Source organism: Halobacillus trueperi (assembly GCF_003386945.1).
Taxonomy (GTDB): domain Bacteria; phylum Bacillota; class Bacilli; order Bacillales; family Halobacillaceae; genus Halobacillus; species Halobacillus aidingensis.
In genome coordinates this window covers 230,686-272,117 of record NZ_QUAE01000005.1, presented here as the reverse complement: position 1 = coordinate 272,117, position 41,432 = coordinate 230,686, and the positions used below count along the sequence as shown (strand labels likewise).

46 protein-coding genes (1 of these 46 running past the window's edge) are annotated in these 41,432 nt (G+C 42.9%); 45 read left to right on the top strand and 1 reads right to left on the bottom strand.

Annotated elements, in window-relative coordinates:
• Positions 1-338: 338 nt before the first annotated feature.
• From sleB to DYE48_RS09100, 39 genes are all read left to right on the top strand, one after another.
• Positions 339-1,199 (top strand): spore cortex-lytic enzyme, encoded by an 861-nt coding sequence (gene sleB / locus DYE48_RS09295; RefSeq protein ID WP_115823354.1) that lies wholly within the window; start codon positions 339-341, stop codon positions 1,197-1,199.
• An 11-nt stretch (positions 1,200-1,210) separates the two neighbouring features.
• The gene (ypeB, locus tag DYE48_RS09290) at positions 1,211-2,551 is read left to right on the top strand and encodes a germination protein YpeB (protein WP_115823353.1); all 1,341 of its coding nucleotides are present in this window, start codon (positions 1,211-1,213) and stop codon (positions 2,549-2,551) included.
• 108 nt (positions 2,552-2,659) lie between these two features.
• Positions 2,660-3,322: a flagellar brake protein gene (locus tag DYE48_RS09285; protein WP_115823352.1), complete on the top strand. Its 663-nt coding sequence runs from the start codon at positions 2,660-2,662 to the stop codon at positions 3,320-3,322.
• A 122-nt stretch (positions 3,323-3,444) separates the two neighbouring features.
• Complete coding sequence (cmk, locus tag DYE48_RS09280; protein ID WP_115823351.1) at positions 3,445-4,131, top strand: (d)CMP kinase; 687 nt, start codon at positions 3,445-3,447, stop codon at positions 4,129-4,131.
• Positions 4,128-4,712: a lysophospholipid acyltransferase family protein gene (locus tag DYE48_RS09275; protein ID WP_115823350.1), complete on the top strand. Its 585-nt coding sequence runs from the start codon at positions 4,128-4,130 to the stop codon at positions 4,710-4,712. The genes cmk and DYE48_RS09275 overlap by 4 nt, the downstream gene beginning before the upstream one ends.
• 100 nt (positions 4,713-4,812) lie before the next feature.
• A complete protein-coding gene (gene rpsA / locus DYE48_RS09270; RefSeq protein ID WP_089652592.1) occupies positions 4,813-5,955 on the top strand; it encodes a 30S ribosomal protein S1 in 1,143 nt (380 codons plus the stop codon).
• Positions 5,956-6,029: 74 nt separating this feature from the next.
• A complete protein-coding gene (gene fni / locus DYE48_RS09265) occupies positions 6,030-7,052 on the top strand; it encodes a type 2 isopentenyl-diphosphate Delta-isomerase (RefSeq protein ID WP_115823367.1) in 1,023 nt (340 codons plus the stop codon).
• 904 nt (positions 7,053-7,956) lie between these two features.
• Positions 7,957-8,550 (top strand): YphA family membrane protein, encoded by a 594-nt coding sequence (locus tag DYE48_RS09260; RefSeq protein ID WP_115823349.1) that lies wholly within the window; start codon positions 7,957-7,959, stop codon positions 8,548-8,550.
• Entirely contained in the window at positions 8,547-9,431 is an 885-nt protein-coding gene (locus DYE48_RS09255) for a YIEGIA family protein (protein ID WP_089652589.1), read from the top strand. Before DYE48_RS09260 ends, DYE48_RS09255 begins: the two co-directional genes overlap by 4 nt.
• Complete coding sequence (locus DYE48_RS09250) at positions 9,428-9,613, top strand: capping complex subunit for YIEGIA (RefSeq protein ID WP_035504885.1); 186 nt, start codon at positions 9,428-9,430, stop codon at positions 9,611-9,613. Before DYE48_RS09255 ends, DYE48_RS09250 begins: the two co-directional genes overlap by 4 nt.
• Positions 9,614-9,790: 177 nt before the next feature.
• Positions 9,791-11,101: a ribosome biogenesis GTPase Der gene (der, locus tag DYE48_RS09245; RefSeq protein ID WP_089652588.1), complete on the top strand. Its 1,311-nt coding sequence runs from the start codon at positions 9,791-9,793 to the stop codon at positions 11,099-11,101.
• A gap of 25 nt (positions 11,102-11,126) precedes the next feature.
• Entirely contained in the window at positions 11,127-12,167 is a 1,041-nt protein-coding gene (locus DYE48_RS09240) for an NAD(P)H-dependent glycerol-3-phosphate dehydrogenase (RefSeq protein ID WP_115823348.1), read from the top strand.
• Positions 12,168-12,228: 61 nt separating this feature from the next.
• On the top strand, positions 12,229-12,486 hold the full coding sequence (locus DYE48_RS09235; protein WP_089652586.1) for a stage VI sporulation protein F: 258 nt from the start codon (positions 12,229-12,231) through the stop codon (positions 12,484-12,486).
• 896 nt (positions 12,487-13,382) lie between these two features.
• Positions 13,383-13,580, top strand: coding sequence for a DUF2768 domain-containing protein (locus tag DYE48_RS09225; protein ID WP_089652585.1), 198 nt, complete (start codon positions 13,383-13,385; stop codon positions 13,578-13,580).
• A 17-nt stretch (positions 13,581-13,597) separates the two neighbouring features.
• Positions 13,598-14,326 carry a hypothetical protein gene (locus tag DYE48_RS09220; protein ID WP_089652584.1) on the top strand — a complete coding sequence of 243 codons (729 nt, stop codon included), beginning with the start codon at positions 13,598-13,600 and terminating at the stop codon, positions 14,324-14,326.
• A 244-nt stretch (positions 14,327-14,570) separates the two neighbouring features.
• On the top strand, positions 14,571-16,049 hold the full coding sequence (gene spoIVA / locus DYE48_RS09215; RefSeq protein ID WP_089652608.1) for a stage IV sporulation protein A: 1,479 nt from the start codon (positions 14,571-14,573) through the stop codon (positions 16,047-16,049).
• A 486-nt stretch (positions 16,050-16,535) separates the two neighbouring features.
• A complete protein-coding gene (locus DYE48_RS09210; RefSeq protein WP_008638574.1) occupies positions 16,536-16,808 on the top strand; it encodes an HU family DNA-binding protein in 273 nt (90 codons plus the stop codon).
• Between the two features lie 182 nt (positions 16,809-16,990).
• The gene (mtrB, locus tag DYE48_RS09205; protein ID WP_089652583.1) at positions 16,991-17,215 is read left to right on the top strand and encodes a trp RNA-binding attenuation protein MtrB; all 225 of its coding nucleotides are present in this window, start codon (positions 16,991-16,993) and stop codon (positions 17,213-17,215) included.
• 91 nt (positions 17,216-17,306) lie between these two features.
• Positions 17,307-18,110 carry a heptaprenyl diphosphate synthase component 1 gene (locus DYE48_RS09200; protein ID WP_115823347.1) on the top strand — a complete coding sequence of 268 codons (804 nt, stop codon included), beginning with the start codon at positions 17,307-17,309 and terminating at the stop codon, positions 18,108-18,110.
• 2 nt (positions 18,111-18,112) lie between these two features.
• Positions 18,113-18,820, top strand: a complete 708-nt coding sequence (gene menG, locus DYE48_RS09195; RefSeq protein WP_115823346.1) for a demethylmenaquinone methyltransferase — start codon at positions 18,113-18,115, stop codon at positions 18,818-18,820.
• 16 nt (positions 18,821-18,836) lie between these two features.
• Positions 18,837-19,808 (top strand): heptaprenyl diphosphate synthase component II, encoded by a 972-nt coding sequence (hepT, locus tag DYE48_RS09190; protein ID WP_115823345.1) that lies wholly within the window; start codon positions 18,837-18,839, stop codon positions 19,806-19,808.
• 91 nt (positions 19,809-19,899) lie between these two features.
• Entirely contained in the window at positions 19,900-20,346 is a 447-nt protein-coding gene (gene ndk, locus DYE48_RS09185) for a nucleoside-diphosphate kinase (RefSeq protein WP_089652579.1), read from the top strand.
• 588 nt (positions 20,347-20,934) lie between these two features.
• Positions 20,935-21,714 (top strand): CheR family methyltransferase, encoded by a 780-nt coding sequence (locus tag DYE48_RS09180; RefSeq protein WP_115823344.1) that lies wholly within the window; start codon positions 20,935-20,937, stop codon positions 21,712-21,714.
• A gap of 138 nt (positions 21,715-21,852) precedes the next feature.
• Positions 21,853-23,022 carry a chorismate synthase gene (gene aroC / locus DYE48_RS09175; RefSeq protein ID WP_115823343.1) on the top strand — a complete coding sequence of 390 codons (1,170 nt, stop codon included), beginning with the start codon at positions 21,853-21,855 and terminating at the stop codon, positions 23,020-23,022.
• The gene (gene aroB, locus DYE48_RS09170; protein WP_115823342.1) at positions 23,022-24,101 is read left to right on the top strand and encodes a 3-dehydroquinate synthase; all 1,080 of its coding nucleotides are present in this window, start codon (positions 23,022-23,024) and stop codon (positions 24,099-24,101) included. Before aroC ends, aroB begins: the two co-directional genes overlap by 1 nt.
• Positions 24,101-24,463, top strand: coding sequence for a chorismate mutase (gene aroH, locus DYE48_RS09165; RefSeq protein ID WP_089652607.1), 363 nt, complete (start codon positions 24,101-24,103; stop codon positions 24,461-24,463). Before aroB ends, aroH begins: the two co-directional genes overlap by 1 nt.
• 13 nt (positions 24,464-24,476) lie before the next feature.
• Positions 24,477-25,574, top strand: a complete 1,098-nt coding sequence (gene hisC / locus DYE48_RS09160) for a histidinol-phosphate transaminase (RefSeq protein ID WP_115823341.1) — start codon at positions 24,477-24,479, stop codon at positions 25,572-25,574.
• Positions 25,571-26,671 carry a prephenate dehydrogenase gene (locus DYE48_RS09155; RefSeq protein WP_115823340.1) on the top strand — a complete coding sequence of 367 codons (1,101 nt, stop codon included), beginning with the start codon at positions 25,571-25,573 and terminating at the stop codon, positions 26,669-26,671. Before hisC ends, DYE48_RS09155 begins: the two co-directional genes overlap by 4 nt.
• Before the next feature lie 12 nt (positions 26,672-26,683).
• On the top strand, positions 26,684-27,973 hold the full coding sequence (gene aroA, locus DYE48_RS09150; RefSeq protein WP_115823339.1) for a 3-phosphoshikimate 1-carboxyvinyltransferase: 1,290 nt from the start codon (positions 26,684-26,686) through the stop codon (positions 27,971-27,973).
• Between the two features lie 65 nt (positions 27,974-28,038).
• Positions 28,039-28,911: a hypothetical protein gene (locus tag DYE48_RS09145; RefSeq protein WP_115823338.1), complete on the top strand. Its 873-nt coding sequence runs from the start codon at positions 28,039-28,041 to the stop codon at positions 28,909-28,911.
• Between the two features lie 17 nt (positions 28,912-28,928).
• Positions 28,929-30,182 carry a tetratricopeptide repeat protein gene (locus DYE48_RS09140; protein ID WP_115823337.1) on the top strand — a complete coding sequence of 418 codons (1,254 nt, stop codon included), beginning with the start codon at positions 28,929-28,931 and terminating at the stop codon, positions 30,180-30,182.
• Positions 30,183-30,214: 32 nt separating this feature from the next.
• A complete protein-coding gene (locus DYE48_RS09135; RefSeq protein ID WP_089652570.1) occupies positions 30,215-30,775 on the top strand; it encodes a ReoY family proteolytic degradation factor in 561 nt (186 codons plus the stop codon).
• A gap of 106 nt (positions 30,776-30,881) precedes the next feature.
• Positions 30,882-31,337 carry a YpiF family protein gene (locus DYE48_RS09130; RefSeq protein WP_115823336.1) on the top strand — a complete coding sequence of 152 codons (456 nt, stop codon included), beginning with the start codon at positions 30,882-30,884 and terminating at the stop codon, positions 31,335-31,337.
• A 133-nt stretch (positions 31,338-31,470) separates the two neighbouring features.
• The gene (locus DYE48_RS09125) at positions 31,471-31,980 is read left to right on the top strand and encodes a QcrA and Rieske domain-containing protein (protein WP_115823335.1); all 510 of its coding nucleotides are present in this window, start codon (positions 31,471-31,473) and stop codon (positions 31,978-31,980) included.
• A gap of 3 nt (positions 31,981-31,983) precedes the next feature.
• Complete coding sequence (qcrB, locus tag DYE48_RS09120; protein ID WP_035504929.1) at positions 31,984-32,658, top strand: menaquinol-cytochrome c reductase cytochrome b subunit; 675 nt, start codon at positions 31,984-31,986, stop codon at positions 32,656-32,658.
• Positions 32,659-32,686: 28 nt separating this feature from the next.
• Positions 32,687-33,625 carry a menaquinol-cytochrome c reductase cytochrome b/c subunit gene (locus tag DYE48_RS09115; RefSeq protein WP_115823334.1) on the top strand — a complete coding sequence of 313 codons (939 nt, stop codon included), beginning with the start codon at positions 32,687-32,689 and terminating at the stop codon, positions 33,623-33,625.
• An 81-nt stretch (positions 33,626-33,706) separates the two neighbouring features.
• Positions 33,707-34,282 (top strand): lipoprotein heptaprenylglyceryl N-acetyltransferase LhaT, encoded by a 576-nt coding sequence (gene lhaT / locus DYE48_RS09110; RefSeq protein ID WP_167449479.1) that lies wholly within the window; start codon positions 33,707-33,709, stop codon positions 34,280-34,282.
• A 54-nt stretch (positions 34,283-34,336) separates the two neighbouring features.
• On the top strand, positions 34,337-35,038 hold the full coding sequence (locus tag DYE48_RS09105) for a Rho GTPase-activating protein (RefSeq protein ID WP_115823332.1): 702 nt from the start codon (positions 34,337-34,339) through the stop codon (positions 35,036-35,038).
• Positions 35,039-35,101: 63 nt separating this feature from the next.
• Entirely contained in the window at positions 35,102-35,776 is a 675-nt protein-coding gene (locus tag DYE48_RS09100) for a zinc metallopeptidase (RefSeq protein ID WP_089652564.1), read from the top strand.
• A 65-nt stretch (positions 35,777-35,841) separates the two neighbouring features.
• Here the strand turns inward: DYE48_RS09100 and DYE48_RS09095 are convergent, their stop codons facing one another.
• On the bottom strand, positions 35,842-36,714 hold the full coding sequence (locus tag DYE48_RS09095; protein ID WP_115823331.1) for a YitT family protein: 873 nt from the start codon (positions 36,712-36,714) through the stop codon (positions 35,842-35,844).
• A gap of 809 nt (positions 36,715-37,523) precedes the next feature.
• Between DYE48_RS09095 and DYE48_RS09090 the strand changes: the two genes are divergently transcribed.
• The 6 genes in view from DYE48_RS09090 to DYE48_RS09065 are tightly spaced (at most 16 nt apart) and all read left to right on the top strand, a layout consistent with a single transcriptional unit that may run on beyond the window.
• Positions 37,524-37,865: a nucleotide pyrophosphohydrolase gene (locus DYE48_RS09090; protein ID WP_115823330.1), complete on the top strand. Its 342-nt coding sequence runs from the start codon at positions 37,524-37,526 to the stop codon at positions 37,863-37,865.
• Positions 37,858-38,658: a 4-hydroxy-tetrahydrodipicolinate reductase gene (dapB, locus tag DYE48_RS09085; RefSeq protein WP_115823329.1), complete on the top strand. Its 801-nt coding sequence runs from the start codon at positions 37,858-37,860 to the stop codon at positions 38,656-38,658. Before DYE48_RS09090 ends, dapB begins: the two co-directional genes overlap by 8 nt.
• 16 nt (positions 38,659-38,674) lie before the next feature.
• Positions 38,675-39,079 (top strand): methylglyoxal synthase, encoded by a 405-nt coding sequence (locus tag DYE48_RS09080; RefSeq protein WP_089652560.1) that lies wholly within the window; start codon positions 38,675-38,677, stop codon positions 39,077-39,079.
• Between the two features lie 15 nt (positions 39,080-39,094).
• Positions 39,095-40,222 carry an N-acetyl-alpha-D-glucosaminyl L-malate synthase BshA gene (bshA, locus tag DYE48_RS09075; protein WP_208639646.1) on the top strand — a complete coding sequence of 376 codons (1,128 nt, stop codon included), beginning with the start codon at positions 39,095-39,097 and terminating at the stop codon, positions 40,220-40,222.
• Entirely contained in the window at positions 40,215-41,417 is a 1,203-nt protein-coding gene (locus DYE48_RS09070; protein ID WP_115823327.1) for a CCA tRNA nucleotidyltransferase, read from the top strand. The genes bshA and DYE48_RS09070 overlap by 8 nt, the downstream gene beginning before the upstream one ends.
• Positions 41,393-41,432, top strand: partial view of a biotin--[acetyl-CoA-carboxylase] ligase gene (locus DYE48_RS09065; RefSeq protein WP_115823326.1) — the beginning only. It continues 953 nt past the right edge of the window; the window shows 40 of its 993 coding nt (coding positions 1-40); its start codon is at positions 41,393-41,395; its stop codon lies beyond the right edge, outside the window. Before DYE48_RS09070 ends, DYE48_RS09065 begins: the two co-directional genes overlap by 25 nt.

The following is a 41,432-nucleotide window of genomic DNA, read 5'->3' as shown; positions in this document are numbered from 1 at the left end:
TCTTTCCTACGAAGACTAAGCTTCAAGCGAGACGTCGACACCTCCATCTGATTGCCCTCATTATACCTCGCAAGAAGGTAGTGAGGTCCACCAGAAATTATCTGGTAACTATAATATACGAGCGAGTGGCTTCCCAACAACCCCTGACTCCAAATACAGCAAACGAACCCCGGTTATCTCGAAACTGAGTCTTCCACAAACGGGAGCATATATAGAAGATGCGGATAATAATGTGCCTTTCATAGTTGCTGAGCTTAGAAATGAAAATATGCATAATCTTTTGGTTCTGTTAAAAACTACCCTTATAACAAAACTATTGGGTCAGGGGTGGATATTGGATGGTATGGAAGAAGACGATGGTCGTTTTTTTGGGTTTAGCCTTGTTGCTTTTCCCTTTATCAGAGTTGACCTATGTCAAACCTGTCCTAGGTTTTTCAAATCAGGTCATTCAGCAAGGGGCCACGGGTGATGATGTCATTGAACTTCAATCCAGGTTGCAGTACTTAGGTTTTTACAACGGCCAAATCGATGGAGTTTTCGGTTGGGGAACCTATTGGGCAGTTCGTAATTTTCAGTATGAATTCGGTCTGGAAATTGATGGGCTCGTGGGTCAGGAAGTGAAAAATAAGCTGAATAAAGCAAGCAACTATGATGAGGGTTATGTGAAAGAACAGATCAGAAAAGGTAAAGATTTTACGCACTATGGAGGTACTCCTAAAACTCAACAAACAGAACAAGGAAATCAACAGCAGCAACAAAATCAACAACAAAATCAGCAACAACAACAAAACCAGCAGCAACAGCAGCCAGAGGAACCGACAGCCGTCAATGTTCCAAGTGGCTATTCACAAAATGATATTCAATTGATGGCAAACGCTGTTTACGGTGAAGCTCGCGGTGAGCCTTATGTAGGCCAAGTGGCAGTAGCAGCGGTCATACTGAACAGGATCAAGAGTGCTTCATTCCCAAACAATGCATCTGGTGTCATATTCGAACCTCGTGCTTTTACTGCCGTAGCTGATGGTCAAATTTGGCTGGAACCAAATGATCAGGCGAAAGATGCGGTTATGGATGCGATTAATGGCTGGGATCCTTCTGGTCAAGCCTTGTACTACTTCAATCCGAACACAGCTACATCGGACTGGATCTGGTCAAGACCACAAATCAAACAAATCGGCAAACATATTTTCTGTAAATAGGAGGTGGGCGTATGGGAAAATGGATCGCCATCATATTACTGAGTATAACTACGATCGGTGCAGGTGTGTGGGGGTATAAAGAGAACCAGGATAAAAATGCCGTTCTGATCCAAGCTGAAAACAGTTATCAAAGAGCATTTCATGAACTGACTTACAATGTCGATCTTCTCCATGACAAAATCGGTTCAAGCCTAGCGATGAACTCTCGAAACCGATTATCTCCTCAACTCGCTGAGATATGGAAAATTTCATCTGATGCAAGTTCAGATGTAGGTCAACTGCCACTGACGCTTCTTCCTTTTAATAAAACTGAAGAATTCTTACACGACATCGGTGAGTTTACTTATCGGACAGCTGTTCGAGACCTGGAAAAGAAACCCCTTAGTGAAGAGGAGATTCAAATGCTGGAAGAGCTCCACAAAAAGTCCGGTGAAATTGAAGGGGAACTCAGAAAAGTACAAAATGTCGTAATGAAAGATAATTTAAGATGGATGGATGTTGAACTTGCCTTAGCTACAAACGATGAAGTCGGTGACAATACCATCGTCAATGGATTCAAGACGGTAGAAAAATCTATGGATGGCTTCGAAGAATCCGTGACTAAAACAGGACTCGGTTCCTCCGGCCCAGAAAAAAGCTTTCGACACCTTGAAGGTGAAAAAATCGATGAAAAACAAGCGAAAAAAATTGCCAGTCAGTGGCTGGAAAAAGTATCCACAGATAAGCTCACGGTTACAAAATCAGGGAAAGGCGCTGATGTACCTATGTACACAGCTTCCTTCCAAAACGGTGATAAGAATGGATACATCGATTTAACGGAAAAAGGCGGACATCCTTTGACAATTATGATCAGCCGTAAAGTGGGAGAGCCTAAAATTTCGCTATATGAAGCTTCTGAAAAAGCGAAGGAATATGCGGAAGGCTTGGAAATATCTAATCTAGAGCTCGTCGAAAGCAATCAATATGACAACATGGGGGTCTTCCGTTTCCTCTACACTCAAAATGATGTCAGGTTCTTCCCTGATTCTGTTGTGGTAAAAGTGGCGCTTGATAACGGGGAAGTGTTAGGCATGAGTGCTCGTGATTATTACAATTTCCATAGTGAGCGAGAACTCAATGAACCTGAAATCTCATTGGAAGAAGCAAGAGGAAAAGTGAATCCAAATGTTGAGATACAGGAAAATCACCTTTCTGTAATTGAAAATGATGTCAATGAACAAGTCCTCTGTTATGAATTCCTGGCTACGATGGAAAATACGACCTATCGTATCTTTATCAATGCGACCAATGGACAAGAAGAAAAAGTGGAAACATTGAAGAAAGCGGAGATGAAGTTCAACCAGGAGGTCTGAAAAAGAACCCTTTGATTAGGGTTCTTTTTCTCTGTCTTTAGACCTATCATCTTCCATTTTTTAAAAAGACGTGAGATAATATAATCACGTTTATAGAGGAGGAGCATGATGCAGAATTTGAAGGTGGGGACACCTCTGACACTGGAGTTGAAAAAATCAGAAGTGGATGAAGTCGATCATTACAAGTGTAAATTGGTGGACTTTGAAGATAGTAAAATTTACATTGATTATCCTGTACATACTATAACCGGCCGGACAGGTTTTTTTCTGGATGGCACACAATTCCAAGCAAGCTTCGTCGGTCAAGACCAATCCGTTTATTGGTTTAAGACAGAGGTGGTGGCAAGGGAAAAAAGAAACATACCAGTTATCGCTTTATTCTTTCCAGGTTTGGAAGAATTGAACAGGGTCCAAAGACGTAAGTATGTCCGTGTCGACGCATCTGTGGATGTAGCTATAGAATGGGATACTTGTTCTTTTCCTACCATTACGAATGATATTAGTGGAGGAGGCGTCATGGTCGTACAATCGCCCTCTGATAAATTAGAGGAAGAGAATAAGATCGACTTGACTCTGGTCCTTCCCATGAATACAGGGGAGATCCATTACGTGTTTGCAATCGGAAAGGTCATCCGCGTCATTCCGGCAAAAGTTTCCCAGCCTGAAAGGGTTTCTATTGAATTTATTGATATTCATGAAAAGGACAGGCAGTTGATTATCAAATATTGCTTTGAACAACAAATGCAATCACGGATGAGAGCACTCAAATAAAATGGATTTTCATAGTAGAATTATGTTATTCTTGACTGTGATCATTAAGCAAAAATTTTAGAGAAAACGCGCTGTGCCAGTGCGTTTTCTCTTTGATAAGACAGATGGAGGATACGGATCGTATGAACACAATGACAATTGCCATTGACGGCCCAGCGGCAGCCGGAAAAAGTACTGTAGCAAAAAAAGTCGCAGAAAAGCTCTCTTTTATTTATGTAGATACAGGTGCAATGTATCGAGCATTAACATGGAAAGCCTTGAAACAAGGCATTTCGCTTGAAGATGAGGATGGTCTGGCTCAGCTTCTAAGTCAATCTGATTTAAATCTCGTTCAAAGTGATGCCGGACAAAGAGTCATCCTCGACCAACGTGATGTTTCTGAGGAAATCAGGACAGCAGAGGTCACCAATCAAGTGTCAATCGTTGCTAAGCACAAAAATGTTCGCGAAGAAATGGTGCAAAGACAACAAGAACTCGTCAAGGACAAGGGTGTGGTCATGGATGGCCGTGATATTGGAACCCATGTGCTTCCAGACGCGGAAGTGAAGATCTTTATGATTGCTTCTGTCGAAGAAAGAGCAGAAAGGCGTCATAAAGAAAATCTTGAAAAGGGTTTTCCTTCTGATTTGAAACAATTGAAAGAAGAGATCCGAAAACGTGATGAAATCGACTCCAATCGAGAGATCGCCCCGTTGGTAAAAGCAGAAGATGCCATCGAGATCGATACAACATCCATGAATATCGACGAAGTAGTCGAGGGGATTCTAAATATCGTGAATGAGAAATGGGAGAAGGGGGAGCAGGGATGAATCTTTATAAATTAGGAAAAGCCTTATGTAGTGTGATCTTATATCCGATGTACAGAATTAAGATTGTCGGAAAAAAGAACATTCCTGCAGAAGGTCCAGTCATTATTTGTTCCAACCATATCTCCAACGTGGACCCACCGGTTGTAGGCATAACGAGTAGTCGGAATATTTACTTCCTTGCGAAAGAAGAGTTGTTTAAAAACCCTGTCATCGGGGGTATATTGAAAAAAGTCCATGCTTTTCCGATCAAACGTGGCATGAGGGATAGGAACGCCTTAAGAAAAGGTCTGGATATATTAAAAGAAGGCCATGCCCTTGGACTATTTCCTGAAGGGACAAGGCAGAAAAACGGCGAAATCGGCAAAGGCCTTGCCGGAGCTGGTTTCTTTGCTTTGCGGTCTGAAGCGGCGATAGTTCCTTGCGCGATTATCGGTCCATACAAAAAGTTCAAGAAATTGAAAGTGGTTTATGGTGAACCGATTGATATGACGGAATATCGTGAACAGAAGGCTTCTGCCCAGGTTGTTACAGATCGGATCATGGAAGAAATCAGACAATTGCATAAAATTCATCAATCATGAGGCGTAATCACTTGACAAAATGCTCTAAATATTAGAAGTTAGACAAAAGGGCATTTCTGTATTATTAGGTTGTGTCGGAAATTGAAGGAGGTAGCTTGGTATGGATGAAATGAATCAAGAAGTATCTGGAATGAAAGAATTCTCTGCAGGGGACATCGTGACTGGTAAAGTCGTGAAGATTGAAGAAAAACAGGTCCTCGTAGATGTTGGATATAAAGTCGAAGGTATTGTACCTATCAGTGAATTATCCAGCCTTCATGTAGAAAAAGCTTCAGATGCAGTGAGTGAAGGAGACGAGCTCACTCTACAAGTGAAGAAAGTGGAAGATGATGAAATCGTACTTTCTAAGCGTGCCGTTGATGCTGATCAGGCATGGGAAGATCTAGAAGCTAAGTTCGAAAGCGGAGAAATCTTTGAAGCTGAAGTTAAAGATGTTGTAAAAGGCGGGCTTGTTGTCGATATCGGCCTGCGTGGGTTCATTCCAGCTTCTTTGGTTGAAACGTATTACGTTGAAGATTTTGAAGACTATAAAGGAAAAACGCTTTCCCTAAAAGTCGTGGAATTGGATCGTGAGCAAAACCGTGTAATCCTTTCCCACCGTGCAGTCGTTGAGCAAGAGGAATCGGCGAAGAAGCATGAAGTGCTACAATCTCTAGAAGAAGGACAAGTCATCGAGGGTACTGTACAACGTTTGACTGACTTTGGTGCTTTTGTAAATCTTGGAGGTATTGACGGACTTGTACATATCTCCCAGTTATCCCATCAGCATGTGGAAAAAGCATCTGATGTTGTGGAAGAAGGCCAAGAAGTCAAAGTCAAAGTACTTTCCGTCGATCGTGACAATGAAAGAATTTCTCTTTCACTGAAAGCTACTCAACCAGGACCATGGCATGACATCACTTCAAAAGTGAACCCTGGTGAGACTCTTGAAGGAACCGTTCGTCGTCTCGTAAGTTTCGGGGCTTTCGTAGAAGTGTTTCCGGGAGTCGAAGGTCTTGTCCACATTTCTCAAATTTCCAACCGCCACATCGGTACACCTGATGAAGTGTTAGAAGAAGGACAAACGGTTGAAGTGAAAGTTCTGGATGTTGACGAGGATGCTAAACGCCTTTCATTAAGCATGAAAGAGTTAGAGCGTGACGAAACTCGTGCTGAAATCCAACAGTATGAGAAAGAAGATGACAATTCAGGTTTCTCTTTAAGTGACATGATTGGCGACAAACTTGATAAATATAAAAAATAAGCTCTTGGACAATTAAATACTGGTCTTTGAACCAAGTCTAAATGGTATAGAGCTTAATAGAAGTAGGGATGGATATGAGCAGATCTGAAAGGAAGATTGACCATATCCGCCATGCCATCAGTCACGAACGGGAGATTCATAATCATTTTGATGATATCGAAATTGTTCATCAAAGTCTTGCCCGTCTCAATTTCGAGGATATACAGATGAATATACAAGTAGGGGAACTTTATTTAAGTTCCCCTCTTTTTGTTAATGCGATGACTGGCGGTGGCGGAGAAGAGACCATGGCGATCAACCGTAACTTGGCTATAGCAGCAAAAGAGACTGGAATCGGTATGGCTGTAGGTTCTCAAATGTCAGCTTTAAAAAATGTTGAAGAACGAAAAACTTATGAAATTGTTCGAGAAATGAATCCTGAAGGGATCATCTTTGCTAATGTAGGAAGTGAAGCTACTTTAGACCAGGCAAGGGAAGCGGTTCGTATGCTTCATGCCGATGCTCTGCAAATTCATATCAACACTCTTCAGGAAATGATTATGCCTGAAGGGGATCGAGATTTTTCACAGCGGATGCACAGGATTCAGGACATTATTGACCATATCGATGTTCCAGTAATAGTAAAGGAAGTTGGCTATGGGATGTCTAAAGAAACCGCTGATACACTCTATCAAATGGGAGTTCGTCACCTTGACGTAGGTGGAAGAGGGGGGACGAATTTCTCTAGAGTGGAAAACATGAGGCGCGAGCGTGCGTACACTTCGTTTAACAATTGGGGCATCCCCACTCCAGTATCTGTTCTTGAGACGTCTATTTCTGATGATTTGCATGTTTTCGCATCAGGAGGAGTTCGGAACGGCCTTGATGGAGCGAAGGCGATGGTGCTCGGTGCAAAAGGTTTCGGAATGGCTGGATCACTGCTGAAGATACTGGTGAATGAAGGAAGGAAAGCATTAACTGAAGAGATCCATCATATTCTACATGAATTCAAAATAGCTATGATGCTTCAAAATACACTCCACCCTAAGGAATTGAATGGAAAACCATACGTAATGCTCGGTTATACGAAGCAATGGTATGACCAAAGGATGAACTAAGCCTATGACAAATTTGTCATAGGCTTTTTTATGTAGCTTTTTTCATGCTTATTTAATATAAGCTCCCGATTGTGGAAGACTCAGTTTCGAGACTTTTGGTGAGTGGATGGGGGCTACGGGGAATAGCTCGCTTTCCGCGGGAGCGCTAGGAGCACTAGGAGCACATACCGCGCATTCTTAAAGAAAGCCTTGCCTAGTTGAAATAATGAATGACAATTCCTGGCCATGGATACGGGGTCAGGGAAACGACGATTTGCGGTGTTTGGAATTAGTCAGTAGAAAAACACACACGTTCTTGTCTCCATTCGTTTTTCATGCGGACGTTTCCCAGACCCTGTTCCCACGCCTTATTCTTGCTGGATCTATGGTAAAAACGACTCTATAACGGCTTTAGTGAAAAGGGCCTTTTTACAGAGCTCGGCAGGTTACTGTTAGAGGGATTTCGAGAATCTCGTATGGTAAAGGGGCGGAGGGAAAAGGTGAGACTCCTACCTTAAGTGTGGAGGCGCCTCGATCAGCGGCGTATGGACTGGACTGAGCTGGCGGAGATAAAGGAAACACGAAGAACGGAGTGATTCGATGTTGACTTATCGTACAGAAGCGAGGGAAGTCTCACTAGCCGCTAGGCGCCGGAACCGGATATCTAAGAGGAAGTGCGTGGTAGATGAGACCCCACAGAGCGTTAGCTCGAGGAGGCTCATCACTCGCCCACGGAAAGCGAACCTTTTCCCGGAGCCCCTAAACTCCCACAAAAGTCACGAAATCGAGTCTTACACCATCCTGCCATATTCTTTAATAACTAATAATCATAATTACGGGCTAACAAACCCTTTCTTTATATAATATGTTTAAAGCTTTCGTGAACCACACATAATAAATGGTGAAGCTTGGGAGGTGTGGGGTCTTGGAGGCAACGTTTTACTGGTTTGCTTGGTCATTAACGGTCATAGCTGTCTTTTTCATTCAACGTCGGAAACTGAAACGCGATTTGTTACTGATTTTGGGTGTTTTTATGTGTACATATGACATACTTTCTTGGAGTCAAAAAGGTCAATTTTACTTTCACGTCCTTATCCTTCTCGTCTTCGGAACTTATCTTTTTATATCGATTAAAAGAACCGTGTTTGATTATTTCTGGCCGTTCATTCTTAGCGTTGGCTACGCAGCGATTTGGATGTTTCTCATCGTGCATCCTGTGTGGGTGAACTTCCCGGGAATTTCTCTGTTTCTCTTTGTGATCGTGGGAATTCTTCGACTGTTCGTTAAGGATGTAGGTGGCCAGATGGGTTTATGGATGTTAACCAATGCTGGTGGCTCCTTATTTTCTTTCATTATTTTCGCCCTTTATCAAAACGAAGGGCTCATTAATACTCATGTAATGCTTTCTCTCTCGATAAAAGGGGTGTTTGTACTGCTCCTTTTTCATGGCGTAGATCAATGGAAGAGAACTATTCGTAAAAAGAGAAAATCCCTATCTAAAGGAGCTGCTTTTGTGTGAATGAATACACCTATCCAATCATTTTAGGAATCCTCGTTGGTACAGCTCTTCGAGTCTTTATGTTGCGTACTGATTACAGGCAATATCCGACTTACCTTCATGGGAAGATCATCCACTTATCCTTAGGGTTTATTGCAGCTGCGCTTGGAACCATCGCGATCCCCTCTATTATGGAAAAGGAATTCACCGCCGTGACTTTTTTGACGTTAGCTGCTTCTCAGTTCCGGGAAGTACGCAATATGGAGAGGAATACATTGACGGAAATGGACTCTTATGAACTTGTCCCACGGGGCAATACGTATATTGAAGGAATAGCAGTTGCTTTCGAGAGCAGAAATTACCTCGTCATTTTCACTTCTTTTGTCGTCACCCTCTGTTATTTAGCACTTAATGTTTGGGTGGCTTTAGGGGCAGCTGTCATATGCTTTCTTCTATCTGGAATGTTGATGAGCGGTTCGAAGCTCTCGGATATCGTAACGGTAGAAGAGAAATCCATTTCCTTCGACGGAGCCGGATTGTATGTCGATAACATTTACATCATGAACATTGGATTGCCTGAGCGGCAGGAAGAGATTTTGAAATATGGAATGGGCTTCGTATTAACCCCTAAAGAATTCAGTGTCCGTTCTACCATTGCAAACCTTGGGCAGAGGCAGGCCATCTTGCATGATGTATCTGTGACCCTGGGGGTCTTCAGGGATTCAGGGACACCCGCTCTTGTGCCATTGATCAAAAGAGACTTGAATGATGGAAGGATTGGAGTGTTCATTCTTCCTCAAGAAAAGGATTCAAAACGGGCGAAAGAGATTATTGAACACGTACCCGTTCTCGAAAATGCCATACAAATGCCTTCGAAGAAAGGTAGGAGGAAACATTCATGAAAATGGAGAAAGCGATACTGGCTTCCGTTACGACACAGGAAAACAAAGTCCACGGCAGTGCAGCTGTATTCAAGTGTGAAACGAAAGAGGAAATGGAAGCTGTTGCAGCAAACTTAGAAGCTATTTTGGATGGAATCGCTCATGCATTAAGTGATCAACTATATATTATCGTCAAGCATTGAGAAAGAATTGTTTCTTTTTCTAAAGTTTGCTAAGATAATAAAGTTAATGGCTTCCTGCTGTTCTTCGGAAGATGGGCTGTTAAACCATCGCACGGGGGAGAGCAGTATTTTTTTGCTTTTCACTACTGAGGAAACATGGAATAATGAAAATAGAAATAAAGAAAGGATGATCCTTTCATGAGAAAATCAGTAATTGCTATTGTAGGACGACCGAATGTTGGGAAATCAACGATATTCAACCGACTTGTTGGAGAAAGAATCTCTATTGTAGAAGATACGCCCGGTGTCACGAGAGACCGGATTTATGCAGAAGCCGAATGGCTGACAACACGATTCAATGTCATTGATACCGGTGGGATTGAACTTGGGGACGAGCCGTTGCTCGTGCAAATGAGAGCACAGGCACAAGTAGCTATTGATGAAGCAGATGTCATTGTTTTCATGGTAAACGGCCGTGATGGAATTACCGGCGCTGACGAAGAAGTCGCCAAACTTCTATTTAAATCAAATAAACCGGTTGTTCTTGCAGTGAACAAGGTAGACAACCCTGAAATGAGAGAAAACATTTATGAATTCTACTCTCTCGGTTTTGGTGAACCTTTCCCAATTTCGGGGACACACGGATTGGGACTTGGAGACATGCTCGATGAAGTTGTGAAACACTTCCCTGAAAAAATTCAGGAAGAAATCGATGATGATACCATTCGTTTCAGCTTAATCGGCCGACCGAATGTAGGGAAATCATCGCTCGTAAACAGTCTCCTTGGTCAGGAACGAGTGATTGTCAGTGATATCGCAGGTACGACAAGGGATGCTATCGATACTCCATTCACTAAAGACGATCGGGATTATGTGATCATTGACACAGCTGGAATGAGAAAACGAGGCAAAGTTTATGAAACGACCGAAAAGTACAGCATCATGAGGGCATTGAAGGCGATTGAACGCTCGGATGTTGTCCTGACTTTAATTGATGCAGATGCAGGCATTCATGAACAGGACAAAAAGATTGCGGGCTATGCCCATGAAGCTGGAAAAGCTGTCATTATCGTCGTCAATAAATGGGATACCATAGAGACGGAAGAAAAAACGATGAAAGAGTTTGAAGATAAGGTTCGGGATCAATTCCGTTTCCTTGACTATGCACCTATTGTCTTTTTATCTGCGAAAACAAAAAAACGGATTCATACGTTGATCCCTAAAGTTCTGGAAGCAAGTGAGAATCATGCGAAGCGTGTGCAGACGAATCTGCTTAACGAAGTAATTATGGACGCCCTTGCTATGAATCCTTCTCCATCCATTAAGGGTCAGAAGCTGAAAATCTTTTATGCGACTCAAGTTTCTGTCAAACCGCCAAGTTTTGTGGTATTTGTTAATGAACCTGAGTTGATGCACTTCACATATGAGCGATTCTTGGAAAATAGGATCCGTGAAGCCTTCGGTTTTGAAGGAACTCCAATCAAGATTTTTGCAAGGAAACGTAGCTGATTCTTTCAGGAAGGGAGTAGGTAGCATGGAGAAAGTAGCTGTACTTGGTGCGGGGAGCTGGGGCACAGCTCTTGCCCTCGTTCTTGCTGATAATGGGCATGAGGTTCATCTCTGGACACACAGGGAGAACCTTGCTGAAGAAATCAACCAAACGCACCGGAATGAAAAATATTTGAAAGATATTGATCTTCCTCAATCGATTACTGCAAGCCATGACCTAGGAGCGACTGTAGAAAATGCTAAGCATGTGATCTTAGTCGTTCCGACAAAGGCTATGAGAGAAGTCTGCGGCCAGTTAAAGGAAGTTCTAAATGACAAAGTGATCATTACACACGCTTCAAAAGGGATCGAGCCTGGCTCTTACAAGCGTGTATCTGAAGTGATTTCCGAAGAGATCCCGAAAGAAAAGTATGAGGATATCGTCGTCCTCTCCGGTCCAAGTCATGCGGAAGAAGTAAGTCTCAGGCAGCCAACAACCGTAACGGTTTCTGCAGAGGAACTAGAAGTAGCGGAGAAAGTGCAGGACCTCTTCATTAATCGTCAATTCCGCGTGTATACATCTCCTGATTTGGTCGGCGTGGAACTTGGAGGCGCGTTGAAAAATATTATCGCCCTTGGTGCTGGTATTTCGGATGGGCTTGGTTACGGGGATAATGCCAAAGCGGCTCTAATTACGAGAGGGCTTGCTGAAATTGCCCGTCTTGGAACTTCAAAGGGAGCGAACCCGCTCACCTTCTCCGGCTTGACAGGAATCGGGGACCTTATTGTAACTTGTACAAGCTCTCACAGTCGAAATTGGAGGGCTGGGAATAAGCTTGGACAAGGATATCCATTGGAAGAGGTTTTAGACCAAATGGGAATGGTTGTTGAAGGAGTCAGGACGACAAAAGCCGCTTTTCAACTTGCACAGGAGCAAGGGGTGGAAATGCCGATCACTTCAGGGATTTACAGGATTCTATTTGAATCGGCTCATCCAAGAGATGTCGTCGACGAATTGATGACAAGGATCCGTAGACATGAAATGGAGGATTTGACAAATATTCTTGATGAAAAGATGAATGACTGACACATATCGACTCTCGTGCATATACTACACAGAACCTAACGCACGAGGAGGTCAATTGTTCATGAATGATTTTCAAAAGAATATTTTTGATCATCTGAAGAAAAAGGCAAACATCGACCCAGAAGATGTCTTCAAAGTGGCGAATTCTGTACAGAATGCTGATTTCAGTGATGAAAAGACGGTCAGACGTCTTGTTCGCCAGCTCGCAAAGGTTGCTAATAAGAACGTGTCAAAATCGAAGGAAGATAAAATCGTTGAAGCAATCACCAAACAAAACATGCCTTTGGATATGAATACCTTAGGCAAGTTTTTAAAATGATTACGAACCAATAGGCGCCTGAGGAGGCGGTCCTTCATTCGTATGCATAAGATATTACGCAGCAATCATTACACATGAGCTGGTCAGGGAATTGTTTAGTCAACCGGGGCAAACCGTTTGCCCCGGATTTTTTTATGCTTTTTTCAATTGAATCGCTCCGTAAATCTCAATGTTAATTTCATATAAGCTCCCGATTGTGGAAGACTCAGTTCCGAGATAACCGGGGTTCGTTGCTAAGTTTAGCGTCAGGGGTGGCTGGGAAGCTACTCGCTTTCCTGTGGGGGAGCGCCGAGCTTCCTCAGGCTATCGCCTTTCGGGATCTCGCCTATCTCCTTCTCCCACGGGAGTCTCGCAGCTTCCCAACAACCCCATTTCATATAAGGGAGAAACGAACCCCTATACGGAGAAGGAGTTTCTCCCACTCTTCTCTCCTAAGCATGCATAAAGCGCTCTGTATCAAGCTTTTACGTTGTGAATGCCAGCTGTGGAGGGGGTTATATTATCCACTTCCCTCAATCATACAAGCTGATTTTTCCAGAAGTGGTTTCGAGAATCTTCCATGGCAAAGGGGCGGAGGCGAATGGGGAGACTCCTGCGGGAAAAAAGTGCTTGGTGAGACCCCACAGAGCGAAGCTCGAGGAGGCTCACCGCGCTCCCGCGGAAAGCGAGTCATTCCCCGCAGCCCCATCCACTCAAAAACATCTCGAAACTGAGTCTTCAAGAAACCTGCCATATTCTTTAATAACTAATCATCGACTCAATGATTAACAGAGCATACTAAAAAGGTTGTAAAAATGGATATAAAAGACTGATAGACTCTGTTTTCTCATCTGTCCGTATAGAAAGACTTGTGGTATAATACCATCAGCAAAGTGTGCTTTGAAGGAGGAAGAGCTGTGTCAGAATCAATGCTCAAAATGTACATATCCTTCGCAGGGATTATTTCATTGTTCCTGGCTGTTGGTTTAATTTACTTAAGCAGATATAAATTAAAGGGCTTTCTATCAATAATGATCGCTGTTTTTGCTTATTTGTTTATGATTTTCGGAGGAATTATTATTCTTTATATCGTCCTGAGCGGACCGACGGCCTAACAGGAGGGAGACACTACATGAAACGCTTTTTATTCATATTATTGCCCTTGACGGCATTGTTGCTTTCCGGATGTCTATATCCGCAGAACAAGTTGGCGAAGAACCAGGTGCCGAATGATCAACAGCTTGAGATGGTTCAAAATGCTGTAGACACCTATCAGGAAAAGAAAAACGGCCTGCTGCCTATAAAAACGAAAGATCAAGACACGCCGATCTTTCAAAAGTATCCAATTGAATTCAGTAAGTTGAAGGAGTTGAATCTTCTCAATGATTTACCGGGTACATCCTTTGAAAACGGCGGCCATTATCAATATGTTATCATCCACCCTGAAACAGATCCGACAGTGAAAGTACTGGATCTCCGAACAACGGAAGAGGTACGTTCTTTGCAGGTTAAAGTGAAATTCTACCGAGATAATAATAAATATCCGCCTTTCGGTGATTTCGTCGCTCCTGGGGTGTATGAACTGGATCATGAGAAAATTGGAATGGACGAGCCGCCGATGGTCAACAGCCCCTATTCCGACCAAAAACTTCCCGTTTACCTGGATGAACAGGGGAGAGTGTATATTGATTATCGGAAAGACTTGTACACATACCTAAGAAAAGAAGAGCACAGTTACGAACAAGGGGAAGATATTCGTTACTTATTAACTGATCATACCCCATTTGTCCCTGCCTATTCGACTACCTATACAGTAGAAAATGGAGAGCCTGTGTTTTCAAAAGCTCAGCCATCGACATGATTGTTAACCGTTCCTGCATAGAGGGACGGTTTTTTTCATAGATTTTTAGTGAGCATAAACTAAACTTGATTATACCTTACCTATCCAGCGTTTCTCTTCTCCTGTTTATGCGAATCATCTATGATTGTTCGTCCAGTATGAGTTTCCGTACTTATAATTTCTTGCATATTTCACTAGGACAACGTCATAGAATTAGATTGTCTAGGCTTGTATGAAGGTGAAATTTTATTTGGGAGGGGATCCTTTGGAAAAGGTTGATATCTTCAGTGATATTTCCAAACGGACAAATGGAGATATTTATTTAGGAGTCGTCGGGGCTGTTCGTACTGGAAAATCTACATTCATAAAGAAATTCATGGAGCTCGTTGTTTTACCAAATATGGAGGAAGAATCAGAGCGTGAGCGTGCATTAGATGAATTGCCTCAAAGCGCGGCAGGGAAGACGATTATGACGACAGAACCTAAGTTTGTCCCTAATACGGCGGCAAACATCAATATTGATGATCACCTTGACATCCGCGTCCGCATGGTTGACTGTGTCGGATATGCCGTGAATGGTGCGGTTGGGTATGAAGATGAGCACGGACCAAGAATGATTCATACACCCTGGTATGAAGAGGCGATCCCTTTTCATGAAGCAGCGGAAATTGGTACGCAAAAAGTAATCCAGGAGCATTCGACCATTGGAATCGTTGTGACTACGGACGGTACCATCGGTGAAATCGCCCGGGCTGATTATGTGGAAGCAGAAGAGAAAATCGTAGAAGAGTTGAGAGAAGTCGGAAAACCTTTCATTATGATTGTGAATTCCGCACAGCCTCATCATCCGAATACGGAAAAATTGAGGGCGAACCTCTCTGAGAAGTACGATATACCCGTCCTTGCACTGTCCGTGGAGAGCATGCGGGAAAACGATGTTCAAAATGTTCTACGTGAAGCATTATTCGAATTCCCTGTGCTGGAAGTGAATGTGAATTTACCAAGCTGGGTGATGGTTCTTGATTCCCGCCACTGGTTAAGGAACAACCTTCAAGAGGCGATTGAAGATACAGTTAAAGATATTAAACGATTACGGGATGTGGATACAGTCGTAGGTAACTTCGATCAATACGAGTACATTACAGGTGCTCATATCTCAGGGATGGACCTTGGGGAAGGGATTGCTGAAATCGATCTTCAAGCGCCGGAACATTTGTATGATCATGTCTTAAAAGAAATTGTCGGAGAAGAAATCCGAGGGAAAGATCATTTACTTGAGATCATGCAGGATTTCTCCCATGCGAAGAGAGAATATGACCAGGTGGCAGATGCCTTACAGATGGTCAAACAGACGGGTTATGGAATCGCTGCACCGACCTTAGAGGATATGACTCTCGATGAACCTGAAATCATCAGACAAGGCTCGAGGTTCGGGGTAAGGTTGAAAGCTGTCGCGCCATCGATCCATATGGTTAAAGTGGATGTCCAATCAGAATTTTCGCCGATCATAGGAACAGAAAAACAAAGCGAAGAACTCGTGAGGTATCTTATGCAGGACTTTGAGGAAGACCCACTATCCATTTGGAATTCAGATATCTTTGGCAGATCTTTGAGTTCGATCGTCCGTGAAGGCATCCAGGCCAAACTGGCACTCATGCCGGAAAATGCAAGGTACAAACTACAAGAAACGCTCGAGCGTATCATCAATGAAGGTTCTGGTGGTATGATCGCAATCATTTTATAACGGCTCCGTGTGAGCCGTTTTTAATTTTGCTTTTTTCAGGGATTTGAATAAGACTTAAATGATAGAAATGTGGGTTCTATTTTCATCCGAAGAAACTGTATAATCCTCTCATTTCCATTCTCAAAAACACCAGAAATGCTTACTTTTCAGTGTTTTTAAGAAAAAAATTACGAAGTTTAAAGGATTTTTTAAGGGGGATGTCGTAATTACCTATGTGAAGATCATTAAAGTTGTGGAAATGCCGTCATATCAAGGTTTTGGAGGGTTTGCCACTTGAAGAAGATTATGGTAGGCTACACCTGAAATGAAGTGGAATTCAGCTCGGAAGTCGCGTTGTTACGCGTTTTTTACAGGATTGTCTATTGAATTTCGCTTTAAACTCGTTTATTATAAGGCTTGTCATCATAAAGATGGCACCTAAATAAACATTTGAAGTGGATGAAACCACTTGAATGAGTTAAACCTTCTTGGGAGGAGGTGAATGGCATGAATAAAACAGATCTAATCAACGCTGTATCTGAAAAAGCTGATCTTTCTAAGAAAGATGCTACACAAGCTGTAGATTCTGTATTCGAATCTATCATGGATTCACTTAAAGACGGTGATAAAGTCCAATTAATTGGATTCGGTAACTTCGAAGTACGTGAGCGCGCGGCACGTAAAGGCCGTAACCCACAAACTGGAGAAGAAATCGAAATCTCCGCGAGTAAAGTACCAGCTTTCAAACCTGGTAAAGCCCTTAAAGATGCGGTTAAATAATAGCTACATAGGGCTTAGGAAAAGGGTGCATGTGCACCCTTTTTCTTTTTATTTTTTTAAAAATCCTGCATTGAGGCCATAATGATGGAAAGGCTCTTCATTCGCAGTGTTCAACAAGGTGGATGTTTTGACAAAAGTCCCCTTTGTAAGAGATAGTAATGATACTAGAAGGAGGCGATCCTATGACTACATCCAACAATGATTTCTTCGTCATAAAAGCCCTTGAAGATGGCGTGAATGTCATCGGTTTGACCCGCGGTACGGATACGCGTTTCCACCACTCCGAAAAGCTTGACAGTGGAGAAGTAATGATCGCTCAGTTTACCGAGCACACTTCTGCCGTGAAAGTACGTGGGAAAGCTGTCATTCAAACAAGCCACGGCGAAATGACGAACGATGCAGAGTGACCATTCGCTCTGCGAACGTATACATAGTAAACAGTAGAAGGTCAAATATGCTATAATGGGAATGGTTTAATAGTGTTCAGGAAGGGACAAGGTGATCAAGTTGAATTCTTCAGATAATGACATCAAACAACTCAAACGAAAAATTGCATCGAAAGTTCGCCACCCTTATTTGGTACGTTTTATCCCTGAGCCGACGATCGATGAAGATAAGCTTGTGATCCTGTCTTCAATCATGGATCACACGAACTTGTCTGAGGTGAAAAAAGAACAATACATCATTACAACGATGCTCGTTCAGATTGCTCTTGATACACACGATCTTGTTACATTATCGGATGAAGACGATGATCGGGAGATCGTTCGCAGCCGTCAATTGACGGTCCTTGCCGGCGATTATTATAGTGGCCTATATTATTATCTCCTCTCTCAACTTGACGACATTCCTATGATTCATACGCTTGCGGGCGCAATTAAGGAAATCAACGAATTGAAGATGGAACTTTATTATAAAGATGTGGAGTCATTCCAAGAATTTTTAGAAGGTTTGAAGAAAATCGAATCCCTTCTTATTCAAAGGGTTGCTTCGTATGTCCAAAAAACAGCCATTAATGATATGGCGGGTGAATGGCTTTTAGCTAAAAAATTGCTGGAAGAAAAGCGCAGCTATCAGGAAGGTAATTTTTCCCCTCTCATTGATGCACTCATCAAACGTCCGGCATTGCTAGGGAATAGTGGACAAGTATTGGTGAACATTGAACAAATGCTACAAAACCATATGCACCGGTTGGAAGCGACAATCACCCAGCTTCCCGTCCATTTCAACTGGCTGAAATCTTACATGCATGCTGCCATTCATCATCAATTCAACCATAGACAGATAGCGGAAGAAGGGTGAACATGGAACCACAATCAAAAGAAGAAAGAGTACATCACGTATTTGAAAAAATATATGAACGATATGACAGTATGAATTCAATCATTTCCTTTCAACAACATCGGTTATGGCGTAAAGATGTCATGAAACGAATGAATGTTCAAAAGGGTGACCGTGCGCTTGATGTCTGTTGTGGTACGGGTGATTGGACGATGGCATTAGCGAATGAGGTCGGTACAGAGGGAAAGGTCATCGGCCTTGACTTCAGTGAAAATATGTTATCGGTTGGAATTAAAAAAAAGCTTGCTGGCAGAGTGAAGCAAGTGGAGTTCCAGCATGGGAATGCCATGAGCTTGCCCTATGAAAATGACCAGTTCGACTTTGTCACCATCGGCTTTGGTTTAAGGAATGTACCTGATTATCAACAAGTTTTAAAAGAATTGCATCGTGTTGTAAAACCTGGAGGGAAAGTTGTCTGTTTAGAAACATCACAACCAACCAACCCGGTCTTTAAAAAGCTCTATTATTTCTATTTTGGAAAGATTATGCCTGTATTTGGCAAGCTTTTCGCCAAAAGTTATCAAGAATACAGCTGGCTTCATGAATCAGCTAAAGACTTTCCTGGAAAAAAGGAACTGAAAGCGATGTTTGAAGAAGTCGGATTCAAGAATGTAATAGTAAAATCCTATACGGGCGGCGTTGCAGCCATGCATATGGGGGAAAAGCAATAACTAAGGATGAAATGCCATGAAACTAGCAATGATTTACTCTTTTCTTAAAAATGACCTAGCGGTAATCGAAGAGGCTGTAAACGATACGATTCAATCTGACAATCCAGTACTCAGAGAAGCATCCAGCCAATTGTTACAAGCAGGAGGGAAACGGATCCGTCCTGTCTTTGTCTTGCTTGGCGGTAAATTCGGGCATTATGATATTGAGCGTATGAAAGCAGTCGCTGTTTCTTTGGAGCTCATACATACCGCATCCCTTGTTCACGATGATGTGATCGATGAAGCGGAACTGAGGCGAGGGGAACCTACGATTAAATCACGTTGGGATAACCGGATTGCTATGTACACGGGAGATTATATTTTTGCCAGGTCGCTTGAAAATTTATCTGTGCTTGAAAACCCACGTGCTCACCAGATTCTTGCTGGGACAATGGTTGAATTATGTTTAGGGGAAATTGAACAGATCCGGGATAAATATAATATCGAACAGAACCTACGCACCTATCTCAGAAGGATCAAAAGGAAAACCGCGTTGCTCATCGCTGCCAGCTGTAGACTCGGTGCCATAGCCGCAAATGCAGATCCTGCTCATGAGCGTGCGCTTTATCAGTATGGCTACTATGTCGGTATGTCTTATCAAATCATCGATGATGTTCTGGATTTTACAGCATCTGAGAAAGAATTAGGTAAACCTGCAGGCAGTGATCTTCTACAAGGGAATATTACTCTACCTGTACTTTTTTCTATGGAAGAAAAAGAGTTCAAGAGGGAATTGAATGTTGCTTTCCAGGAGAAAGAGGATCTGACACCTGATCAACTTCAGCACTTGATTAAAAAAGTACAGTCTAATGGTTCGATCGAACGGTCATTAGAACTGAGCGACCGCTATTTGGAAAAAGCCTACCAATCCTTGAACAAGTTACCGGCGAACCGTGCTAAACAGACCCTGAAAGGGATTGCGAAGTATATTGGTAAAAGAAGGGCATAAATCTATTGCCTTTCTTCCCTTTGTTTGATAGACTTTTTTATGGCACTTATTAAAAGCGCTTTCACACTATACATAAGATGAGGTGTTTGTCATGGAAAAGACATTTTTGATGGTTAAGCCAGATGGTGTACAACGCAATTTGATCGGTGACATTACAGCAAGATTTGAACGCAAAGGGTTTAAACTTGCAGGGGCCAAGTTGATGGCTATTCCTACAGAACTTGCAGAAGAGCATTATGGTGAGCATAAGGAAAAACCATTTTTTGGTGAGCTCGTAGACTTCATCACATCAGGTCCTGTCTTCGCAATGGTTTGGGAAGGCGAAGATGTAATTGCAACGGCACGTACAATGATGGGAGCTACAAAGCCTGCTGAGGCTGCTCCAGGAACCATCCGTGGTGATTATGGTGTAACAGTAGGGAAAAACGTCATCCATGGCTCTGATTCGAAAGAAAGTGCTGAAAGAGAAATCGGTTTGTTCTTTGATGAAAAGGAACTCGTCGATTATGAAAAAGATTCACTCAACTGGATCTACTAATGAAAAAAGCTACCTTCCAAAGGTGGCTTTTTTCATTTCATCAACATAAAAAAATACTATTCACAATATGGCAGGATTGTGGAAGACTCAGTTTCAAGCTTACCGGGGTTCGTTGCCATGCAAAGAGCCAGAGGTGGTGGGGAAGCTACTCGCTTTCCTGCGGGGATGACGGCAAGCCTCCTCGTGCTTCGCACTGCGGGGTCTCGCCAGCCAATCTATTCCCGCGGGAGTCTCGCAGCTTCCCAACCACCCCATTCAATGGATGTGAGAAACGAACCCCTTGGCCGAGTGTGAGGGTCTTCCACCATCCATGTCCTATAGTAATCAAGCATTCTGTACCAGACTTTCAGTGGAGAATATACACTCTTAGGGTCTACACGCTAATACTTAGAATCTCGGCTATTTATTGAAGTGGTTTCGAGATACTTAAATGGCAAGGAACTGGGGGGGGAGAACCGCCCACCTCACAAACATCTCGAAACGAGTCCTCCACAATCGGGAGCTTTTTTTGAATGATAGAGGTTACTCGTTTACAACCTGAAGATGCTGGAGTACGCTTATAGGGAATAAGCAGAGGGAGTTTTGGGGATGAGTCAGGATTACATACAATTCATAGAGAAAGTCCATCGAAAAACAGGAATCGATTTATCGCAGTACAAGGAAGCTCAAATGAAGCGACGGCTGACTTCTTTAAGGGAAAAGCGAGGCTATCATAATTTCAAAAGCTATTACAACGCCCTGGAAAACGATTCATCGTTGTCAGATGAATTACTAGATCGTATGACAATCAATGTTTCTGAATTTTACCGGAATAGGAAGAGGTTTGAAGTACTTGAACAAAAAGTCATTCCGTATTTGCTTCAACAAAAGAAGAAGTTACGGATATGGAGTGCTGCATGTTCCACCGGCGAGGAACCGTACACATTGGCTATGATATTGAGTCGATACATACCTCTTCAACAAGTGGAGATCCTTGCGACAGATCTCGACGTTAATGCCTTAAGGAAGGCAGAACAAGCCCTGTACCATGAAAGATCATTGAAGCAAGTATCACCAGATATACTTAGAAAATACTTCAGAAAAGAAGGAAGCTCTTATCGAGTGATTGATGATATCAGAAATAGTGTCACCTTCAAAAAGCACAACCTTTTAGCTGACCGTTACCAAAAGGATTTTGATCTCATCGTCTGTCGCAATGTGATGATCTATTTTACGGAAGAAGCGAAGAGGCGTATCTTCAAAAACTTCTGCCATTCTCTTGTAGATGGGGGGATCTTCTTCGTCGGAAGCACGGAGCAGATTTTTTCTCCCCAAACCCACGGATTTGAAATTTTTGACACGTTTTTTTATAGGAAATGGCAAAAATAAGCGTTCGTAAACGCTTTCTAATCTTATTTTATAAAAATTCCGATATTTTGACGACACAAATTTACATCCATATGATATAGTAGTATCTAAAATTTAGAACACCCCCTACAAGGGGATGAATACATAGGAGGTACGTTTATGCGCTACTTAACCGCTGGTGAATCACACGGCAAGCAACTAACAACGATTATCGAAGGAATTCCCTCTCATCTTCCTTTATTGAGAGAGCAAATAAATGAATCACTGATCAGACGCCAAGGCGGATACGGGCGTGGGAAACGTATGCAAATCGAAAAAGACTTAGTAGAAATAACAAGTGGGGTTCGTCATGGATACACCCTTGGCTCTCCCATCACTTTGGTCGTAAATAATGATGACTTTAAACACTGGACGGACATTATGGGCGAAGATCCTCTACCTGAGGAAACGCAAAAGATCCGTCGTACGGTAACGAAACCTCGTCCAGGTCATGCAGATTTGAATGGTGGAATGAAATACGGTCATAGAGATATGAGAAACGTACTCGAACGTTCTTCAGCAAGGGAAACGGCAGCACGAGTAGGGGCAGGAGCCGTTGCTAAGGTGCTTTTGAAGGAGCTTGGTATTGAAGTGACAGGCTATGTGCGTGAAATCGCAGGTATTGTGTCAGATGTTGATGAAAACCTAACTTTACAACAACGGAGAGAAATTTCAGAGGCATCGCCTGTCCGTACTTTTGACGAAGAAGCGGCAGAGAAAATGATGCATGCGATTGATGAAGCGAAGAAAGAAGGAGACTCGATCGGCGGGGTAACTGAGGTGTATGTAGAAGGAATGCCACCTGGAATCGGTTCATATGTTCAATATGATCGAAAGCTGGATGCGAAAATCGCTGGATCTGTAATGAGTATCAACGCCTATAAAGGGGTTGAATTCGGGATCGGTTTCGAAGCCGCTCGTAGAAACGGAAGCGAGGTCCATGATGAGATCTTATGGAGCGAAGAAAGAGGATATTACCGTCGTACCAATCGCCTCGGGGGCTTTGAAGGTGGGATGACGACGGGCATGCCGATTGTCGTTAAAGGGGTCATGAAGCCAATCCCTACCTTATACAAACCTCTACAGAGTGTGGATATCGAAACCAAAGAACCGTTTAATGCAAGTATTGAACGTTCCGATTCCTGTGCCGTTCCGGCTGCTTCTGTCGTAATGGAGCATATCGTAGCTTTTGAGCTGGCTAAAGCCATTACAGATGAATTTCCAGCCGATTACTTCCCACGTCTCAAACGTGCTGTCGATGATTACCGCAAGGAAGTACGTGAATTTTAATGGCTTCTGTCACGGTCCGATCCAGTAGTCATGACTATGAAGTTTTGATTGGAAAAGGTCTACGGCATAATTTGGTTGAATTCATTTCATCCGGTTACACGTCTATATTAGTTATTACAGACAGTACGGTTAAGGATCATTACTTGCAGGATGTGAAGGAAAGTTTATCAGAAGCAACTCCTGTTTTTACGGCAGTCGTTCCTGCAGGAGAGTCTTCGAAGAGTATGGTCAGGTATGAAGAGCTCCTTGACAGTTGTGTGGATGTAAAATTGGATCGCAAATCTCTTATTATCGCACTTGGTGGAGGGATGATCGGGGATTTGGCAGGGTTTGTAGCATCCACGTATTTACGCGGTATTGATTACATCCAGATGCCTACTACGATTTTAGCCCATGACAGCAGTGTAGGCGGTAAAGTGGCCATCAATCACCCTAAAGGGAAAAATCTAATTGGTTCCTTTTATCATCCAGTGAAAGTAATCTATGACATCGAAACGATGGAAACCTTGCCCGAGAGCGAAATTCGTTCCGGGTATGGGGAAGTGATCAAACATGCTTTTCTCAGTGACGAAGACTGGGCGCATCGCCTGCTAAAAGGAAAACTTTCCGAACTTTCAGTGAAACAGTTAGAGAGCGATATAATGAAAGGGATCCAGGTGAAGGCTTCGATCGTAGAGAAGGATGAAAGAGAAGCTGGAATCAGGAAGTATTTGAATTTAGGTCATACCCTTGCTCATGCGATTGAAGCGGAGCTGGGATACGGGGAGATCACCCATGGGGAAGCTGTCGCCGTAGGGCTGCTATTTATGATGAAGTTGAGTAACGAACTTAAAGGGGCTCAGCTTCCTATACAAGCGTATAAGGAATGGCTGGATGATAATAATTATCCAGTTTCCGTTTTAACCAGGATCCGACCTGATCGAATGTTGGAGAGAATGATGTTGGATAAGAAAACACTGAGGCGGAAAATCAATTTTGTCCTCCTCCATGAACTGAGTGACCCTTATGTGGTGGAAATCGAGGAGGCGCAATTACTAGAACAGATGTCTCTTTTAATTAATGAGGTGAGTGGAGAATGATGATTCGAGGTGTAAGGGGAGCGACAACGGTTGAAAGAAATGAACATGATGAAATTGTAGAACAATCCTATCAATTGCTCCAAGATGTCATAGCTTCCAACCAAATTGAAGCAACGGATGTTGTTTCGGTCTATTTTACAGTGACAGAGGATTTGAATGATGCCTTCCCTGCAAAGTCCCTGAGAAAAATAGATGGATGGACGTATGTTCCGGTGATGTGCATGCGAGAAATTCCAGTGCCTGGTAGTCTTGAGAAGTGTATCAGGGTCATGGTGACCGTACAGACGGAAATTGCACAAAAAGATATCCAGCATATCTATCATAATCATGCAAAACAATTGAGACCAGATTTAAAGAGTTGAGAGGAGTATCCCAATGAAAGCCAAAGACATTCTAAAAAACATGAAACCATACAAGCCGGGTAAAGGGATAGAGGAAGTAAAGAAGGAGTTCGGTTTGGATCGGATCGTTAAGCTTGCTTCCAATGAAAATCCATTTGGTTTTTCTCCCGTGGTGGAGAAAGAATTGCCGAAACTGATCTCGAATTTAGAAATCTATCCTGATGGATATGGCGCAGAAATTAGAAAGAAAGTCGCTCGTTTCATCGGTGTGGAAGAGAACCAGTTGATCTTCGGAAATGGTTCAGATGAAGTGGTCCAAATCATTTGCCGGACTTTTCTTGAGCCAGGTGCCAATACAGTTATGGCGACACCAACTTTTCCGCAGTATCGCCATAATGCGTTGATTGAAGGTGCGGAAGTAAGAGAAGTCCCACTGATCGATGGTCATCATGATTTAGAAGGCATGCTTCAAAATATTGATGAACAGACACGTGTACTTTGGATTTGCACGCCGAATAATCCGACAGGTGTCCATATCGATCAAACGACATTACAGTCTGTTCTTGAACGGACGCCTGATCACGTTCTTGTTGTCATTGATGAAGCTTATTACGAATATTTGGAAGCGGATGATGCCTTCGATTCCATAGAGGCATTGAATCACTATCCAAACCTGATGGTACTCCGTACTTTCTCTAAAGCATACGGTTTAGCAGGTTTACGAATCGGCTATGGTGTCGGTCACCCAGAGGTCATTCAAATTCTTGAACCATCCCGCGAGCCTTTCAACACTTCAACGGTTGCACAAGCGGCTGCTCTCTTAGCCTTGGATGACCAGAAGTTCATTGAAGAAACGGTTCATGAAAACCGAAAGAACAAAAAAGTTTTGATGCAATTCTGTGATGATCATGGGTTGAAATATTTCGACACTCAGGCAAATTTCCTTTTGATTCATTTGCCTTGCAGTGGTGATGAAATGTTCGAATACTTGTTGACAAAAGGGTTTATCGTACGCTCCGGGGAAGCGCTAGGTTTACCGAATACCATTCGATTAACCATTGGGAAGAAAGAAGACATGCAGGAGATCCAGGAAGCGATGAAACAAAAGCTCGCTTCTGTTGATGGACAATGAAGCGGAAAATACTCATCGTTGGTTTAGGACTCATCGGTGGTTCCATAGCTATGAACGTCTCTAAGAAAGAGGATGTATTCATCATTGGAATGGACGGGGATCAAGAAACCCTTAATATGGCTCTGAAGCAAGGGGTAATTGATCAGGCCTCGTTCAATTTTGAAGAAGCAGCTCAGGAAGCAGATATCTGCATTTTAGCTACACCCATTTCCATTACCATCGACTACATTCAAAAGCTCGAGTCTATGGATTTGAAAAAACCGTTGCTAGTGACAGACGTTTCTTCTGTGAAAAACCAGGTGCTGGAAGCGGCGAACCGATTAACACATCCTTTCCTTTCCTTTGTAGGTGGACACCCGATGGCAGGTTCGCACAAACATGGCTATACGGCTGCGAAACCACATCTGTTCGAGAATGCGATTTATGTGTTGACCCCATCTGTTCATGCCGATGAAAAGGAAGCGGATGTGATTAAAGATTTGTTATCAGAAACGAAGGCTCGTTTCGTGACATTTACAACGAAAGAACATGATGAGATGACCGCGGTCATCTCTCATTTTCCGCATTTAATCGCTTCTTCACTCGTCCACCAGGCAAAAGAGTGGGAAGTCACACATCCATATATTAAACAGATGGCGGCAGGGGGATTCAAAGACATTACTCGAATCGCCTCCAGTAATCCGAAATTGTGGCAGGATATTTTCTTTCAAAATAAAAAACTCCTCATTTCCATGCTTGATGACTGGATCGGGGAGATGGAGAGAATAAAAACCTATCTTTCACAAGGTGAGAAAGAGAAAACGTACAAGTATCTATCTGATGCTAAATTGTACAGAGACGGCCTCCCAACAAAAGACAAAGGAGCCATCCCATCTTTCTATGACATCTATGTTGATATCCATGACCAACCAGGTGCGATCCGTGATGTGATCGGAATCCTGGCGGAAGAAGCCATCAGCATTAAAAATATTCAAATCCTTGAAATTCGGGAAGGGATTACCGGAGTGTTGAGAATCAGCTTTGCTACAAGTGAAGAACAATGGAAGAGTAAAGAAATATTAGATCACTACCAATACGAAGTAATGATCCAACAGTAGAGGAGGATTCCTATGTCAAGTATTGAGTTGAAACCAACAGATAAGCGACTGAAAGGAGAATTATCTGTTCCTGGTGATAAATCCATCTCCCACCGATCCGTCATTTTCTCAGCGTTGGCGCAAGGAACTTCTGTCATTACGAATTTTCTAACCGGTGAAGATTGCTTGAGGACGGTCGAAGCCTTCCGCCTTATGGGGGTAAACATCGAGCAGGAAGGGAATAAGATTACAGTTCATGGAAAAGGGATTTCCCACCTAAGAGAACCTTCCCAACCGATTAATTTCGGAAATTCAGGGACAACGGCACGGCTAATGAGCGGAGTGCTTGCAGGTCTTCCTTTATTCACGACAGCATTCGGAGACGAGTCATTGTCCAAGCGCCCCATGGACCGTGTCATCCAACCGCTTAGAGTGATGGGAGCGGAGATCCGAGGGCGTGAAGATGACTCCTTGCTCCCACTTGCCTTCCGCGGGAAAAAACTTGAGGGGACTCGCCATGAATTGACAGTGAAAAGTGCTCAAGTGAAGTCTGCTTTGCTATTAGCAGGTATGCTGGCAGAAGGAGAAACTGAAGTGATAGAGCTTGGGGAAACCAGAAATCATACGGAAATGCTTCTTCCTGAATTCGGGGTGGATGTAGAAGTGGAAGGCAGGTTTATTAAAATCAAGGGTGGACAAAAACCTTTTGCTTCCGATATCAAAGTTCCTGGTGACATCTCTTCGGCAGCCTTTTTCCTCGTGGCCGCTTCGATTGTTCCTGATAGTGAATTAGTGATTAGGGATGTCGGGCTCAACCCGACGCGTGACGGGATTGTAAGAGCATTGAAAGAAATGGGAGCGAATATAGAAGTCCATGTACATACACATATCGGAAGTGAACCTGTTGGTGACATCGTTGTCCGTCACAGCCGGCTAAAAGGAATGACCTTAGAAGGGGACCTTATTCCGAATGTGATTGATGAAATCCCCATCCTTGCTCTGGCAGCGACGCAGGCAGAAGGAAAAACGATCATTAAAGATGCGGAAGAGCTGCGTTACAAGGAAACGGACCGAATTGAAGCTGTCGTAGAGACGCTTACTACTTTAGGTGCAGATGTTCAAGCACAAGAAGATGGAATGATTATCCAGGGGGGTTCACCTTTAAAAGGGGGATCCGTCGATTCTTATGGAGATCATCGTATCGGTATGATGGGTGCGATCGCTTCTTTAATTTGTGAGGGAGAAGTCATTGTCAAGAACAAAGATTGTATCAACATCTCTTATCCTTCATTTTTCACAGACTTAAATCAAGTCCTGAACTAAATTAACTTCATAGTTTATGTAAAGCTCTCATACGATATAAAAAGCCTACTTGGAGGTTTCGTCGTATGGGAGCTTATTGGTTTCGAGGATATGTTGAAAATGACAAAGGTCCCTGTTTTAGTGAATGCACAGTTAAGGAAGAGAAGTTCGTCAGAGACCGGACTGGAAAAGAACCTTATACGTTGATGGTAGTGGATGGATTTCACGTCAGCCCAGGGCATGTGATGATGGATCTTAACGAGCCGCTTGCTTTTTCACCCTCCGTAACCGACACAGGGAATCGCTACATAAAAAGAGGGTGTACCTTGTTACTCACACAACACCTAGTGACTAGTTTACGTCACTACCGAAATCAATATGACCACTTTTTAAATCGATGTCAATCACTGCCTCTCGATTATATGGTCATACCTGTTGTGCCGGCAAAGATGCTGCGGCCTGAAATGGTCCGTTTTTTTGCCAGAAAAGGAAGCCCCTTTTTATGTGTGGAAGTGCAGTCCGTGGGAGAACTAACTGAGGTTTGTTGGGAATGGGTAGCTCAGGCGCAGGCTTATAAACGAATGCCGTTGACAATGTTCGTCAAAGATACAGAGAATACGTCGAACAACTATGCAGAATTGTGGTCTTCACTTTGCGAACAGTATGGTATCATAAAGCTAACAGATGTACAGGATGATGAAATACTCTCTTTGAAAAATTTAAAAGACAGCGGGATCTATCCTCACAAAGGCGGAATCGTCCCTGGAGGGTATGCGGATTATAACCTTTATCGCTTTTCAGAAGACCGAACGTTTGAAGAGACGGATGATTTTAGATATCATAATTCTGTTCCGAATGTAACGGTTATGAATGGACAGGTGAAACAGGTGAACCAGAAGGTCATCGATGAAAAGCCTGGATCCCACATACAAGTGAAGATTCACAAGCATTTTGTTTAAACGGAAAGGATGTCATCATGGAGGAAATTCAAAAAGCCATCCGTCAAATGGAAGCCCACAAGACGGAAGATGCGATAAAAACTCTAACACAATATTTGCCAGAAGCAGATGAAGAAGAGAGGTTCACGATTGCTGAACTATACATGCAATGGGGGATGCTCGAAGAAGCTAAGATGGTGTTGCACGAACTGATACAACGCTATCCTAAAGAACAAGAACTGAAAGTCATGATGGCAGAGATCCACATTGATCTTGATGAAGATGACGAAGCGATTGAACTGCTGGACCAATTTGGGCCGGAAGATGAAGACTACTTGCAAGCGCTCGTGCAGCTTGCGGATCTTTATCAGGCTCAAGGGCTTTTTGAAGTAGCTGAACAGAAGTTATTAATGGCTAAACAAGTGGAGCCGAATTCAGCCATTATTGATTTTGCTTTAGGAGAGCTCGCATTCTCGAATGGGGAATATTCGAAGAGTATCCCTTATTATGAAAATGCAATGCACCATCAGCCGGTCATTGGTGATATTGAAGTTGCCACAAGACTGGCCGAGGCTTATGCAGCTAATGGAGAATTTGAACAAGCACTTGAGTATTTCCAAAAAGTCGAAGAAGATAATCCTGATGTGATGTTTCGCTATGGTTTCGTAGCTTACCAGGCAAATCGTAATGACATTGCCATCCACGTTTGGGAAGAGTTGATTGAAAAGGACCCTTACTTCCAATCGGTTTATCCTCACTTGGCTCAAGCTTATGATTCAGAAGGTATGCCGAAGGAAGCATTGGAAATGGCTAAAAAAGGACTCGCAAAAGATGAATTCAACAAGGAACTCTATCATCTTGCCGGTACGTTATCTCATAGACAGGGAAATAAAGAAGAAGGTTACGAGTGGATGAGAGAAGCGGTTGCTTTGGATCCTGGATATAAAGAAGCCATTCTTTTCCTGATTGAAAATTATAAAGCTGATGATATGAATGATAAGATCATCGATTTGATCAACGAGTTGATCTCGATGGGAGAGGAAGACCCGAATTACTTATGGGAACTTGCTCAAGCATATGAAGAGGAAGAGAGATTCAAGGAGGCTTATGAACAATATCAACAAGCGTATCCTTCCTTGAAGGAAGACACAGACTTCTTGAAATCTTACGGTTATTTCCTTGTAGAAGAAGGAAGGATGTCTGAAGCACGACAGATTTTTGAAGAATACCTGGCGATCGACCCTACAGATACAGAAATTGAGGACTTCGTAGAGCGGCTGAAAGAACAATGAGCTGATTAATAAAGCGCAGGAGGGGCGCCCATATGCAAACACCAATCTCTGTGGATGAGAAAAAAGACTTTGTCCGCTGGTTTTTGAATCACTTTCAGTTGAAAAAGCGAGAGAGTGTTTGGATTCTGAATTATTTAATGAACCATGAATCTCTTTTGTCTAGTGTCCATTTTGTCCAGGAAGTGAAGTTTTGTCCGCGCGGCATGGAAATCAGTGCCCAGGGTGTTTCTGATCCACCTTTCCGTTTTTATAAAGGCCAGGTTATGACGAATGACGCCGAGAAGTCGTTTCACGATTTAAGGATGAACCAAGGAGAACCTGTCTATATTCAAATGAACTTTGAGAATGCACAGCAATGCTCGAAATATGCTCTCGTACTAGAGGAAAACCCTTATCTTCCAAAAGACTACTACTTAAATGACAGAGATAAAAATGAAGCGGAACGCCTGTTGTCTGTCAGTCTTTTGCAACATAGGCAGAAAAGCATAGAAGATCGAATCGACGAAGCTCTGATCAATGGGGAGCGAGACGAATTTAAAGCATTATGCGGAAAGCTTGAGAAAGTCAAGCAGGATTTGAATGCATTTTTATGAGATATGAAAGCCGGAACCTTCAAATGAAGAGGTCCCGGCTTTCATTTTTGTTTAAATATAGTAAAATAAAGAGAAAATGATACATAGATAAAGGATGAAATGAATTATGAGATGGACAAAAGCAGATACTACGCAATACATACCAGAAAAACAGTATATTGATACCGTAATCATTCCCTTGATTCCATTTGATCCGGGGAACGACCAACATATGGTGAAGCAAGCCTTCCAACGGGAGTTGAACCAAGTGTTTACGAACCTGATTGAAAAAGAATACAAGGGGAGGATCTTCCTATCGCCTGATTATTACTATCTTGAAGGATCACAAGCTGACGAAAAAGAGAGGATCAATCGTTGGATTCATAAGTTCAAAGAGCAGCCTTTCCATCACGTGTTTCTTTTTACTTTCGACAGTAAATGGAAAAAATACGAAGGAGAACTTGAGGGACACGTCCTATGGGTGCCTGGCATGGGTTCTGGCGATATTCAGTCTACAGAAACACAGTCGTTCGTTCGTGAGCAAGCTCATCAGATCAGTGAATTGATCCAGGCCTATTGGTAACTGGATAAAAGTTCCGACAAGGTTTGATAATTTATTGACCGCGCCTTAAGATTGCGCTATCATGGTAATGTCCTAGTAAACTGTGTGTAATCAATCCATGTCGCATGGATTACAGCATAGAGGGGGGAAAAGAATGAGCGATAAAAAACGAGTATCCCGACGCCAGTTTCTCAACTACACACTCACTGGTGTAGGCGGTTTCATGGCAGCCGGAATGCTTGCACCGATGGTTCGTTTCGCAATCGATCCTGTATTGAAAACGAAAGAGGGTGGAGATTTCATCTCCGTAGCCTCCGTTGATGAAATTACGAATGAACCGCAGCGTTTTGAATGGACGATCGATCAAGTGGATGCTTGGTATGAATCAGAAGTTCAAAAAACGGCATGGGTGTACAGAAACGAGAATGATGAAATTGTAGCACTATCACCAATTTGTACTCATTTGGGATGTACGGTCGACTGGGCTTCCAACGAGGAGTACCCGAACCAATTCTTCTGTCCATGTCACGCGGGCCGTTATACGAAAGACGGAACCAACGTGCCAGGAACTCCACCGACGGCACCACTGCCACGATTCGAGTTTAAAGTTGAAGAAGGTATGCTTTACCTAGGTGAAACGAAAGATTCAGGAGGGGGGGTATAATACATGCTACAGAAAATTTACGACTGGGTGGACGAGCGTGTAGATATCACCCCGCTTTGGCGTGATATCGCAGATCACGAGGTTCCTGAACACGTAAACCCGGCACACCACTTTTCAGCATTTGTGTATTGTTTTGGTGGATTGACTTTCTTTGTGACGGTCATTCAAATCCTGTCAGGGATGTTCCTGACCATGTATTATGTGCCGGACATTGAAAACGCTTGGAAATCTGTTTATTACTTGCAACGAGAGGTTGCTTACGGTCAAATCGTCCGTGGTATGCACCACTGGGGAGCGAGTCTCGTCATCGTCATGTTATTCTTACATACGCTACGGGTATTCTTCCAGGGAGCCTACAAAAAGCCTCGTGAGTTGAACTGGGTCATTGGTGTACTCTTGTTCTTCGTCATGTTAGGACTGGGCTTCACAGGATACCTGCTACCATGGGATAACAAGGCTTACTTTGCGACTCAGGTCGGTCTTGAAATCGCTGCAGCAACACCTTTTATCGGTGACCAGATTCGAACGCTACTCGCCGGAGATCCATCGATCGTTGGTGCTCAAACGCTTACACGTTTCTTTGCTATTCACGTATTCTTCTTGCCGGCTGCCCTGTTCGGATTAATGGCGTTCCACTTTATCTTAATCCGTAAACAAGGAATTTCCGGACCACTATAAAATGTATCGTTAAAAAGGAGGGAAAGCTGTGCATAGGGGAAAAGGAATGAAATTCGTCGGTGATTCACGAATCACGGCTGAACGAAAAGCCAACTTACCAAAAGACTATTCGGAATACCCAGGCCGTACAGAAGCCTTCTGGCCTAACTTCTTGTTGAAGGAGTGGCTCGTAGGATCTGTGTTCTTGATTGGATTTCTTATTCTGACTGCTGCTCACCCATCACCACTTGAGCAACAGGCGGATCCGAACAACGCAGGTTATATTCCGTTGCCGGACTGGTATTTCTTATTCTTGTATCAATTTCTAAAATATCAATTCGCAGGTGGAGATTACATCGTTCTTGGCGCCATCGTTATGCCAGGCCTAGCCTTCGGTGCTTTGCTGCTTGCGCCATTCCTGGATCGTGGGCCAGAACGTCGCCCTCATAAACGTCCGATTGCTGTCGGATTGATGCTTTTAGGCTTTATCGCCACATTCTGGTTGACTTATGAGTCTGTTTCTCATGCTGATTATGAAATGCGTGCGGAAAAGTACGGAGTCAACGTGGAAGCGGTTGAATCAACGATCGATAAAGAGCATCCTGGATATGCAGTTTATGAAGCGAACTGCTTGAGCTGTCACGGGGATGCTCTGCAAGGACAAGGAAACTATCCATCCTTAATTGATGCTGAATTGACTGTGGACCAAGTCAAAGATATTGCTGTAAACGGTGTCGGTGAGATGCCTTCAGGTATTTTTGGCGGAAGCGATGAAGAGCTTCAGCAACTTGCTGAATTCGTCGTTCAAGCTGGCGGCGGTGAAGCTGGTGGTGAAGGCGGAGAATCTTCCGGTGAAGGATCCGAAGAAGGATCTGAGGAAGGCTCTTCTGAAGAAGGATCCGAGGAGGGTTCTTCTGGTGAAGGTTCTGAAGAGGGATCTTCAGATGAAGGCTCCAGTGATTCAGAAGGCTCTGGATCTGAAGAGTAATTAGATACTTAATTCAATGTAGCCGCGCTTTTCAAAAGCGCGGCTACATTTGTATTGGAGGTACGAGGTAACATGAAACAAATGATCACTTATCTATTGACGAATCGATCATTTTTAATCATGCTTTTCTTCATTAATTTATTTGGAACCATTTACGGATACATATGGTATGAACCTCAGCTTTCTGTGACCGAACCTATCTTTCTGCTGTTTGTTCCTGATAGCCCGACAGCCAGTTTGTTTTTTACTATATTCCTGGGTTTTTACATTTTCGGGAAAAATGTTCCTTACATAGAAGCTCTTGCTATCATTACACTTTTAAAATATGGAGTATGGGCAGTCGTTATGAACGGTTTGACTTTATTAGAATATGGATCGCTTCCATGGACCGGTTATATGTTGATTTTTTCACATGGAGCTATGGCTGTACAAGGTCTTCTGTATGCTTCTTTTTATAAAATAGAAATGAGGCATATTGTCGTTGCCGCCATATGGACGCTACACAATGATGTGATTGATTATGTTTTCGGTCAAATGCCAGTGTATCCAGCCATTGTAGAGTATATGGACGAAATCGGATATTTTACATTTTGGCTTAGTATCGGATGTATCCTTTGTGCCTACGTCTTAACTGTAAAAAGAAAATCCCCGGTCTAAATTTCCTTTCCTTCTCATAAGATGAAATAATACTTGTGAGAGGGGAGAAGTGAAATGGGACGTGCCGTGTTATTGTTCATTTGTTCCCTTATTTTCACACTCGTACCATCGGTCCATGTACATTCATGGTCGGAGGGACCTTCTGATTGGGAAGCTTTTGCATCACAATACCGCCGGTTGGCTGCTGATGAAAAGTTTGACCTTGCTGAGCGGCTTTGGAATAGTAAATATGCGGAAATGGAACAATATATCCAAACCCTACCGGATCACCATAAAGAAACATGGAAACACCTCCATCTCTATAGTTCAACAGATGAGCTTGAAGAAACCAGGTGGGAAGAGGGGCTTCTTACTTTTCTCGAAGTTACTTCGTCTGAAAATCCTTATCCCGTCATAGCAGAGAAGCTGGATCTTTTTTCAGACCGTTCTGTTTCTTCTGTTCCTCTTGAAGACATCGAAGAGGAGTGGAACTTGATACGTCCTGTTGTTATGAATTATGTAGACAGGGCAAAAGTGAAAGAAGCCAATCAAGCGCTGCATGAATTATCGATTATTGATTCTATTACTGGTCGGGAAAATTTCAGCAAAAAAATTACAGAGCTCGTCAAAGGAAAGTCCCAGCAAGACTGGAATGCTTTCTTATCGACAGCCATTTTTATAGGTGGCGCGATATTAGTTACATTGCTTTATGTTGGCGCGATCAATTATAGAGAAAGTTCGAAAAATAGACACAGAATGAAGAGTGGTCATAGTTGATTTTTCATGCATTTTTGACTAAAATTGACCTATATACTCATATCCAAGATGGAGGAATGAAAGATGAGTTTTATTATTTACTTTGCGCTAATATTGATTATTCCACTCTGGGCGCAATCAAAGGTGAAAAGCACCTACAAAAAATATTCAAAAGTTCCGACATCCTCAGCTATGTCAGGAGCCGAAGTAGCTAGAAAAATTCTTGATGATAATGGATTATACAATGTTGCGGTAGAAGAAGTACGCGGACATTTAACTGATCATTATGACCCTCGTTCTAAAGTGATTCGTCTTTCAACAGATATCTACCATGGTCGTTCAACAGCAGGAGCTGCTGTTGCCGCACACGAAGTCGGTCACGCCATTCAAGATGCGCAGGATTATGCGTTTTTACGCTTCCGAAGTGCGCTTGTTCCAGTTGCGAGTTTCGGTTCTAACATTTCCATCTTCCTTATTATCGGTGGATTTCTACTTGGAATGGCAGGACTTGCTCTGGCAGGAATTGTATTCTTCGCGGCTGCTGTGTTGTTCCAATTGATCACTTTACCTGTTGAATTCGATGCCTCAAACCGCGCGATGAGCCAGTTGGTATCAACTGGAGTCATCCGTAATGATGAAGAGCGCAAAACGAAGAAAGTGTTGAACGCTGCGGCGATGACTTACGTCGCTGGTGCTCTCGTTGCACTTGCTGAATTGCTACGCTTTGTATTCATGTTCGTTGGCATGAATGAAGAGTAAATAAGAAAAACCGATCCTTGTAGTAGGATCGGTTTTTTCATTGAGATTTTTTTCATTTAAAGAATTTAGTCGATAGGGTTTTTGTTCTCATCAAGAGTGAAGCCTTCGCCCATCACATCATGTACATGACTAACGGCGACAAATGCATGAGGATCAATATGGTCGATAATTGACTTGAGTCTTACAATTTCATTTTTTCCTATTACGCAATAAAGCACATCCCTCTTCGAACCAGAAAAGGAACCTCTTCCTTCGAGCACGGTTACGCCTCGATCCATCTCCTCCATCACGCGCCTTGAGATTTCTTCACTTTTCTCAGAAATGATTGTGGTACCTCTTGCGGCATATGCCCCTTCTTGGATGAAGTCTATGACTCTTGCTCCGACAAACACAGCTACCAATGTGTACATACCTCTTGTGTATTCGAGATATGTAATAATGGATACAAAAATGACAAGGGCATCAAAGAGGAACATGGCTCTTCCCATACTCCAGCCAAGATACTTATTGATAAGACGAGCGATAATATCGACTCCACCTGTCGTCCCACCGTACCGGAAAATAATGCCCAGTCCCACGCCAATGAACACTCCTGCAAACAGGGCAGCCAATGTAAGATCATCGGCCAGGTTGAATTCAATCATATAGTTCTGAGAAACTGAAATGAAAACGGAGACGGCAAGGATGCCGATTAAGGAATAAAAAAATGTGGTACGACCAAGTATCTTCCATCCGATGATGAGGACCGGAATATTGAGCACAATATTCATAATGGCAGGATCCCATTCAAATAGGTATAAGAGCAGCAAGGTAATTCCAGTAAATCCGCCTTCTCCTAATTCATTTTGAATGTTGAAATGGACGAGTCCGAAAGAAAAGATGGCGGATCCGATTAAGATCCATATGATATTTTTTAAGCGTAGTCCGAAGATTTTCATATGTACACCTCCAATATTTAATCACACGACTTCAATTATAGATAATTCAAGCGATTGCGGCAATAACATCATTTTATATTTGGTATTTGCTGGAGGCTGGTATTGATTATTCATAAGGGAGTTATTGATGTATATGGCAGGATAGTGGAAGACTCGATTTCGAGATGTTTCGGGGGTCGTTGCTTGGGATGAGCGTCAGGGGTTGCTGGGAAGCTACTCGCTTTCCTGTGGGGGAGTGGTGAGCTTCCTCGGACTACGTCCTGCGGGATCTCACCTATCTCCTTTCTCCCACGGGAGTCTCGCAGCTTCCCAGCAACCCCATTCGTCGTATGCGGGTAACGAACCCCTACACCGGGGGAGACTGTCTTCCACTATCTAGGTATTACATGCATAAAACTCTCTATAGCAAGATTTATGCACTCAAAATAGCCATCGTGGGAGTTAGTTTTTCTTCTGTTTTTACTGGGATAAAAGCTGCTTATTCTGGATGTGGTTTCGAGACACTTATATGGTAAAGGGGCGGAGGGAAACGGTGAGACTCCTATGGGACGTGTGGGACAGGTGAGACCCCGGAAGGCGTAGCCTGAGGAGGCTCACCGCCCGCCCCATGGAAAGCGAACTGTTTCCCGGAGCCGCTATACTCCAACAAAACATCTCGAAACTGAGTCTTCAAGAATACGGAGCTTATATAAAATAAACAATAGTGTTTTACGGAAACAATTTTTTATAAGTTTGAACTAAAAAATTTGTCAAATGGCGGCCTTTTGGCTAACATTTAGAGAGAGTCCTTAAAGAAGCGAGGGTTTTTAATGAACTACACGACAAAAGATATCCAACAAAGAGTGGATGAGTACATATCGCAATTTAAAGAAGGTTATTTTTCTCCTCTTAGTCTTCAGGCACGGTTGACAGAAGAAGTGGGAGAGATGGCAAGAGAAATCAACCATCGATATGGGGAGAAACCCAAAAAGAGTACGGAAGAAGATAAAGCTCTTGAAGAAGAGCTTGGCGATGTTATTTTCGTCCTTACATGTTTTGCAAATTCACTGGACATCGACCTCTCTGATGCTTTTGAACAATCCATGAGTAAAATTGAGACGAGAGATAAAGATCGCTGGACACGTAAAGAAGGAGGAACGAATAATGAGTAATATTAAAGTGATTGTCGCAGGCCCGCGTGGTAAAATGGGCAAAGAAGCATTAAAAATGATCCATAATCAATCCACGCTTACACTTGTGGCTTGTATTGATCGAAAGCACGAAGGAATGACTGTGAAAGAACTGGATGGCTTTCCTGATATGGAAGCGGTCATCTATACGGATGCTGCCACGTGTCTGAGTGAAGTGGAAGCTGATGTTCTGATTGATTTGACGACACCTGAGAATGGGTACAAACATACAAAGCTTGCTATTGAAAACGGGGTCAGACCCGTCGTCGGTACAACAGGATTTTCAGAAGATGAACTATCCGAATTGACTACCTTGGCATCGGAACGAGGGATCGGGACCATCATTGCTCCTAACTTCGCTATCGGGGCTGTTCTCATGATGCAATTTTCAAAGTGGGCAGCCAAACATTTTCCGGATGTGGAAATCATCGAAAAGCATCATGACCAAAAGCTTGATGCTCCTTCAGGGACCGCACTTAAAACCGCTGAGTTAATTAAAGAGGTTCGCCATCCTCATAAACAAGGACACGAATCAGAAACTGAGACGCTTGAAGGTGCCCGCGGGGCGGATGTTGATGGAATGAAAATTCACAGTATGAGGCTTCCGGGTCTTGTGGCTCACCAGGAAGTCATCTTTGGTGGACACGGCGAAACACTGACTGTAAAACATGACTCCATTCATCGTGAATCATTTATGAGCGGGGTGAAACTTGCTGCAGAACGTGTGATGGAACTTGACGTCCTCGTTTATGGTCTTGAACACATACTTGACTAACAGGGAGAGGTTTACAATGAATATCGCATTGATTGCGCACGATAAAAAGAAAGAAGATATCATCCGTTTTGCGAAAAAATATCATTCCATCTTATCGAAGCACCAATTGTTTGCTACAGGTACGACAGGGATGAGAATCGCAGACGAAGCAGACTTGAAAGTGACAAGGTTTCAATCCGGGCCGCTCGGCGGCGATCAACAAATCGGAGCTAAAATTGCAAGTGAAGAGATGCATATGGTTGTCTTTTTCCGTGATCCGCTTACAGCACAGCCACATGAACCTGATATTAGTGCTTTGCTGAGGTTATGTGATGTTCATCAAATCCCTGTAGCGACAAACCAAGCAATGGCAGATATTATGATTCAGGCCTTGGATCATGGAGATTTCGATTGGAAAGGCATCATTGAAATGAACAGATAACAGGAGTGATCGATTATGGCTAAAATAGGTATCACTTGTTACCCGACCGTAGGGGGATCAGGTGTCATTGCTACAGAGCTTGGGAAGTTGCTGGCAGAGAAAGGGCATGAAATCCATTTTGTGGCGTCTCAAGTCCCCTTCCGTCTGAACCGTGTATATCCGAATATTTATTATCATGAAGTGGAAGTCAGTAATTATCCAGTATTCCAGCACCCACCTTATGACCTAGCTCTCGCAGCTAAGATGGCAGATGTAATTAATAGAGAGGAATTGGATATTCTCCATGTCCATTATGCGATGCCACATGCCATTTGTGCGATTTTAGCCAAGCAAATGTGTGAACGTGATGTAAAAATTATTACGACGCTTCATGGAACAGATATTACTGTCCTGGGTATAGATTCCAGTCTTAAACAAATGATTCGGTTTGGGATCGAACAGTCGGACAGAGTCACGGCTGTCTCGCAAAGCCTTGTTGACCAAACGAAAGAAATGTTACATACAGACCGGTCCATTGACGTCATTTATAATTTTGTAGATGAAAGGGAGTATTATCGTAAAGATGAACAACGTCTGAAGGAGCACTATGGAATTCATGAAGAAGATGCGGTACTCATCCACATTTCTAATTTTCGAAGAGTAAAAAGAGTGACAGATGTCATCAAAACCTTTGCAGCTGTCGCAGAGCAAATGCCGGCGAAGTTGTTGCTAGTTGGAGACGGTCCGGAATATTCCGAATGTCATCAACTTGTTCAACAGCTAGGGTTAGAGGATCGCGTTCTCTTTTTAGGAAAGCAGGAAAACGTTAGTGAACTCCTTTCAATTTCAGATTTGAAATTATTGTTATCTGAGAAAGAAAGTTTTGGACTTGTCCTTCTTGAAGCCATGGCGTGCGGCGTGCCTTGTATCGGAACTAATATCGGAGGGATCCCAGAAGTTATCGATCATGGGGAAACCGGTTTTATCGCAGAACTTGGAAATGTTGAACAAATTTCCTACTTCGCCAAAAAAGTATTAGAGAATAAGGATCTGCATCAAACGATGGCTGAACAATCGAAAAGAGTCGTTCAGAATAAGTTCGCAACAAACACAATCCTTAGACAGTACGAAACTCTTTATGAACAGGTGTTGAATCATGAGTGATCACGAAGTATTCGAACCTGCCTTTGAAGTAATTCAAAAGATTGAGGAAGCTGGGGGCGAAGCTTACATCGTCGGTGGTGCTGTTCGTGACTATTTAAGCGGCATACCTGTCAATGATATCGATATTGCTACTTCAGAAACCCCTGAACGGATCCAGGAAATATTTGAAAAAGTCATCCCTGTAGGAATTGAGCATGGCACCGTAATCGTGCGCCATCGTTCTGTTTCATACGAAGTTACGACATATCGTGTAGAAGAAGGTTATGAAGACTACCGTCATCCAGATGAGGTGACCTTCGTCCGGGATATCACCCTTGATTTGGCGCGAAGAGACTTTACGATTAATGCAATCGCTATGAGTAGAAACGGCAACCTTATTGATCCTTACCACGGACATGATGCTATACGAAAGGAAAGGATCGAAGCTGTTGGTCAGCCAGCTGAGCGATTTCAAGAAGATCCGTTACGAATGATGAGAGCTGTCAGGTTTGCCAGCCAACTTTCATTCCAGATTGAAAAGAAGACAGAAGAAGCATTGAATCGCTTGTCTCATTTACTTCAATACATTTCCATTGAAAGAATTGCAGTGGAAACGGAGAAAATTTTCAGAGGGTCGGATTATGCATTAGGATTACACTTACTGTATACGACAGGGTTGAAGAATCATCTGCCAATTCTTAAAGACTTGGAAATCCATAGAAATGTGCCGAATTCACCTCTAGTTGGATGGCATGAGATTATCGCTTTTTATGTGTTGCAATATCCACAGTTATCAGCAGAAAATTTCATAAAGTCATGGAAACTTTCAAAGGATACAAAGAAAAAAACAATTCAGTTATTGTACGCCTATAAACAGTATGAAATAGAGAAGAATGTGACAGCATGGCTTGTTTATCAATTAGATGAAGAACTCTTCCCATCGTTCTCTAGATTGTTCTCTGCTTTACACCAAGAAGATGTAAACTTGGACAAGACTTTGATGGAGATGAAAGAACAGCTTCCTATTCCTAACAAAAGGGAGCTGACTTTCCAAGCCAAAGACCTTCTGCAATTGTTTTCAGATTTACCGAAAGGTCCATGGATCTCAGAATGGATGGATACGATTGAACACCATGTGGTCACAGGGGAAATGGAAAACGATTATGAAAAGATAAAGGAGTGGGTGAGGGAATGGAATCCACCCGCAAGGAATTAATCGAGTTACTGAATA

Excerpts from the sequence above, each read along its gene's own strand:
- DYE48_RS09105 (WP_115823332.1), top strand. The coding sequence starts at position 34,337 with ATGGGACGTGCCGTGTTATTGTTCATTTGTTCCCTTATTTTCACACTC.
- aroB (WP_115823342.1), top strand. The coding sequence starts at position 23,022 with ATGGCTTCTGTCACGGTCCGATCCAGTAGTCATGACTATGAAGTTTTG.
- lhaT (WP_167449479.1), top strand. The coding sequence starts at position 33,707 with ATGATCACTTATCTATTGACGAATCGATCATTTTTAATCATGCTTTTC.
- hisC (WP_115823341.1), top strand. The coding sequence starts at position 24,477 with ATGAAAGCCAAAGACATTCTAAAAAACATGAAACCATACAAGCCGGGT.
- DYE48_RS09275 (WP_115823350.1), top strand. The coding sequence starts at position 4,128 with ATGAATCTTTATAAATTAGGAAAAGCCTTATGTAGTGTGATCTTATAT.
- cmk (WP_115823351.1), top strand. The coding sequence starts at position 3,445 with ATGAACACAATGACAATTGCCATTGACGGCCCAGCGGCAGCCGGAAAA.
- DYE48_RS09095 (WP_115823331.1), bottom strand. The coding sequence starts at position 36,714 with ATGAAAATCTTCGGACTACGCTTAAAAAATATCATATGGATCTTAATC.
- DYE48_RS09145 (WP_115823338.1), top strand. The coding sequence starts at position 28,039 with ATGGGAGCTTATTGGTTTCGAGGATATGTTGAAAATGACAAAGGTCCC.
- aroA (WP_115823339.1), top strand. The coding sequence starts at position 26,684 with ATGTCAAGTATTGAGTTGAAACCAACAGATAAGCGACTGAAAGGAGAA.
- DYE48_RS09285 (WP_115823352.1), top strand. The coding sequence starts at position 2,660 with ATGCAGAATTTGAAGGTGGGGACACCTCTGACACTGGAGTTGAAAAAA.
- DYE48_RS09130 (WP_115823336.1), top strand. The coding sequence starts at position 30,882 with ATGAGATGGACAAAAGCAGATACTACGCAATACATACCAGAAAAACAG.
- DYE48_RS09080 (WP_089652560.1), top strand. The coding sequence starts at position 38,675 with ATGAATATCGCATTGATTGCGCACGATAAAAAGAAAGAAGATATCATC.
- DYE48_RS09220 (WP_089652584.1), top strand. The coding sequence starts at position 13,598 with ATGAAACGCTTTTTATTCATATTATTGCCCTTGACGGCATTGTTGCTT.
- qcrB (WP_035504929.1), top strand. The coding sequence starts at position 31,984 with ATGCTACAGAAAATTTACGACTGGGTGGACGAGCGTGTAGATATCACC.
- sleB (WP_115823354.1), top strand. The coding sequence starts at position 339 with ATGGTATGGAAGAAGACGATGGTCGTTTTTTTGGGTTTAGCCTTGTTG.
- DYE48_RS09235 (WP_089652586.1), top strand. The coding sequence starts at position 12,229 with ATGAATGATTTTCAAAAGAATATTTTTGATCATCTGAAGAAAAAGGCA.
- ndk (WP_089652579.1), top strand. The coding sequence starts at position 19,900 with ATGGAAAAGACATTTTTGATGGTTAAGCCAGATGGTGTACAACGCAAT.
- DYE48_RS09100 (WP_089652564.1), top strand. The coding sequence starts at position 35,102 with ATGAGTTTTATTATTTACTTTGCGCTAATATTGATTATTCCACTCTGG.
- DYE48_RS09125 (WP_115823335.1), top strand. The coding sequence starts at position 31,471 with ATGAGCGATAAAAAACGAGTATCCCGACGCCAGTTTCTCAACTACACA.
- DYE48_RS09070 (WP_115823327.1), top strand. The coding sequence starts at position 40,215 with ATGAGTGATCACGAAGTATTCGAACCTGCCTTTGAAGTAATTCAAAAG.
- DYE48_RS09210 (WP_008638574.1), top strand. The coding sequence starts at position 16,536 with ATGAATAAAACAGATCTAATCAACGCTGTATCTGAAAAAGCTGATCTT.
- bshA (WP_208639646.1), top strand. The coding sequence starts at position 39,095 with ATGGCTAAAATAGGTATCACTTGTTACCCGACCGTAGGGGGATCAGGT.
- dapB (WP_115823329.1), top strand. The coding sequence starts at position 37,858 with ATGAGTAATATTAAAGTGATTGTCGCAGGCCCGCGTGGTAAAATGGGC.
- DYE48_RS09250 (WP_035504885.1), top strand. The coding sequence starts at position 9,428 with ATGAAAATGGAGAAAGCGATACTGGCTTCCGTTACGACACAGGAAAAC.
- mtrB (WP_089652583.1), top strand. The coding sequence starts at position 16,991 with ATGACTACATCCAACAATGATTTCTTCGTCATAAAAGCCCTTGAAGAT.
- menG (WP_115823346.1), top strand. The coding sequence starts at position 18,113 with ATGGAACCACAATCAAAAGAAGAAAGAGTACATCACGTATTTGAAAAA.
- DYE48_RS09135 (WP_089652570.1), top strand. The coding sequence starts at position 30,215 with ATGCAAACACCAATCTCTGTGGATGAGAAAAAAGACTTTGTCCGCTGG.
- aroC (WP_115823343.1), top strand. The coding sequence starts at position 21,853 with ATGCGCTACTTAACCGCTGGTGAATCACACGGCAAGCAACTAACAACG.
- ypeB (WP_115823353.1), top strand. The coding sequence starts at position 1,211 with ATGGGAAAATGGATCGCCATCATATTACTGAGTATAACTACGATCGGT.
- der (WP_089652588.1), top strand. The coding sequence starts at position 9,791 with ATGAGAAAATCAGTAATTGCTATTGTAGGACGACCGAATGTTGGGAAA.
- DYE48_RS09090 (WP_115823330.1), top strand. The coding sequence starts at position 37,524 with ATGAACTACACGACAAAAGATATCCAACAAAGAGTGGATGAGTACATA.
- DYE48_RS09240 (WP_115823348.1), top strand. The coding sequence starts at position 11,127 with ATGGAGAAAGTAGCTGTACTTGGTGCGGGGAGCTGGGGCACAGCTCTT.
- rpsA (WP_089652592.1), top strand. The coding sequence starts at position 4,813 with ATGGATGAAATGAATCAAGAAGTATCTGGAATGAAAGAATTCTCTGCA.
- hepT (WP_115823345.1), top strand. The coding sequence starts at position 18,837 with ATGAAACTAGCAATGATTTACTCTTTTCTTAAAAATGACCTAGCGGTA.
- fni (WP_115823367.1), top strand. The coding sequence starts at position 6,030 with ATGAGCAGATCTGAAAGGAAGATTGACCATATCCGCCATGCCATCAGT.
- DYE48_RS09155 (WP_115823340.1), top strand. The coding sequence starts at position 25,571 with ATGAAGCGGAAAATACTCATCGTTGGTTTAGGACTCATCGGTGGTTCC.
- DYE48_RS09140 (WP_115823337.1), top strand. The coding sequence starts at position 28,929 with ATGGAGGAAATTCAAAAAGCCATCCGTCAAATGGAAGCCCACAAGACG.
- DYE48_RS09180 (WP_115823344.1), top strand. The coding sequence starts at position 20,935 with ATGAGTCAGGATTACATACAATTCATAGAGAAAGTCCATCGAAAAACA.
- aroH (WP_089652607.1), top strand. The coding sequence starts at position 24,101 with ATGATTCGAGGTGTAAGGGGAGCGACAACGGTTGAAAGAAATGAACAT.